The sequence below is a fragment of the Modicisalibacter sp. MOD 31.J genome (genome assembly GCF_020147985.1).
GTDB lineage: Bacteria > Pseudomonadota > Gammaproteobacteria > Pseudomonadales > Halomonadaceae > Modicisalibacter > Modicisalibacter coralii.
The window spans coordinates 372,849-430,519 of record NZ_JAGXFF010000006.1 but is presented as its reverse complement, the minus strand read 5'-3'; the positions used below and the strand labels follow the sequence as shown (position 1 = coordinate 430,519).

Below are 57,671 nucleotides of genomic sequence, written 5' to 3'. Positions count from 1 at the left end.
AGCGGCCCTATCCCTCGCTGGCCGGCCGGCAGGTGATCCTGGTCGACGACGGCATCGCCACCGGGGCGACCATGCGCGCGGCGATTCGCGCCGTACGTCGGCTGGGCGCCGAGCACTGCATCCTGGCGGTGCCGGTGGCCGCGCCCGACAGCCTCGAGGCGTTGCGTCCCGAGGTCGATCGCGTCGAATGCCTGGCCGCGCCGGCGGACTTCAGTGCGGTGGGTCAGTGGTACCGGCACTTCGATCAGACCGGCGACGACGAGGTGCGCGCCTGCCTGCGCGAGCAGGGGGAGTCTCAGCCGCCGCAGGCGTGAACGGCCCGACGATGGCCAGGCGCCAGGCGGGACGCTAAGCTGGACGCTTTCGGCCACGACCCGCCGCGGCCTTTCTCGTGCCCGGCCCGGCTCGCGCAGGGACGCATGCCCTTGGATTCCACGACAGATTCATTGCCGGCCGTACTGGCCGGCCCGTTGTTACGCCGCACCGAGCCCGGCGGCGTGACGCTCTGGCTGGTCGCCAGCCGGGCTCTCGACCTCACGTTGACGCTGTATCCCGGCGACGCCCCCGCCGAGTGCCACACACTCGACGCGGCCGCCTGTCGGCGCCTGCGCCTGGGCACCCGGGCCTGGGTCCATTTGATTCACGTCGTGCCGGACACGCCCCTGCCCTGCGACGAGCGCATCGGCTACGACCTGCACATCGTCGACGCCGACGGCAACCGCCGGGGTATCGCCGACTGGGCGCCGCACCTGCTCTACCCCGGGCAGACCCACCCCGACTTCGTGATCCGTGGGCGTATCGACGCGCTGCTGCACGGCTCCTGCCGGCGTCCCCACCACCCCGCCGGCGATGGCATGGCGCGTGCCGACCGCTGGTTCACCGAGCATCGGGACGAACCGCACGAACGCCCGGCCCTGCTGATGCTCACCGGCGACCAGATCTACGCCGACGACGTCGCCGGGCCCATGCTGGTCGCCATTCACGCCCTGATCCGACGCCTGGGCCTCTACGGCGAAACCCTCGAGGGCGCGGTAGTCGGCGACAGCGACGCCCTCTTCGCGCACCCCGACACCTACTACCATCGCGAGCGCCTGCTGCCCGAGTTCGAGTCCAACGAGGCGTTGCGCGAGCGCTTCTTCGGTGGCGTCAACAAGCCCATCTTCACCACCGCCAACGCCTCCAATCACCTGATCACCTTCGCCGAAGTCCTCGCCATGTACCTGCTGGTCTGGTCGCCGGTGCCCTGGCGGCTGATCGCCCCTGAGCGGCCTCACCTCGACGCGACCGAGGCGGCGCGCTACGCCGACGAACAAGCGGTGATCGAGGCGTTCGTCGCCGACCTGCCCGCCACCGCACGACTTCTCGCGCAACTGCCGACGCTGATGATCTTCGACGATCACGACGTCACCGACGACTGGAACCTGACCGCGGCCTGGGAGGAGACCGCCTACGGCCATCCCTTCTCGCGGCGGATCATCGGCAACGCGCTGCTCGCCTACCTGCTCTGCCAGGGCTGGGGCAACGCGCCTGAGCAGTTGACCGGGCCCATGACAGCGCTCGAGGCCCTGCTCGCCAACGTCGACGACGCCGGCCTGCCGGCGGCCGAGCACGATCGCGTGGCGGGCGAGTTGCTGCGTTTCGAGGGCTGGGGCTACACGCTGGCGAGCTCGCCCAGGCTGGTGGTGCTGGACACCCGCACGCGACGCTGGCGCAGCGAACGTGCCCGTCACCGCCCATCGGGACTGATGGACTGGGAAGCGCTCAGCGAATTCCAGCAGGAGCTGCTCGACGAAGCCTCGGTGATCGTGGTCTCGGCGGCGCCGATCTTCGGCGTCAAGCTGATCGAGGGCATCCAGCGCGTCTTCACCTGGTTCGGCAAGCCGCTGCTGGTCGACGCGGAGAACTGGATGGCGCATCGCGGGGCGGCGAGCGTGATGCTCAACATCTTTCGCCACCGCCGGACGCCGGGCAACTACGTGATCCTCTCCGGCGACGTGCACTACTCCTTCGTCTACGAGGTGCGCCTGCGCCAGCGCGAGCATGGCCCGCACATCTGGCAGGTCACCAGCAGCGGGCTGAAGAACACCTTTCCCGACACCCTGCTCGACTGGTTCGATCGCCTCAACCGCTGGCTGTACGCCCCCTGGTCGCCGCTCAACCTCTTCACCAAGCGTCGCCGGATGCACGTCCGCCCGCTGGTCCCGGATCGCGCCAAGGCCGGCGAGCGGTTGTGGAACGCCTCGGGTATCGGCTACGTACGCCTCGACGACCGCGGGCGCCCCCGCGACGTGGTGCAACTGGGCAGCGACGGCCGCGACACCGGGTTTCGCTGAATTCCGCGGCGCTCAGCGCCGGGCACCGGCAGGGCAGCTCCGCCGCAGGGTCCCGAGCGTCTCGTCGAGGGTGCGTCGCAGGGTGTCGATGCGCTGGCGACGCGCCGCCTCGCCCAGTTGGGCCACCTGCCTTTCCAGCGCGCCGGCGAGTGCCGCCACACGCCGCAACCCCAGCCCCGACGATTCCCCCTTGAGCAGATGCGCCTGGCGGCGCAGGGCGTCATCGTCGCCGGCCATCAGGGCCGCATCCAGGCGTGCCAGGCGTTCGGGCACCTGGGCGCGAAACAGCTGGACCAACTCCTCCAGCCCCTCGCGACCCAGCGAGCGCTCGAACTCGGCGAGCAGATGACGATCGACCAGCACGTCTTTCGCCGACTCGGCGCCCGCCGACTCGGTGGGCGCCGAGGCGGCGTCGCCGAGATAGCGACGCAACAGACGCTCGAGCTGGTCGGGAAGGATCGGCTTGGTCAGGTAACCGTCCATGCCCGCCGCCAGGGCCCGCGACTTCTCGCCCTCCAGCGCGCCGGCGGTCATGGCGACGATGGGTACCTGACCCGCTGCCCCCGCGAGCTGCCGGATGCGCCGGGTGGCGGCGATACCGTCCATGCCGGGCATCTGCATGTCCATGAAGATCAGGTCGTAGCCGCCCCGGGCGGCCATCTCGACCGCGCTCCGGCCATCCTCGGCCACCTCGGCCTCGAGACCGAAGCGCTCGAGCATGGCGACCGCTACCTGGCGGTTGACGGGATTGTCCTCGGCGACCAGCAGGCGCCCCGCCAGCCCCGCCTCGTGGCGTTCGGGAAACAGCGCGGGCGCGGGCGCCGACACCGCCGAGGCGCCGGCGGCTTCGAGCGGTAGTTCGAACCAGAAGCGACTGCCCTGGTGCTCGCGACTCTCGAAGCCGATGTCGCCGCCCATCGCCGTGACCAGCCGCTTGCAGATCGCCAGTCCCAGGCCCGAACCGCCGTAGCGGCGCGCCGTCGAGGCGTCCCCCTGACGGAACGGTTCGAACAGCGCATCGCGACGCTCGGCGGGAATGCCGCAACCGGTGTCGCTGACCTCAAAACGCACCCGGCCCTCCCCGCAAGCCCCGACGCTGAGCCTCACCTCGCCGACGGCCGTGAACTTCAGCGCATTGGAGAGCAGGTTGAGCAGGATCTGGCGCAGCCGCCCGGCATCGCCGCTGAGACACGGGGGCAGCGCGGGATCGATGTCGCGTTCGAGGCGGACCGGCGAGTCCTCCAGGCGCGGCGTGAAGAGCTGTATCACGCTGTCGATGCAGCGGGTCAGATCGAAGGCCTCGACCTCCAGCTCGAGTCGGCCGGCCTCGATCTTGGAGAAGTCGAGGATGTCGTTGATCAGACTGAGCAGGATCTCGGCGCTTTCGTGAATGGTGCGCGCGTAGTGCCGCGAGCGCGGATCGCGCTGACGATCCAGCAGCAATGCACTCATGCCGATCACCCCGTTGAGGGGAGTCCGGATCTCGTGGCTGACGATCGCCAGGAAGTCCGACTTGGCGCGGCTCGCCGACTCGGCACGCCGCGCGGTGACCTCGAGTTCTCGACTGAGCGTTTCCAGGGTACGTCGCGAGGCGTCGTTGTCGCGCGCCTCCTGGAACAGGAAGCGCACCACCACCAGCGTCGCCAGGCTCATCAGCACGATCAGCGCCAGCAACAGCGTGTAGAGCTTGAACATCGTCTCGCGGGCAGTGGTCTTGGTCTGGGCGAAGTGCTCGTTGATCGCCATCACCAGGCGCTGGGTGTCCCCGCCGAGCGCATGAAAGCGTTCCTGCAGCCGATCGATGACGGCCGGCGTCAGGGTCTCCAGGGAGCGGATGTCGTCGTCGAGCCGCGCGACCCGGTCGAGAATCGGCGCGATCAGCCCGTCGACCGTGGGTATCGCGTGAATCAGGTCGCCGATCTGTCCATCCCGCAGCAACTGGGTACGACTGTAGAGCAGGTCGAAGCTCAGGCGCAGCTCGTCGAGATCCTCGGTCGAGCCCGGTCGGCTGCGCAGCAGTTGGCTTCTGAGTTCCACGGTCTCGCGGTCGAGCTTGTAGGCAACCCAGCCGGCGTCGCTGCCGATCATCGGCACCAGGCTGCCCTGGCGCCAGAAGATCAGGCTGACCACGCCGAGCGCGGTGACGAAGCAGAACACCGCGGCGACCGCACCCAGTTTGAGTCGCAGGGGATATTGCACGCTAATCTCCCGATGTCAGGCCCGCGGGCCTACTCCACCTCGATGCTGACGACCTGCCAGACGCTGCGAAAGCGGATCTTCTCGGTCTGCAGTTCGGGCTTGGCGTCGAACGGATAGAGCACGAAGAGCGGCCCGAAACTGCGCACCGACATCGGCTTGCCGTCGCGCTCCAGGGCCAGCAGCACGTCGTAGTCGTAGAAGTCGCAGGCCGGCAGTTCGGAGACGTAATCGTTGAGCGCCTTGACGCGCAGCACCTCGCCCTTGGCGCCCACCCGATCCAGCAGGTCACGGCCCAGCGGGCCGGCAAAGTGCGAGACGCCGTCGGTCCAGGGCGTGTGAGTCGCGACCGTGTGCCGCCCCAGGTCGTTCAGCATCGCCGCATCGAAGCGAGCCTCGTCGCCGACATTGGTCCGGGTGATGTTGCCCGAGACGGTCAGGATCACCCGACCCGTGGGCTTCGGCAGTGGCGTCGCCGACCAGGCCGGCGCCCCCATCCCCATGAGCAACAGCAGTGCCAACAGCAAGCGCGGGAAATGGCGCATGGCGAGCCTCGTTATGCAGTCTTGTGGAGCCCGGCTCCATCGGTCGGGCCGTCTCGGCCTGGCCGCCGGTCCGCTATGACACCGCGTGTCTCGCGGCTGCCAGGCAGCGCCTAAATGGAGGTCGCGCGGGTCTCCAGCACCTCGACCGGCGCCCCGACGATCAGTTCCCCCGTGTTGAGCGCGATCAGATTCTGGCCGAAAAGGATCTTGCCGTCGGCCCCGCGCCGATAGCCGGCCAGGGTGCGCAACGGTTCGCCCCGGGCCTGGAAGGTCCCGGTCGTCGGGTCGACGGTGATCATCTTGCAGCGCGCGCAGGGCGTATCGACGCGAAACTCGACCTCGCCGATGCGAATCCGCGCCCAGGCATCCTCGGCGTGGGCGGCGGTTCCCGCCACCACCAGGTTGGGTCGGAACTGGATCATCCGCTGCGGCGCGTCCATCCGCGCGTTGAGTGCCTCCAGCGAGGCCTGCGAGATCAGCATCAGCGGATAGCCGTCGGCGAAACTCACCCGCCGCTGCAGCGACTCGCGATAGCGCGGCGACGTCGCTCCCAGCCACAACAGCCTGACCGGCTCGCCGAGGATCTCGCTGAACCAGGCATCGAGTGCCGTCTCGGTCGTCACGGCGACGAACGTATCGCCCCATACCGCGGTGGTGAACGACTCCCGGGCGAAGCGGGTCTCGCGGGCTTCGATCGCCCCGGCCTCGGGGTGATGGAGGTCCAGCCCGCCATCGACCGGCTCGACAATGACACGCTGCAACGCCGGATGGGTACGCGCGGTGACGAAGCGTCCGTCCGGCCGGGCCAGCATGTAGCGGCGGTCACCATCGAGCCCCTCCTCGCTCACCAGGGCTCGCGTCAACGACCGGGCAGCGGTGGATTTCACGGGATAACGGTATATCTCGGAAAGACGCGCTAGCGTCTGGGTATCGCTCATGAGCGTTCCTGGTAAAAAAGCATGGGGCAGCGTCGCTGCCCCATCATAGCGTCTGGCGACGCGTTGTCATCTCGATCCGCCGATCACGGCACACCCGCCGGCCCGTTCAGCGCACGACCATCACCGAGATGCCGGCGTGATGCACCACATGCTCGGCATTGGGGCCGATCAGCAGATCGGCCAGCTTGCGCCTGTTGTGGGACGCCATGACGATCAGATCGGCACCGATCGAGCGGGCGCTTTCGACGATTCCCTCGTAGGGCGAGCCCTCGGCGACGATGCACTGCGTGGAGACGTCGTCGGGCACGTGCTCGGCGACGAAGCGATGCTGCGCCTCGGAGAGCGCCCGACGGGCCTTATCGCTGAAGTCTTTCGGGAAGAAACTGCCCACCAGCGGCATGTGGTAGTCCGGCAGCACGGTGACCACGTGCAGGCTGGCCCCGAAGGTCCGGCACAGGGCGAGCGCCGTGGGCAACGCCCGCTCCCAGGAGGCCGGTTCGTTCATGTCGACGGGCAAGACGATCTTCTGGTACATGCGATCCTCCTAGACGGCCGGTGCCGGCGTGGACGAGCCCCGCCGACGACGCTGCTGCAACAGCACCACCAGGACGAATACCGCCAGCCCCGGAATCCACATCCACTCCTTGGCCCAACGCTCGACCGGCGCCTTGACCGAGACGATCTGCTGGTCGAACTCGAAACCCAGTTCCTCCGCCTGGCTGCCGAAGGTGGTCATGTCGACCAGCGTCTTGCCGTCCTCCTGCATCAGTTGCAGGCCCAGGTTATCCATGCGCTCGGTGCCGGTGGCGCCCTCCGGCGCGGGGATCAGCACGAAGAAGCTGGTCGGGTTGCCGTAGGCATCCACGCCGTCGACCTGGACACGCAGGTTGTCGCCCTTGTCCAGATTGCCGAGCGCCCGCTCGAACTGCGCCGGCGGCACGTCGCGATACGGGTCGTGGATCATGTCCATCCAGAACCCGGGGCGGAACAGCGTGAAGGCCACCAGCAGCAGCAGCACGCTCTCGTACCAGCGACTCTTGACCAGCATGAAGCCCTGGGTCGCCGCGGCGAAGATCAGCATCGCCAGCGTGGCGACGACGAAGATCAGCAGCCCGTGCCAGAGGTCGACGTCGATCAGCAGCAGGTCGGTGTTGAAGATGAACAGAAACGGCAAGGCCGCGGTGCGCAGGCTGTAGTAGAACGCCTGAAAGCCGGTGCGGATCGGGTCGCCCCCCGAGACCGCCGCCGCGGCGAACGAGGCCAGCCCCACCGGCGGCGTGACGTCGGCCATGATGCCGAAGTAGAACACGAACAGGTGCACGGCGATCAGCGGCACCAGCAGGCCGTTCTGCTGCCCCAGCGAGACGATCACCGGCGCCAGCAGCGCCGAGACCACGATGTAGTTGGCGGTGGTCGGCAGCCCCATGCCCAGGATCAGGCTGAGCAGCGCGGTGAGCAGCAGCATCAGCATCAGATTGCCCATCGACAGCGTCTCGACCAGATCGGCGAGCACCAGGCCGACGCCGGTCTGCGCCACCGCCCCGACGATGATCCCCGCCGTCGCCGTGGCGATGCCGATGCCGATCATGTTGCGCGCACCGTCGACCAGGCCGCTCCACAGGTCGACGAAGCCGGCACGGATGTCGCTGGCCATGTCGCTGTGACCCCGGAAGATCGCCATGATCGGCCGCTGGGTGACGATGATGAAGATCATGAACACCGTGGCCCAGAAGGCCGAAAGGCCCGGCGAGAGGCGTTCGACCATCAGACACCACACCAGCACGATCACCGGCAGGATGTAGTGCAGGCCGACCATCACCGTGGGGCGGGTCCGGGGCAGCCTGACCACTTCCTCGTTGGGATCGTCCTCCTCGAGCTCGGGATAGTTCGAGCCGACCTTGAGCAGCCCCACGTAGACCAACGCCAGGACGACGGAAACCACCCAGGGCGTGGCCTCGCCGAGCACCGGCTTGAGCCAGCCCAGCCCGTAATAGACGACGAACGACAGCGCCATCAGCGCCAGCAGGCCGGTCAGGAAACCGATCACCTTGTTGAGCAGCGGCTTGACCGGATTGCTGCTCTCGAGCCCCTTCATGCCCGCCTTCATGGCTTCGAGGTGAACGATGTAGACCAGGGCGATGTAAGAAATCAACGCCGGGAGAAAGGCGTGCTTGATCACCTCGACGTAGGAAATGCCCACGTATTCGACCATCAGGAAGGCCGCGGCGCCCATCACCGGCGGCATGATCTGGCCGTTGACCGACGAGGCCACCTCGACCGCCCCGGCCTTCTCGGCGGAGAATCCCACCCGTTTCATCATCGGGATGGTGAAGGTGCCGGTGGTCACCACGTTGGCGATCGACGAGCCGGAGATCAGCCCGGTCATGCCCGAGGCGACCACCGCCGCCTTGGCCGGACCGCCCTTGTAGTGGCCGAGCAGCGAGAAGGCCACCTTGATGAAGTAGTTGCCGGCACCGGCCTTGTCGAGCAGCGCGCCGAACAGCACGAACAGGAACACGAAGCTGGTCGACACGCCCAGCGCGATGCCGAACACCCCCTGGGTGGTCAGCCACTGGTGGTTGGCCAGCCCCTCGAAGCTCACCCCGCGGTGCGCCAGCATGCCCGGCATGTAGGGGCCGGCCAGCGAGTAGACGAGGAACACGATGGCCACGATCATCAGCGGCGGGCCCAGCGCGCGGCGGGTCGCCTCGAGCAGCAGCAACACGCCCACCACGGCGACCACCACGTCCTGGGTGATGGGGTTGCCGGGACGCTGGGCGAGCTGATCGTAGAACAGGTAGAGATAGGCGGCGGCCCCAGCCGCCAGTATCGCCATGATCCAGTCGCTCACCGGAACCCGATCGCGCGGCGAACGCTTGAGCGCCGGATAGGCGAGATAGGCCAGGAACATGGCGAAGGCCAGGTGAATGGAGCGCGCCTCGGTGGCACTGAAGACCCCGAAGCGCAGAATGAAGGGAAGCGGCGAGGCAATCCACAACTGGAACAGCGACCAGGCGGCCGCGCCACCCAGGAGAATCTTCTGTGGCGCACCGCCCAGCTTGCGCGATCCGGTATCGCTGGAAGCGACCAGATCCTCCAGATCCTGGGAGCTGGCGGATGCCGACGTGTTGTTTTCAGCCATGACAATGCCCTGTGAGACCGACACCCCGCCGCTGATCACCGCCGTGGGGAAGGGTGTCGACTACGTCTAAGTGTAGGCGTCGCGGCGACGCCCGATAACCAAAGATGCGCGACTGCCCCAGGGCAGCCGCGCATCATGAGCAAGGCGGGATGCTTCCCGGGCTCAGTCGATCCAGCCACGCTCCTTGTAGTAGCGGGCCGCGCCTTCGTGCAGCGGTGCGGTCAGGCCGTCGCTGATCATCTGTTCGGGCTCGAGGTTGGCGAATGCCGGATGCAGCTTCTTGAAGCGGTCGAAGTTCTCGAACACCGCCTTGACGGTCTGGTAGACCGTATCGGCATCGGTGTCGGCATCGGTGACCACGGTCGCCTTCACGCCGAAGGTCTCGACGTCGTCCGGATTACCCTTGTACAGGCCGCCGGGGATGGTGACCTTGGAGTAGTAGGGATACTTCTCGACCAGCGAATCGACGGCGTCGCCGGTCAGCGGGATCAGCTTGGCATCGACCGTGGTGGTCGCTTCCTGGATCGAGCCGTTGGGATGGCCGACCACATAGACCATGGCGTCGATGTTGTTGTCCGCCAGCGCGGAGGCCTGCTCGGCGGCGGTCAGCTCGGAGGCCAGCGAGTAGACGCCGGTATCCCAGCCCTTGGCGTCCATCAGCACTTCCATGGTGGCGCGCTGGCCGGAGCCCGGGTTGCCGATGTTGACACGCTTGCCCTTGAGATCATCGAGTGTCTCGATGCCCGAGTCGGCGCGGGCCAGCAGGGTCAGCGGCTCGCCATGCATCGAGAACACCGAACGCAGTTCCTTGAACGGCTCCTCGAAGGTGCCCTCGCCGTTGTAGGCACGGTAGGCGACGTCGGACTGGGCGACGCCCATGTCCAGTTCGCCGGACATGATGCCGTTGATGTTGGCCACCGAACCGCCGGTGGACGGCGCGTTACACTTGATGTTGGCGTCGTCGACCCGGTTGACCATGCGGCAGATCGACTGACCGACCACATAGTAGACGCCGGTCTGGCCGCCGGTACCGATGGTGATGAAGTTCTGCTGTGCCTGGGCGGCGGGTGCGGCGCCCAGGGTCGCGGCTCCCAGCAGGGCGCCGGAGAACAGTGCGGATAGCAAGTGGCGTTTCATGCAAGACACCTCTTCTTGAGTTTGTTGTCACGGGTTCACGCCCCGAGGCGCGTGCCGGCTTTCCAGACGGGCTCGGAAAGCGCTCGGACGGTGTGCCCCCGATACGACGCCATGCTCACCGCCTGCCCGCTGCGATACGATGGCGTCGCCTTCCGTCAAGCGTAGTTCAGCCCAGCGTTTACAGGGCGTTTGCCTCAACCGATCCGATTTTTCGGGAAGGGTCGGTTAAGCGATTGTGATCATACAATATTTTTTCCCGCCTTGAAGCCACCTGACAGAACTTCCCGCTACCTGATTGCCAGGTTCGTCGGCGATCGGCCCGGCGAGTGATCGGCGCCCCGAGACGCACGCCAGAGACGGCCCCGCCGCTCACTCCCCTGCCCCGGCCGTGCACGATGATGTCCCGGGGCGAACGCACCCGCCGCCGGGCCGACTCAGAGAACGCGCGTCGCCGTCTCGAAATCCAGGCGCGGCCCGCGCGGGTAGAGCTTGTCGGCGTCGCCGTAACCCAGGTTGACCAGGAAGTTGCTGCGCCAGCGACCCTCCGGGAAGAACTCGGCATCCACGCCGGCGCGATCGAAACCGCTCATCGGTCCGCAATCCAGTCCCAGCAGCCGCGCCGCCAGAATCAGGTAACCGCCCTGCAACGAACCGTTGCGAAAGGCGTTCTCCTCGGCGCTCGCCGGGGAATCGGCGAACATCTCGCGAGCATCGGCCTTGACCGGAAACTGTTCGGGCAGGTGCTCGTAGAACTGTGTGTCGTAGGCGACGATCACGGTGACCGGCGCCTGCTCGGTCTGTGCCCGATTGCCCTCGGCAACCAGCGGCAGCAAGCGTGCCTTGGCCGCGGGGCTGGTGACGAACACGAAGCGCCCGGGCTGCGAGTTCATCGAGGTCGGCGCCCACTTGAGCAACTCGTAGAGCTGCCTCAGGGTCGCTTCGTCCACCGGGCGCTGCGGCTGAAAGGCGTGATGGGTCCGTGCCGAGAGAAAGGCCTGCTCCAGCGCCTGCTGATCGACGGTCGATGACATGCCGACGGCTCCTTTGCGAAGTGAGAATCAACGACTATAAGGAAGGCATTGGCGAAATCCTAGCTGGCTAAGGACATCCCCATGCACCGACAGACAATCCGCGCGGCCGTGGCCGGTCGCTCAGGCGCGCGCTGGCGGTTGGAAACGCTCGAACTCGACGCGCCCCGCGACGATGAAATCCTCGTCAGGATTCACGCCTGCGGGATCTGCCATACCGACCTCGACATGGCCGCGAGCTGCCCGACGCCCAGCGTGCTGGGGCACGAGGGCGCGGGTATCGTCGAGATGACGGGGCGCGATGTCGACGATCTCGCCCCCGGCGACGCCGTGGTGCTGAGCTTCGCCGCCTGCGGGGCGTGCGCGGCCTGCCGCGCCGGGCACCCCGCCGACTGCGCCCATTTCATGACCCTCAATTTCGCCGGCACCCGGCTGGATGGCAGCAACGCCCTGAGCGACGGCGTGCGAGGGCACTTCTTCGGCCAGTCGGCGTTCGCCACCCATGCGCTGGCCGCGCGACGCAATGCCGTGCGCGTCGATCGCGAACTCGACCTGGCGCTGGTCGCCCCGCTGGGCTGCGGGCTGCAGACCGGCGCCGGCACGGTGGTCAACTCCCTGGCGCTGGCCGCCGGCGAGGGGTTGGCAATCGTCGGCGCCGGCGCGGTGGGGCTGGGGGCACTACTGGCGGCGAACATCGTCGGCGCCGAGCCGCGCGTGGTGATCGAGCCGCTCGCCGAGCGCCGCGAGCTGGCCGCCTCACTGGGCGCGACCCGCACCCTGGCGCCCGAGGCGGCACTGGCGGGCGGGATGCGTGACGCCTTTCCCGCCGGCGCGCCGGCGCTGATCGACACGGCCGGGGATGCCGCCATCTTCGCCGCCATCCCCGGCTGGCTGGCCGCCGATGGCCGCGTGGCCTGGCTCACCGGTGCCGCGGGCGGCGGCCTGGAGCCGGGTCAGCAGGGCCACTCGGTGATCCAGGGCGACGCCGACCCGCAGCGCTTCATCCCCTGGCTGCTCGATGCCCATCGCCGTGGCGACTTTCCCCTCGAGCGTCTGATCACGCGCTACCCCTTCGAGGCCATCGAGACGGCGGCCAAGGACGCCGAGGCCGGCCGGGTGATCAAGCCGGTATTGGTCATGGATACCTAGCGGGTTTATCCACCTAGAGGCTCTCAGAGGGTGTTTACAAAATGCCTGCGCTCGACAATACGGCGTTAAAATCGGCCTCAAAATGCTCATTTACTCTGTGTAAACTCCGCTTTTTCGGCCGATTTTGCCTTGTCTTGCCTTCGCTCGCCTAATTTGTAAACACCCTCTCAGACGTTGTAGCCCAGCACGCCCGGCAACCACAGGGCGATCGGCGGAAACAGCGCCACCAGCAGCAGCGCCACCGCCATGGCGGCGACGAACACCAGCGCCCAGCCCAGGGTCTGCTCGAGGCGGATGCCCGCCACCTCGGTGGTGACCATCAGGTTGACCGCCACCGGCGGCGTGTACTGACCGATGGCGATGTTCATCGCCAGCAGGATGCCGAACCACACCGGATTCCAGCCGAAATGCTGCATCACCGGGATCAGGATCGGCATCAGGATCAGATAGATCGAGATGGCATCCAGCAGCATCCCGGCGAGCAGCACCGCGATCATGATCAGGGCGAGCAGCACCGCGCCGTTGTCGGACAGGGTGATCAGCCATTCGGCGAGATGACGGAACGTCCCCAGCATGGTGCCTGCCCAGGCGAAGATCCCCGCCAGGGCGATGATCAGCATCACCACCCCGGAGATCGTCGCCGCCTCGCCGATCAGCCGCCAGAGTTCGCGCCAGTCGAGCTCACGGGTGAGGAACACCCCCACCACAACGCCGTAGGCCACCGCCGCGACGGCGGCCTCGGTGGGTGTGAACAGACCGCTACGCAACCCGCCGAGGATCAATACCGGGGCGAACAGCGCGGGAATCGCCTGGCGGAAGCTCGCCCCCAGCGCCGGTCGCTCGACGGCGTCGGGGGCTTCCCAGCCGTAGCGCCGTGACAGCCAGAACGCCGGCAGCAGCAGCGCCACACCGGCCAGAATGCCGGGAAACAGCCCCGCGGCGAACAGCGCGCGCAGGTCGACGCCCGGCACCACGATCGAATAGAGGATCAGCGCCACCGACGGCGGAATCAGGATCGCCGTGGAGGCCGAGGCGGCGATCAGTGTCGCCGAGAACGGCTTGGGGTAGCCGGCGCGGGTCATGCTGGGCAGCATCACCATCGCCACCGCCGCGGCATCCGCCGGGCCCGAGCCGCTCATGCCGCCCATGATCAGACAGACCAGTACCGCGACCAGCGCCAGCCCGCCGTGACGGGGGCCGATCAACGCCTGGGCGAAGCGCACCAGCCGCGCGGCGACACCGGCGCGTTCGAAGATCAAGCCGGTGAGGATGAACAGCGGAATGGCGATCAGCGGGTACTTGGCGATGCTGTTGTAGGTGTTGGTGCCCAGCGTCGCCAGCATCTCCGGCGAGAGTCCGGTGACGATCCCCACCGCCCCGGCCAGGCCCAGCGAGAAGGCCACCGGTACGCCGGCCAGTAACAGCAGCCCGAAGCTGGCGATCATCAGCAGATCAGGACTCATCGGCGAGCCCTCCGCGCAAGCGATCGAGGGTCTGCTGAACCAGCCGCACGAGCATCAACAGCGACAGCACCGGCAGCCACACCAGGTACCACCATTGCGGCACGCCGAGCCCCGGCGACAGCGATTGCCAGTGATACTCCTGCCAGGCCATCTGCGCGCCGTAACCGGTGATCAGCCCCAGCACCACCAGGCCGGCGAGTCCCTGCAGCGCGATCAGCGCCCGCCGCGGGCCGGGCGGCAGGGCCCGCTCGACCAGACCGATACGGATGTGACCGTTGCGGCGCAGCGCCACCGCCGCGCCGGCGAAGGTCACGACCACCAGCAGGAAGACCGAGATCTCCTCGGTGAAGGCGAAGGAGGCATCGGTGACATAACGCACCACCACGTTGGCGAAGCTGATCAGGGCGATCACCACCAGGGCGAGCGTGGCCAGAACGCGCTCGAGTCGCGCATCCGGTTGCGGTTTCATGTGGACCTCGTCATGCATCGGTCGGCACACCGGCCGACCAACGGGCTTACGGATTTGAGAACCTGGAGGCTCAGCGGTTCTCGACGGCCTGGCGGGCGGTCTCGACCAGGTCTTCGCCGATCTGCGGCGCCCACTCGTCGTAGACGCTCTGGGTCGCGTCGGCGAAGGCCTGACGCTGGGCGTCGTCGAGCTCGATGACCTCGACCCCGCGCTCCTTGATCGCCGCCAGGCGCTCGTCACGCTCGCCACGCGACTTCTCGATCTCCCAGGCGCCGGCGTCCACGGCGGCCTGACGCAGCAGTTCGCGATCGGCTTCGGGGAACTGCTGCCAGACGTTGCGGTTGACGGCGAAGATCAGCGGATCGTTCATGTAGTGCCACCGCGTCAGATACTTCTGCCCAACCTGGTCGATGCGCGCCACGTCGAACACCGACAGCGGGTTCTCCTGACCGTCCACCGCGCCGGTGGTCAGCGCCGGCTTGGCGTCGGCCCAGCTCATCTGGGTGGGATTGGCGCCCAGTGCGGTGAAGGTGTCGTGGAACAGCGGTGAACCGACCACGCGGATCTTCAGGCCCTCGAGGTCCTCGGGGGAATCGATCGGCAACTTGGAGTTGGACAACTCGCGGAAGCCGTTCTCGCCCCAGGCCAGCGGGATCACGCCGCGCGACTCGATGGCCGCGAAGACCTGCTCGCCGGCCTCGCCGCCGGTGACCGCATCGACGGCGTCGTAGTCGGGCATCAGGAACGGCAGCGAGAAGAGATTGAGCTGGGGCACCTGCGGCGACCAGTTGATGGTCGAGCCCACCGCCATGTCGATCAGCCCCTGGCGCATCGCCGAGAACTCGCGGGTCTGGTCGCCGTTGACCAGTTGTGAATTGGGATAGACGCGCAGCGTGATGCGCCCGTCGGAGCGCTCCTTGACCAGCTCGGCCCACTTGTCGGCGGCCTGGCCCCAGGGGAAGGCGTTCGAGAGCACGGTGGAGACGGAGTATTCGCGGGCCTGCGCGGTGAGCGCGGTGCACAGCAGGGCGGCCCCCGCGAGGGCGGCGGCGAGTCCGTTGAAGCGGCGTGTCGACATGTCGTGAGTCCTTGCATGCGCCAGCCGGCGGGCCGGGGCTGGCTACGTTATGGTTGTGCGAAGTCCGGTGGCTTCGTCGCGCATGCAGGTCCGGGGGTGAGGACCCGCGGCGTCCGGCTCGTGGCCGGTCGCCGAGGCGCCCCGGGGCGGGATAGGGGCGCCGGGGTTCGATCCGGTGTCCATTGTAAAGCGCCGGCGAATGAATGAAAGCCTCGCCTTTCGGCGTGCCGCCTGTCATCGAATCGTCACGGAACCGCGCCGCACGCTTGTTACACTGTGTCACCCGCAAGACAACTCCAGCAAACGCCGAAACAGCCCGGGAGGCGCTCATGCAGATGCTGGCGCTCTACAGCATCAAGGGCGGCGTGGGCAAGACCGCCTCCGCCGTCAATCTCGCCGCCGAGGCGTGTCGCGATGGCCACCGGGTGCTACTCTGGGACCTCGACCCCCAGGCGGCGACCACCTTCTACCTGCGTGCCAAACCCAAGGTCCGAGGCGGCGTCGACAAGCTGGTCAAGGGCAAGGCGGCTCTCGACAAGGTGATCCGCGACACCGGCGTCGAGGGCCTCGATCTGCTGCCGGCGGCGATCGGCTCGCGCGACATGGAACAGCTCCTCGAGGGCCGCAAGCTCAGCCGCCTGCGCAAGCTCCTCAGGCCGGTCGTCGACGACTATGACCTGGTACTGCTCGACTGCCCGCCGAGTCTGTCGACGCTTGCCGAGCAGGTCTTCTCCAGCGTCGATGCCCTGCTCGTGCCGATCGTGCCCACCACCCTGTCGCTGCGCACCCTGGAGCAGTTGCGCGGCCACCTCGACGAGACGAATCACGCCTGCCCGGTGTGGCCCTTCTTCACCCTCGCCGATCGGCGCAAGACCCTGCACCGCCAGGTCATGGACACGCTCGGCGAGCGCTGGCCGACCCGTCTGTCCACGGTGATCCCCAACGCCAGCGCCGTGGAGCGCATGGGTCTGGAGCGCGCCCCGGTGTCACACTTCGCCCGCGCCAGCGCCGGCGGGCGGGCCTATGCCGGCCTGTGGCGCGAGATTCGCCAGCGCCTGCAGTGACAGCGCCGATCACTCACCACGGCGGCGAGACGATTCGATCACCGACATCGATGCCGTGGTCGGCGAAGAAACCGGCGTTGACCTCCAGCGCGGCGCGGAAGGCGACCCCGGCCGCATAGGAGGGGCAGTCGGCGGACCGCTCGCTGGGGCAGGGAACCATGTGGCGAATGGCACGGATCACGCCACTCGCGTCGAGAAAGGCGATGTCCAGCGGGATCCGCGTGCGATACATCCAGAAGGCGCCCTGCGGCGACTGGCTGCGCGGGTAGACGAACAGCATGCCGGCATCCGCCGCCAGGTGGTCGCGCGCCATCAGGCCGCGATTGCGCTCGGCGGGGTCGTCGGCGATCTCCACGCTCAGCTCGGTGCGCTGCGCGTCACCCTCGAGGGTCAGCGGCAGCGACTCGGCCCGGACGTCGCCCCCCGCCAGCGAGGCGCTCAGCCCGAGACCGGACGCCCAGAGCCACCGCGCCAATCGATTTGCCTGGGCGTTGCGCCGCATGTTCGCCTCCGCTGATCGTCGTCTGTCGACTCGGCCACGCCTCGCGGCCCCGTGCCGCCTTCTTTATACTGGCTCATCGCCCTCTCGTCAGGTTCTTCGCCCGCTCATCGAGGATGCTTCGTGCCGCTTCGCGACCTTCTGCTCGGCTTGACCGTGATCGCCATCTGGGCGCTCAACATCATCGTCATCAAGGTCGGCGTGGCCGACATGCCGCCGCTGCTGCTGATGACCCTGCGCTTCATGCTGGTCGCCGTGCTGGTGGTGCCCTTCACACGGATCACCCGCCGCCAGCTGCCCTGGCTGCTGATCCTCTCGGTGACCTTCGGCGGCCTGCATTTCCCGCTGCTGTTCCTGGGACTGGGCCAGGCGGAAGCCGGCACCGGCGCGCTGCTGGTGCAGATGGGCACGCCCTTCGCCACCCTGCTCGCGGCGGTCTTTCTCAAGGAACGGCTCGACCTGCGTCGCTGGCTGGGCCTGGCGATGTCCTTCGCCGGCGTGGTGGTGCTCGCCGGCGGGCCGTCGTTGCCCGCCCCGCTGCCCACCGCGCTGCTGCTGGCCAGCGCCTTCTTCTGGGCGGTCTCCAACCTGATCATCAAGGCCTCGCCGGGCATCCCGCCGCTGACGCTGGCGGGCTGGATCGCCCTGCTCGCGATCCCCCAGGTCGCCCTCGGCAGCTGGCTGTTCGAGGGCGACCAATGGGCGGCGCTGGGGCGCGCCGGCTGGACGGGCTGGGGTGCGGTCTTCTATACGGCGGTGATGTCGTCGATCGTTGCCTACAGCGTGTGGTATCGGTTGCTGCAGAAACATCCGGTCAGCCGGGTGGTGCCGCTCTCGCTGCTGATGCCGGTCTTCGCCGTGCTGCTGGGAATGTGGCTGCTCGATGACCCGCTGGGCATCAACAAGCTCGTCGGCGGCCTGCTGGTGGTCGCCGGCCTGGCGGTGATCAACGTGCGCCTGCCGGCGCGTCGTCCCCGGGGCTCGCCCGCCCCCGCGCCCCGCGACGAGGGCGCCTGACCCGTCTCCCGGCGCCATGCCGGGGGACGAACGAAAACAGCCGACGGCGCTTGCCGTCGGCTGTCGGGAGACTGCAGGAACCGTCAGGCTTACTTGGCCTGGCTGGTTGCCTTGCTGGCAGTCTTGACGTTGTCTTCGACCAGTTTCTGGCTCTGCTTGGCGAAGTCCTGATTCAGGGAGACGACCTTCTCGGCGTCGTCCTTGAAGCGCTCGCTCAGGTCCTTGACGACCTTCTGCTGGCCTTCGACGTAAGTGCGCATGCCTTCCGCGTCACGCACGTCGAGCAGGGCACGCGCCTGGCTCAGGGCAGCGTCGCTGTAGGTCTTGGCGAAGTCGAACTGGGTGCTCAGCAGCTTTTCGGTGTAGTCGATGCTCATTGCCGCATAGGCGCGAGCCGGACCGAAGAACAGCGATTCGAACTGCTTGGTGGCCTGATCGAAGCCGGTATTGGTGTTGGTAGCCATGGTTGCACCTCCGTAATGGTTGCTGACCCGAAGGATGTCGGCCTTCGTTGCACTGCAACATAGCAAAGCCATTGCTGCGTCGCAACATGAGATTCACGTTTTTTCCTCTTCCCTCTTCCCTCTTCCCTCTTCCCTGGGCATATCCCCGATCGACGGCCCCGCCTACCGTGTTACCCGCGGCGAACACGGTGCGGGCCGGGCCGCGGCACATGCCCCGAGCGATGAATCGAGCACCGCCGCGAGCCGAGCGGACGAACGTTTAAATCTCATCGTCGGTGGCGCTTGTCGCGCCACGCCACGCCCCTGTATGGTCATTCAACGGTAGCTTCCCGGCCGGTCGTGGCCATTGGCGCCACGGGCATCGCGAACCTGCCTTCAAACGACAATCTGACTCAGGCCGTGGCTGTCGCGGCGGATGCCCCTGCGTCCTGACGCGCCCAGCCCGCCAACAACAAGACGCTTGCGAGGAGCTCCTCCTTGATTCGAATCGACAACGTCTCCAAGACGTTCGGCGGCCTCCAGGCAGTACGAGGCGTCTCCTTCGACGTCGCGCAGGGCAGCATCACCGGGCTGATCGGCCCCAACGGGGCCGGCAAGAGCACACTGTTCAACATGGTCGCCGGACTCTTCCCGCCCTCCAGCGGCCGCGTACTGCTCGACGACGAGGACATCACCGGCCTGCCGCCGCACAAACTCTTCCATCGCGGCCTGGTGCGCACCTTCCAGATCCCCCACGAATTCTCGCGCATGACCGTGCGCGAGAACCTGATGGTCGTGCCCCCGTCGCAGAGCGGCGAGAACCTGTTCAAGGCCTGGCTGCGCTGGGGACGGGTCAAGGACGAGGACAGCGAGGTGCTGGCCAGGGTCGACGAAGTGCTCGACTTCCTGGAGATCACCCACGTCGCCGACGAACTGGCCGGCAACCTTTCCGGTGGCCAGAAGAAGCTGCTCGATCTGGGGCGCACCATGATGACCGACGCCAAGATGGTGCTGCTCGACGAACCCGGCGCCGGCGTCAACCGCACCCTGCTGGGCAAGATCCGCGAGGCGATCCTGCGCCTGAACCGCGAGCGCGGCTACACCTTCTGCGTGATCGAGCACGACATGGACCTGATCTCGGCGCTCTGCGACCCGGTCCACGTGATGGCCAACGGCGAGTTGATCGCCTCCGGCGCCATGGAGGACCTGCGCCGCAACGAGCAGGTCCGTGAGGCCTACCTCGGCGGTGGCGCGAGCGGCCGGATGGGCGAGAACGTCACGCCCGGGGGCGCTTCGACCAACCAGGGGGACGCCTCATGACCAGCCTGCTCGATGCCCGTGATATCTACGGTGGCTACGGCGGCGTGGATATCCTCCAGGGCACCAATCTGCGCGTCGACCCCGACGAGATCGTGGTGATCGTCGGCCCCAACGGCGCCGGCAAGTCCACGGCGATGAAGGCGGTGTTCGGCCTGCTGCGCATCCGCGCCGGCGAAGTGCGCTACAAGGGCGAGGCGATCACCAACGCCAAGCCGGAACAGATGGTCCGGCGCGGCATCGCCTACGTGCCCCAGGAGAAGAACGTCTTCCCCTCACTGACCGTGCGCGAGAACCTCGAGATGGGCGCCTACCTGATGAAGGGCGATCTCTCGGAGCGCCTCGACAAGGTCTACACGCTGTTCCCCAAGCTCGCCGAGCGGCGCCGCCAACAGGCCGGGCTGATGTCCGGCGGCGAGCGGCAGATGGTCGCCATGGGCCGCGCGCTGATGATCGACCCCGAACTGCTGATGCTCGACGAACCCACCGCCGGGCTCTCGCCGCTGCTGATCGACGAGACCTTCGAGCGGATCAAGGAGATCAACGCCCAGGGCATCGGCGTGCTGATGGTCGAGCAGAACGCCAAGCAGGCACTGGCGATCGCCGATCGCGGCTACGTGCTGGCCACCGGCCGCAACCGTCACGAAGACACCGGTCCCAACCTCCTGGCCGATCCGGAAGTCGCCGAAATGTTCCTGGGGGGTTGAGATGACCGATATCCTGCAACTGCTCGTCTACGGCCTGGTGCTGGGCAGCGTGCTGACCATGGGCGCGATCGGCGTGTCGATGATCTTCGGCATCCTGCGTTTCGCCCACTTCGCCCACGGCGATTTCATGACGCTCGGCGCCTACCTCGGCCTGGCCTTCATCTCCGCCTTCCATCTCAGCGCCTGGTGGGCACTGCCAGCGGCGATGGTCGGCATGGCGGTGATCGCGGTATTCATCGACCAGGTGCTCTACCGCCGGTTGCGGCGCACCCAGCCGGTGATCCTGCTGATCGCCTCGTTCGGCATGGCGCTGATCCTGCGCAGCCTGGTGCAGCTGATCTGGGGCTCCGACAACCAGACCTACGCCACCGGTATCCAGTTTCCCTGGCGGCTCGACTGGCTGGGCGGCATTCGTCTCAAGCCCGACCACCTGTGGATCATGCTGATCTCGCTGGGCCTGGTGATCGCGGTGCACCTGTTCCTGACCCGCTCGCGGCTGGGCAAGGCGATGCGCGCGATGTCCGACAACATGGATCTGGCGCTGGTCTCGGGGATCCCCGCCGAGCGGGTGATCATGGTCACCTGGGTGATCGGCGGCGCGCTGGCCGCCGCGGCCGGCGTCTTCCTGGGCATCGACACCCGCCTGCACCCGGTGATGGGCTGGACCGCCCTGCTGCCGGTGTTCGCCGCCACCATCCTCGGCGGCATCGGCCGGCCCTACGGGGCGATCGCCGGCGGCATGATCATCGGCGTGTCGATGGAGATGTCGACGCTGCTGATCCCCGCCGCCTACAAGCCCGCCGTGGCCTTCGCGATCATGGTCGGCATGCTCATCCTGCGCCCGCAGGGCATCTTCAAGGGGACACTGTGATGGAACTCAGCGGCATCGCGTCCTATCTCGTCTCGTTTCTGACCTTCGCCGGCGTCTATGCCGTGCTCGCCCTGGGCCTCAACATGCAGTGGGGCTTCACGGGCCAGTTCAACATCGGTATCGCCGGGTTCTTCGCGGTGGGCGCCTACACCAGCGCCATCCTCACCACGCCCTCGAGCCCCGCCTACCTGGGTGGCTTCGGCATGCCCTTCCTGGTGGGGCTGGCCGGTGCCGTGATCGCCGCGACGATCATCGGGGTGATCATCGGCCTGATCACCGCCCGGCTGCGTACCGACTATCTGGCGATCGCCTCGATCGGCATCGCCGAGATGATCCGGCTGTTCATCAAGAACGAGGACTGGCTGTCCAACGGCGTGCGCGGCATCGCCGGCATCCCGCGGCCCCTGGAAGGGACCCCGCTGGACACGCCGCTGGGCTATCTGCTGGTGGTGGCGGTCTTCGTGGTCGCCGTGTACTTCCTGGTCGAGCGCGCCTACGCCTCGCCCTGGGGGCGCGTGCTGCGCGCGATCCGCGAGAACGAGCCAGCCACCGCGGCGGCCGGCAAGGACATCGCCAACTTCCGCCTGCAGGCCTTCGTGCTTGGCTCGGCGATCATGGGCCTGGGCGGCGGACTCTATGCGCACTTCTTCGGCTTTCTCAGCCCCGAGGCGTTCATGCCGCTCTACGGCACCTTCATCGTCTGGGTGATGCTGATCGCCGGTGGCAGCGGCAACAATCGCGGCGCGATCCTCGGCGCCGTGGTGGTGTGGGGCGTGTGGTCGGTGACCGAGCTGCTCACCGACCTGCTGCCCGCCGAGCACGCCACCCAGGGCGCGGCGCTGCGCGTGCTGCTGATCGGCGTGCTGCTGCAGGTCATCCTGGTGACCCGGCCGGAGGGCATCCTCCCCGAGAAGCCGCCGCGGCTGATCGCCGACCGCCGGCGCAAGCGCTGAGATCCCTGCCCGCAACGACGAACGCCCCGGCCATATGGCCGGGGCGTTTGCGTTGCAAGCGGTGGGATTGCCGCGGGCCTTCGGCCCGCGGCGCTGCTCACTTCTCGTCCATCTTGGGCTCGAAGATCCGCTTGGTGACGATCTTGCCGTCCTCGAAGGTCCACTCGCCGAAGGTGCCGGGAACGTCGCCGTTGTCGTCGAAGTTCACCGAACCGGAGGCGCCCTCGTAGTCGATGTCCTTGCCAGCCTCGAGGAGCTTGACCGCCTTGTCGAACTCGCCCGGCCCGACCTTCTCGCCCGGCGGGTTGGCGACGTCGCGCAGGTGGTCGCGAATCGCCACGCTGTCGGTGGAGTCGGCGGCCTCGGCGGCCAGCGCGATCAGGTAGAAGGCATCGTAGGCGGTGTCCAGATAGGGCTTGGGCGGTACCGCGCCGTAGGTCTTTTCGTAGGCGCTACTGAAGTGCTTGGCTCCCGGCGAGTCGGCGCGGGCCTGAGGAACGGTACCCACCGAGCCGTTGAGGTATTCCGCCCCCAGGTTGGCGACCAGTTCGGGCGCCTTCATGCCGTCGGTGAAGACGAAGTTGCGGAAGTAGCCGCCTTCCAGCGCCTGACGCAGAATGGTCTGGCCGTTTTCCGGATAACCGATCAGCACCAGCGCCTCGGGGTCGCCGCTGTCGGCCTGCTGCAGCTCACCGCGATAGGCCGGCTGACCCTGCTCGTAGGCCACGGTCGCCGCCACCTTGCCGCCCTGGCCCTCGAAGGCCTTGGTGAAGGCATCGGCCAGGCCCTTGCCGTAGTCGTTGTTGATGTAGATGACGCTGACCGTCTCGTAGCCCTTGTCGGCGGTGATCTGGGACAGCGCCACGCCCTGGAAGGCGTCGGACGGCACGGTGCGGAACAGGAAGTCGTCGTCGTCGAGGGAGGTGACCACCGGCGAGGTCGAGGCACTGCTGATCTGTGGAATCTTGCCCGGCTTGGCCACGCTCTGGGCGACCGGGATGGTCACGCCGCTGGACAGCGCGCCCATGATCGCGCTGACGCCCTCGACGTTGACCAGCTTCTGCGCCGCGGCCACGCCGGGCTGGGGCGAAGTCTGGGTATCGCCGCTGGCGATCTCGACGTCCTCGCCCATCACGCCACCGGCGGCGTTGATCTCCTCGGCGGCCAGTTGCGTGGCCTTGAGCGCGGGTTCGCCATAGCTTTGCAGGTCGCCGGTGAGCGGAACCAGTACCCCGACCTTGAGCGGAGCCGCCAGGGCGGACATGCTGGTCGCCAAGGCGATGGCGGAAATGGCACCGATTAGCGGTTTCTTGACGGTCATTGCAGAGATCTCCATTGCTGACCTTGATTGTTGATCGTCGATCGGCGGGCGTGACCCTTCGTGACACCAGCCCTGACATCCAGCATAAGCGGGCGACCGGGGATAGACAAAGCGTCCGTTGGTCCACTGGTCAACGCTATACCCGAACGGGCCCGGCCCGTGTCATCGGGACGGTGAGTCGCGCCGGCCGTCCTGCTACCATGACGCCTCGCGCGAGCAGCCCTGCCACGTAGGGAAACGAGAGGACACACCATGGGACTTCGTGAAATCGCCGTGGGGGGTATCTATCTGAGCCCGCTGCTGCTCTATGCCCTGCTGGGCTTTCTCTGCGCCGTCGCCGTGCGCACCCTGCTGCATCGCTTCATGAGCCAGCAGGTACTCTGGTACGAGGCCTGGTTCGACGCCGCGCTGTTCGTCATCCTGACCGCCGCCATCGCTTTCATGTTCTCCTTCGCCAACGGGACGGCCGCCTGATGCGCAAGTCGCTTCGCATTCTCATCACCCTGCTGATCGTCGCCGCCGCCATCGCCGCCGGCCTGTGGCTGTGGCATTACTACCTGTACACGCCCTGGACCCGCGACGGCCGGGTTCGCGCCAACGTGATCACCATCGCCCCGGATGTCTCGGGCTGGGTCGCCAGCCTGCCGGTGCAGGACAACGCCGCGGTGCACAAGGGGGAGACGCTGTTCACGATCAACGACGCCCGCTATCGGACGGCCGTCGACAAGGCCCGGGCGGTGGTCGACCAACGCCAGGCGACCCTGGAGCTCAAGCGCCACGAGCAGACGCGCCGCCAGCGCCTGAGCAACCAGGCGATCAGCGACGAGAACCAGGAGATCGCGCGCATCAATACGCGGGTCGCCGAGGCCGAACTGAACCAGGCCAAGGCCGATCTGGCGAGCGCCGAACTGGATCTCGAGCGTACCACCGTCACCGCCCCGGTCGACGGCCACATCCTCAACCTGCACCTCAACGCCGGCAACTATGTCACCGCCGGCAACCCGGTGATGGCGCTGGTCGAGTCGCACTCCTTCTACGTCACCGGCTATTTCGAAGAGACCAAGATGCCCTTCATCGACCTCGGCGACCCCGCGGAGATCACCCTGATGAGCGGCGACACCCGGTTGCAGGGCCACGTCGCCGGCATCGGCCGCGGCATCGCCAACGCCAACACCACGGCCAACAGCGAACTGCTGCCGCAGGTCCAGCCGACCTTCAACTGGGTGCGCCTGGCCCAGCGCATCCCGGTACGCATCGAGCTCGACGCCATTCCCGACGAGACGCTGCTCAGCGCCGGGATGACCGCCACGGTCCGCATCCTCGACGACGCCAAGCGCTGAGCCGTGGCCATGCCCGCTCTTCTCGAGGCCTATCTCACCCCGTCGGCGAGCGCGGTCAAGTTCGCCATCAAGGCGACCCTGGCGATGTTCCTGGCGCTCTATCTGGCGCTCTGGTTCGATCTCGACCGCCCCTACTGGGCGCTGATCTCGGCGGCCTTCCTGCAGATCCGACCGATGAGCGGCATGGTGATCGAGAAGGGGCTGTGCCAGATCGGCGGCACCTTCATCGGCGCCGTGGCCGGGACCGTGATCATGTCGCTGTTCGTCCAGGCACGGGTACCGGCACTGATCACCCTCACCGCCTGGATCATGCTGTGTACCTACGGCAGTTCGCTGCTGCGCAACAACTTCTCCTACGGCTGCATCATGGCCGCGGTGACGGCGATGCTGATCGTGGTGATCGCCGGCAGCAACCCGGCCAGCGTCTTCGACGTGGCGGTGGCGCGTCTGTCGGAACTGGGGCTGGGGGCGATCTGCGCGACGCTGGTCAGCTCGCTGCTGTGGCCCACCCGGGTACGCGAGCATCTGGCCGATCAGGCCAACACGGTGATCAACCAGGCCTTTCTGCAGGCCGCTCAGCGCCTCGAGGCGAGTCGCGACGACGCCGAACTGCAGGCCTCGCTGACCGGCAGCCTGGCACCGCTGACCCAGCTCGAGACCGACAGCCAGGCGGCCCGCTACGAGGGCCCGGAGGGCAACGGCCGCGTCCGCGCCACTCACGTGCTGACCCGGCGCACGCTGCGCTTCTTCGCCACCCTGCACGCCATGCATCACCTGCTGCGCGACACCCGCGAGACGCTCGACTCCGACATCCGCGAACTGGCCGGCGAGTGCGCCCGGGGTTTCCGCGAGGCCGAGGATGTCGAAGGCGTTCCGGCCGCGAGACGCCGCCTGCAGGCACTGCGCCACCGCGCCCTGGAGCTCGACGAGACCCGCCGCGCGCCCCTGCAGCGGCGCCTCGTGCTGGGGCTGCGCGACATCCTCGGTCACGCCATCGTCATGCTCGATGCCCGCGAGGCGATCGTCACCCCCGGCAGCAAGCACGTGCGCGGCGGGCGGCTTTCCTGGCATCGCGACCATCTCGCGGCCGGGGTCAACGCACTGCGCGCCGGCATCGTGTTCGGCTGCCTGGCCACCTTCTGGATTCTCACCCACTGGTCGAACGGCCAGGTGGCGATGTTGCTCGGCACCCTGTTCTCGGCCTTCTTCGCCAGCCGCGACAACCCGGTGGCGATCACCATGATGTTCTACAAGGGCATGCTGGCGGCGATCCCCAGCGCCTTCCTGTTCGGCCATGTGCTGCTGTCGCAGGCCAACGGCTACCCGATGCTCGCCATGCTCTTCGGCACGCCACTGTTCCTCGGCCTGCTGGGCGCCGGCAACCCGCGGACCATGGGCTACTGCCTGGCCTTCACCATCTTCAACATCCTGCTGACCATGCCCGGCAACGGCATGGACTTCTCCTTCGACAGCTTCGCCAATCGCGCGATCGCGGTGATCATCGGCCTGAGCGCCGTGGTGATGAGCTTCCGGCTGCTGCCCGGCCTCGGCGCCACGCTGCGCCGACGGCGGCTGGTGGGTGCCATCGCCCGGGATCTGCGGCGCCTCGACCAGGGCTCGCTGGGCGAGGCCGAGACGCGCTTCAGCGGGCATATCGCCGACCGCCTGCTGGCCCTGGCCCGCCACGACGACATGCTGCCCGAGGACCAGCGCCACCTGTTCGCGCTGGGCCTCTCCGGGCTGGACCTGGGTGCCAGCAGCCTGCGCCTGCGCCAGTGGCTCGACGACACCCGCGCCGCGCCGGTGCGCCGCGCCCGACGCGGCTATCAGCAGGCCCTGGCCGAGGCCTACCAACGCTGTGCCGATGGTTGCACCTCGCCGACACTGGACGACGCCGGCCACACCCTGCTCGAGACGGTCCGGGAACACCGTGCGCTGCCCGAGGCCCGGATCGAACTGCTGCAGGGCATGCTCGAGCGCCTGGGCCTGACGCTGCGGGAACAGGCCGAACGCATCGCCGCACGCTCGGCGAAGGCACCTTCCCGCTAGGCGCGCCCGGGCCGCTCGCCGGGCGGCCCGGCGGCAATCGCTGCCCCAGCCCATGACTGATAATAACTATTATTTACATTAGTATTGGCTTCCGATAATGTCCGCCATCGGGGAACGCCCGATCCACGAAAAACAACGGATATGCCGGCCATGAAGCCAACGAACAGACGTCTTTCGCCTTTCCACACCAGCCTGCTGGCCACGATGGTGGCGATGGCCTCCTTTCCGGTCGCCGCGCAGGACAGCAGCGAGGCCGTGTCGCTGGACGCCATCACCGTCACCGCCGACAAGCAGAAGCCACGCGGTCCCGACAAGGGCTACAAGGCCGAACGCAGCCTGACGGCCACCAAGACGGACACGCCACTGGCCGAGACGCCGCGTTCGGTGTCCGTGGTGACCCGCCAGCAGATCGAGGACCAGGGCGCCCAGACGCTCGGCGATATCCTCGAATACGTACCGGGCGTTTCCGCGGCCAACTACCCGGCGGGCGACGCGCTGGCCGGCGACATCTTCTACATCCGCGGCATGAACCAGCGCGATTACGGCTATGGCACCTATCGGGACGGCCTGCGCATGCAGTCCAACGCCTATGCCACCTCGGCGGAACCCTACGGGCTCGAGCGGGTGGAAGTGTTCAAGGGCCCGACATCGGTGCTGTATGGCGAGAACGTCCCCGGCGGCCTGGTCAATCTGGTCAGCAAGCGCCCCACGGCGGCGCGACGCGGCGAAGTGAACCTGAGCTACGGCATCCACGATCGCCGCCAGGTCTCCGCCGACGTATCGGGGGCCTTGGCCGGGGACAACCGCGTCCGAGGTCGGCTGGTCTTCCTGGGGCGTCGCGCCGATACCCAGACCGACAGCGTGCCGGATGATCGTCTCTACATCGCGCCCTCCCTGGCCATCGACCTCAGCGACCGCGACACCCTGACCCTGCTCGCCCAGTATCAGAAGGACGACACCGAGATCCAGTTGGGGCTGCCGGCGGCCGGCACCCTGCTGTCACGTGCCGGTGGCCGACTGGATACCGACACCAACCTGGGACATCCCGACTGGGATACCTTCGATCGCGAATTCTGGACGCTGGGCTACGAATACGAGCACCGGTTCGACGACGCCTGGACGTTCCGTCAGAACGCCCGCCATGTGCGCTCCCGGGTCGAGCGCCGGGAAACCTGGTGGTCCTTCGTCGACCGGGGCTACGGGCCCTTCGTGGGCGCCTATGGTCGCGACCGGGACAACGACACCCGGGTCGATTCGATCGACAACCAGCTCGTCGGCCATTTCACGGCCGGTGCGCTCGACAATACCCTGCTGTTCGGCGCCAGTTACGACAGGACCTCGTTCGATCAGGTCCAGTACATCGGCAACATCGCGGGTGGCGAATTCCAGTTGATCGATGTCTTCGACCCGCGGTACACCGGCGAGCCGCGGACCTCGACCCTGTCCTCGGACGACGAGATCACCCAGGAACTGGCGGGCGCCTACACGCAATGGCAAGCCAGGACGGGAGGGCTGATCGCCCTGGTCGGCACGCGCTACGACTGGGCCAGGAGCGAGTACGACGACCGTACGCCCGGGAATGACGGCAGCACGCGCACGGACAACGAACTTACCTGGCAGACGGGCCTGATGTATCAGTTCGATGTCGGTCTGTCGCCCTATATCAGCTACGCCACGACCTTCGTGCCCGTCCAGCAGTTCTCCACCAACGGCGGTGACACCTTCGAGCCGATCACCGGCGATCAGATCGAGCTGGGCGTGAAATACGAACCCGCCGGCTCGAACACCTCGCTGACCGTCGCCTACTTCGACCTGACCAAGGAAGACGACGTGACCTACGACAACCTCGCGGGCGATTACCGGCAGGTGGGCGAGACACGTTCGAAGGGCGTGGAAGTCGAGCTCAAGAGCGACATCACCGACAACCTCAACCTGACGGCGGCCTATACCTATACCGACGCCCGGATCACCGACGACGCCGGATCGCGTTACGAGGACAGGCAGGTCACCGGCGTTCCCCGGCACCAGGCCTCGCTGTGGGCCAACTACGCCTTCACGCAGGGTGCCCTGCGCGGTCTGCAGACCGGCCTGGGCGTCCGTTATCTGGGAAGCTCCTACGCCTACCCGCCGCAGTCCCTGGACTATGGCACGCTCGACACCGGCGGCGAGACCCTGGTCGACGCGGCCCTGGGGTATGCCCTCACCGACGACTGGAGCGCCCGGGTCAACGTCAGGAACCTGTTCGACGAGACGTACATCGCCCAGTGCAACAACGCGGGTCGCTGCTACTACGGCGCCGAACGCAGCGTGACGGGCACGCTCTCCTATCGGTTCTGAGCCCACCCTCGCAGCGACGCGGATCCGTCGGCCTCTTCGGGGGCCGGCGTATTCGGGAAATGCTGAATAAATCGACGAGCGGGATGAAGCGCGAGGCGCATGGAACACAGAAAACGAGACATAACATGAAGTTAGGCGAGTTTTCGACCGGGCTGGCGCCCCAGTACCACGCAACGAAGCGATTCGTTGGGGGCGCCGAGTCCGCGCAGGCATTTATGCAGCGTTTCCTTCGTTACGATAGGGGCTCGAACCCACCACCGGAGCCCCGGACATCATGCAGATCCGCCCTTTCCGCCACGAGGATGAAGCCGCGGTCGTCGCGCTCTGGGAGCGCTGCGCGCTGACCCGCCCCTGGAACCACCCGCAGCGCGATATCGCCCGCAAGCTGGCCGAGGACCCCAGCCTGTTCCTGGTCGGCGAGATCGAGGGCCGGGTAATGGCCAGCGCCATGGCCGGCTACGATGGCCATCGCGGCTGGTTGCACTACCTGGCGGTGGCGCCCGAACACCAGGGGCGCGGGCTCGGCAGGCGGATGCTCGCCGCCGTGGAGAACGCCCTGCTCGCCCGCGGCTGCCCCAAGCTGATGCTGATGGTACGCCACGAGCACCCGCAACTGGTCGACTACTACCGCGGGCTGGGCTACGACACCGGCGAGTTCGTGACGCTGGGCAAGCGGCTGATCGCCGACGATTAGCGAGCCTCGACACGCGACGCCCGGCCATTGGCCAGGCGTCGCGTCACATGCAGCGGATCATCGGCCGAACAGATGCCGGCGCGCCTCGTCGTCCATCTCCACGCCATCGCGGGGATTGACCGTCTCGGCCCGGGCATAGGCGCGCCGGACCCCGTCACGCTCGCCGATCGCCGTGAACCAGCGCTGGACATGGGGGAAGTCCTCGAGATCCTGCCCTTGCCTGGCGTGCGGCTTGATCCACGGCCAGATCGCCATGTCGGCGATGCTGTAGGCGTCGCCGCCGACGAACTCGTGATCCTCGAGACGCCGGTCGAGCACGCCGTAGAGGCGCGCGGTCTCCTTGGCGTAGCGCTCGATCGCATAGTCGATACGCGTCGGGGTATAGTTGCGGAAATGATGGTTCTGGCCGGCCATCGGCCCCAGGCCGCCCATCTGCCAGTGGAGCCACTGCAGCACCACGTAGCGCTCGCGGCCGCTCGCCGGCAGGAACTTGCCGCTCTTGTCGGCCAGGTATTCGAGGATCGCCCCCGACTCGAACAGTGCCAGCGGCTGACCGCCGTCGGCGGGATTGCGATCGACGATCGCCGGGATCCGGTTGTTGGGGGCGATCTCCAGGAAGTCGGCGGCAAACTGCTCGCCGCGGCCGATGTTAACGGGATGCAGCCGATAGTCGAGCCCCGCCTCCTCGAGGAACAGCGTGATCTTGTGGCCGTTGGGTGTCGTCCAGTAGTACAGATCGATCATGGAACCTCCTGTTACCGCCGCTGACAGTCGCCGGGCAAGGCCCTGACCGACCGGGCCTTCGCTCCATTCAGCCATAGTCCGGATCGCGGTGCGACACCAGGCCGGCGACAACACCGCGCGGCTCACGCAAAGCAACGGCCCACGCAGCCTCGGCACGGGCCGTCCAGCCGGCTCGTCTGACGCATGACCGGCCTGCCCGGGCGATCACTCGCCGCGCGGAAACCGCTGGGCTTCCTCGACCTCGTTGAGATCCATGTGATTGCGCATGTAGCGCTCGGAGGCCACTTTCAACGGCTGGTGGTCCCAGGGGTAGTAATGGCCGTTGCGCAGCGCGTCGTAGACGATCAGACGCTGGGCCTGGGATTCGCGGATCTCGGCGTCGAATCGCGCCATGTCCCAGCGTTCGCGCATCTTGGCCTGGAAGGCGGCCAGTTCCTGCGCATGGGCCGGATCCGCGGCCAGGTTGGTCGTCTCCTGGGGGTCGGCCTCGAGATCGAACAACTGCGGCGGATCGATCTCGCAGTGGTTGAACTTCCACTTGCCGGCACGGATGGTCACCAGGGGCGCGTAGGAGCCCTCGGCCGCGTACTCCATGTAGACCGGCGCGTCACGCTTTTCGCCACGCATCTGCGGCAGCAGCGACTGGCCGTCGGTCCAGGGGGCGATCTCGGACAGATCGATGCCCACCAGGTCGGCCAGGGTGGCGTTGACATCGATATTGGACACCGGCTCGTCGATCGAGCGGGGTTCGATCCCCGGGCCCGCGATCATCAACGGCACCCGCGACGAGCCTTCGTACGGGCTCATCTTGAACCACAGGCCCTTCTCGCCGAGCATGTCGCCGTGGTCGGAGGTCAACACGATGATCGTGTCGTCGCGCATGCGCGTGCGTTCCAGCACGTCGAGGATCGAGCCGATCTTGTCGTCGATGTAGGAGAGGTTGGCGAAATAGCCGCGACGCGCCCGGCGCACGTCCTCGGGCTGAATGTCGAAGCGGGTGTAGTCGTTGGCCTCGAAGAGGCGCTGACTGTGGGGGTCGAGCTCGTCGAACGCCATGGCGCCCTGCCGTGGCTCGAGATGCTCGCAGTCCGCGTACAGGTCCCAGAACCGGCGACGCGCCACGTAGGGGTCATGGGGGTGCGTGAAGCTCACACACAATGCCCAGGGCCGCTCGTCGTGCCCCCGCGACAGATCGAACAACTTCTGCTCGGCGTTGAAGGCGACCTCGTCGTCGTACTCCATCTGGTTGGAGATCTCGGCCACCCCGGCGCCGGTCACCGAGCCCAGGTTGTGATACCACCAGTCGATGCGCTCGCCCGGCTTGCGGTAATCCGGCGTCCAGCCGAAGTCGGCCGGATAGACGTCGGTGGTCAGCCGCGTCTCGAAGCCGTGCAACTGGTCGGGACCGACGAAGTGCATCTTGCCCGACAGACAGGTCTCGTAGCCGGCCCGACGCAGATGGTGGGCCCAGGTGGGGATCGCCGAGCGAAACTCCGCGGCGTTGTCGTAGACGCCGTTGCGGCTGGGCAGCTGTCCCGACATGAAGGCCGCCCGGCCGGGCGCGCAGAGATAGCTCGACGTGTAGGCCCGGTTGAACCGGGCGGCGCGCTCGGCCAGTTTCTTCAGGTGGGGTAGGTGCAGGAAGTCCGCCGGACCGTCCTCGAACAGGGTGCCGTTCACCTGATCGGCCATCAGCACCAGAATGTTGGGTCGTTTCATGCCGTCACCGTCTCGTGGCTGGGTTTCGTGCGTGAAACGTCAGCCTGCACCTGGCGGGGCATCCGGCACCAACGATCAATTCGGCCTCTCAGGCCAAGCTCGGCTGGGCCTGACGGCTGCGCATCGCGCCCCGATCTCATCGGAGCTCCACGAGGGCCGCGTCGGCATGCGTTTTCTCGATCCCCACCACGGCCCCGGAAGCGTACCCGGCCGTGCGCCTCGCCCCGAGCCGATGAGACCGCCGCCTGGCTAGACGCCCCCGCTGATCGTTCGCTCGCGCAGCCGACGAGGTTCTTGAAGGCGGCGGGAAGAGACACGGGTATCACATATTTTTATATCTGGCTAATAATATTCAATAAAATAAGTAGCAGAATATTCATAACCTTGTAAACATCTGGTAGGCTTTTGTCGCCAGACAACGACAATCGGCATTCACACGGGGCCGAAATGGCCCGTTTTCGCTTGATTCACGCAAGGAGAACACCGTGAAGCAGAGATCATTCAAGGCTATTGGTCTGACCACTACGCTGTTCACGCTGGCGACACCGGCGCTGGCACAACAGACCAGCGACGCCGACGTCCAGCGCCAGTTGCAGGAACTACGCAACCGGATCCAGCAGCTCCAGGCCCAGCTCGACGAACAAAAGAGCCAGACCGCCACCACCGAGTCGGATCAGACCCGTCAACTGGCCGAAGAGAACAGCCAGATTCTCGAGGCCATGAAGCGCACCGAGATCAACGGTCAGCTCGAGTTCGGCTCGACCTTCAACGACTGGAGCGAGCGCGACAAGGATACCGGCGGGGATCTCGACTTCGGCAAGTTCAACCTCGGCATCAGCGGCGGCTACGATCAGTTCAACTACTCGCTGCAGTACCGCTTCTACAACGGCTATCGTTTTCTGCAGCATGGCTGGCTGGGCTACGAGGTCACCCGTCACGACAGCGTCAAGCTGGGCCTGGTACAGACGCCGTTCGGCAACATGGATTACGGGTACCTCGGCTGGTACGGCAACCTGCCCTATCTGGCAGGCTTCAACGACAACCAGAACGCCGGTATCAAGTGGGATCACAGCGCCGGCGCCTGGGATACCTCGCTGGCCTTCTTCAAGAGCGACCAGCTCGGCGACGGCAACGAGCACTACGGCGCCAATGCCGTGGGCAACAGCGCCCAGGGCAACAGCGAGGAGAACCAGCTCGCCGGCCGCGTCGCCTACACCTTCGGCCAGGGCAGCGACTACACCACCGAGGTCAATCTCTCGGCCAAGGGGGGCCAGCTCTACAACACGCGTACCGGCGACAGCGGCGACAACTGGCAGGCCGCGGTCGGGCTGAACGGCAGCTACGGCAACTGGCGGACCCAGTTGCAGGCCACTACCTACGAATACAATCCCGAGAACCCGGCGGAATCGGCCTCGGGCATTTCCGACAACGTCCTGCAGATCGGTGCCTTCGGTTTCAACTACCTGATTCCGGCCGAGGGCGAGACCTATTCGGCAAGCCTGGCCTACAGCATGGACGTCAACTGGGGGCCCGTGGAGAACCTCTACTTCTACAACGACTTCAGCGTGATGGATGCCGCCGACGACTACTCGCCGATCAACGGTGGCTTCGGCGACATGGACGACCCGATGCTCAACGACCTGGGGATGAAGGTGACGGCCGGTCCCTACTATGCCTGGTTCGACATCGTCACCAACAAGAACGGCCTGAACTACTTCGGTTCACCGGTGGACGACAACTGGCATACCAGCGTCCAGACGCATTTCGGGCTGACGTTCTGAGGCGCCCGTGACCTTACCGCGATAGCTGCCTTGCCCCGCCCGATTTCGAGCGGGGCTTTTTCATGGTCGGCTCACGGGCTTTCCGGTTCAGCGGCACCCACGCTATCGATGCTGCGCCGCGCCTTGCGGCCCAGCCCGTCGTAGAGGTCGAGCATGCGTTCCACCCAGCCATAGACCGGGTCGGCGTTCGAGACCAGGTCCCCGGCCGAGACGCAACGCGCCCACATGAAGGTACCGAACAGCAGGTAGTCGGCCCCCGCGGGTTCATCGCCGTCGACGAAGTCGGCCTCGCCGAAGCGGGCTCGCAACGGCTCCAGCGCCAGATCGAGCTGACTCAACCCCCGGCTTGGCGCATGGACCTCCTCGAGCGTGCGGCCGAAGGCCTTCTCGCGCGTCTCTCGAAAATACGCGCGATCCTGCGGCGCCACGGCGTTGTAGAGATCCATCATGACCGTCTTGATGACCGCCGGCGCCAGGTTGCGCTCGGCGTAGAACTTGAAGAAACGCGCCCGGGCTTCGGCCGGCAGGCCACCCAGCAGGGGGCTGTCGGGATAGACCCGATCCAGATAGCGAAAGATCTCGTAACTGTCGGTGACGGTCTCGTCGCCATCGACGAGCACCGGCACCTTGCCCTGGCCGGAGAAGGCAATGGCGTCCTTGTCGGTGAAGTGCCAGGGCTGCGTCTGATAGTCCAGCCCCTTGTGGGCCAGAGCGTACTTGACGCGCCAGCAATAGGGGGAAAAGCGCAGATCCTCGTCGATGCCGCACAGGTCGTAGAGCAGGCGTGTCATGGCCACCTCGCATCCTCGATGAATGGGTATCCGGAACGCTATCATCATGTCCAGGCCCCTGCCATCGTCGTCGATCGATCTCCCGCCCCATTATCTATTAGTCTAATGATTTGACCAATCTCTCAGAATTGGGCCTTTCAAAAACCCCGGAAAAACCATCTCAACTGTTTGTTTTTAAAAATTAAAACAGCCTATATAAGCGCAGCGCAGCATTGGTCAAACCAATTTTCCAAGGATAGCCAACGTCCCGATTCCCGATTATCGTTCCGACTCGGCTGCCAAGCCGCTTCGGTGTTCGCGCCGACATGCGCTGCAAACGACCTGTCACGCCCGGCCGCCAGGCTGGACAAGAACAAGAGGGAAAGTGCCTCATGAGTGAATCGCTTCTCGCCCTTCTGGCCTTCCTGCCGCTATTGCTGGCGGGAATCCTGCTGATCGGCTTTCGAATGGCCGCACGTACCGCGATGCCGATCGTCTTCGTGGTGACCGCACTGATCGCCCTGCTGGCCTGGGACATGTCCTTCTCCCGGGTGCTGGCCTCGACCTTCCAGGGGCTGATTCTCACCGTGGCGATCCTGTGGATCATCTTCGGTGCCATCCTGCTGCTCAACACGCTCAAGCATTCCGGGGGGATCGCCGCGATCCGCAACGGCTTCTCGGGATTGAGCCCGGACCGCCGTGTCCAGGCGATCATCGTCGCCTGGCTGTTCGGCTGCTTCATCGAGGGGGCCTCCGGCTTCGGCACCCCGGCCGCCGTGGCCGCGCCGCTGATGGTAGCCCTGGGCTTCCCGGCACTCGGCGCCGTGGTGGTGGGCATGATGATCCAGTCCACACCGGTGTCGTTCGGTGCGGTGGGCACGCCGATCGTGGTCGGTGTCAGCGGCGGCCTGCACAAGTCCGGCATCACCGAGCAACTGGTCGCCGGCGGCTCCAGCTGGGAGCACTACTTCCGCCTGATCACCTCCGAGGTGGCCATCACCCACGGCATCATCGGCCTTTTCATGCCGCTGATCCTGGTAACCATCATGGTGCGTTTCTTCGGCGCCAATCGCTCCTGGCGCGAAGGCCTGGCCATCGCCCCGTTCGCGCTCTTCGCCGGGGTCTGCTTCGTGGTGCCCTACATGCTGGCCGGGGTCCTGCTGGGGCCGGAATTCCCGTCGATGATCGGCGCAATGGTGGGTCTGGCAATCGTCGTCCCGGCGGCGCGCAAGGGCTTTCTGCTGCCCCGCGAGACCTGGGACTTCCCCGACGCCGAGCAGTGGCCCGACGAATGGCGCGGCAATCTCGAGATCAAGACCGACCAGGTCGCCGGCCGCACGCCGATCTCGGTGTTCATGGGCTGGGTCCCCTATGTGCTGCTGGCGGTGTTCCTGGTGCTGTCGCGGACCATCGCGCCGCTCAAGGACGCCCTGACCTCGCTGAGTCTCGGCTGGAGCGACATCCTCGGCGAGACCGGCATCTCGGGCAGCGTGCAACCGCTCTACCTGCCCGGCGGGATCCTGGTGTTCGTGGTACTGCTGACCATCGGCATGCATCGCATGCGTGGCAGCGAGGTCAAGGCCGCCTTCAACGAGTCGACCCGAACCCTGCTGGGGGCCGGCTTCGTGCTGCTGTTCACCATTCCCATGGTGCGCATCCTGATCAACTCCGGCGTCAACGGCGCGGATCTGGTGTCGATGCCGGTGGCCATGGCGCGCTTCGTCGCCGACAGCGTAGGCGATATCTACCCGCTGTTCGCGCCGACCGTGGGTGCGCTCGGGGCGTTCATCGCCGGCTCCAACACCGTCTCCAACCTGATGCTCTCGGACTTCCAGTTCAACGTCGCCGAGGTACTGGGGCTGTCGACGGCGATGATGGTGGCCCTGCAGGCGGTGGGTGCCGCGGCCGGCAACATGATCGCCATCCACAATGTGGTGGCGGCCTCCGCGACGGTGGGCCTGCTGGGCCGCGAGGGGGTCACCCTGCGCAAGACCCTGCTGCCGACCCTCTACTACGTGCTGTTCGCCGGTATCATCGGTCTGATCGCCTTCTACGGGCTTCACGTCACCGATGGCCTGCTGGGGGGCTGACCCGCCCCCTCATCCCGAGGCCGCGCCGCTTTCGGCGCGGCCTGCCGGGACGACCTCCACCCGATTGCGACCTTCGCGCTTGGCCCGATAGAGGGCCCGGTCGACACCGGCGACGAAGGCGTCGACCTCCGACTTCCCATCCGGGACCACCTCCCCCACGCCCACACTGATCGTGACGCGCCCGAAAACCGGTGACCCGGCGTGCACCATCGCCGCCTCCGCCACGCGGCGTCGGCAGCGCTCGGCGATGACCCGTGCCGCCGCGACTTTGGTATCCGGCAGTAACAGCACGAACTCCTCACCGCCGTAACGCGCCAGCAACTCCCCCGGACAGGCCTCGCTCAAGAGTGTCGCGACCCGGCGCAGACAGTCGTCGCCGGCCAGGTGGCCGTAGTGGTCGTTGTACTGCTTGAAATGATCGATATCCATGAGCACCAGCGACAGCGGGCGCGCCTTGCGTCGCGCCACCGCCCACTCCCGCGCCAGGGTGCTGTCGTACATCCGCCGATTGGCGATCTCGGTGAGTCCATCCTGGTAGGAGAGCGTCTCCAGGCGACGCTGCAGGTCGAGTCGTTCCTGCTCGCCGAGCTTGCGCTCGTGGATGTCGAACATGAAACCGACCAGCGCCTCCACCTCGCCCTGGGCATCCCGTACCACATGCACCACGTCGCGCACCCAGCGATACTCGCCGCCGGCGGTCAACGCTCGATAGTCGGCTTCGTGGTCATTGCCGGCCCGCGATTGCGCCACACAGTAGTCGACCACCCAGTCGCGATCTTCGGGATGCATGCGCTCGGCCCAGTCCTCGATGGTTTCCCAGCTGTCGACGGGCCAGCCCAGCAACTCGGCGACCTGGGGGCCGATATAGGTGAAACGCAGGCTTTCCCAGTCGATGCGCCAGGGAATCGCGCGGGTCGACTCGAGCAGCGCCCGGTAGATGTCCGTGTCGCCGCGCAGAGGGGCTTGCGGATCGACGCTGGCCGACCGCTCGGACGGCCCGGCTGCGCCGGACATCTGCGCGCTGGCCGCGACCTCGCCACGCGCCCGCCGATACAGCGTCAGCAGGGCCGTCGGCTCGTCGTAGCGAATCCGCAGACCCCGCCGCAGATCGCGACGCATCAGACGCCGCATGGTCGATAACACGCCTGCCTGGAAGGTCTCCGCCGGGTAGCCGGTGACCTCGGCCAGACGCCCGGCGAGTACCCCGCTGTCGCTGACCAGCGGGCAGAGCCGGTAACGATAGCGCCCGCCGATCCGTTCCGGCGGCAGGTCCATGAAACGCCCGCTGCGTTGACGGAAGTCGCTCAGCGGCAGTCGGTAGGCATTGTCGCCGATGATCGGCCAGTCGACCGGCGGGTCGCCATCGAGCCCCTTGCGCAGCGAACGGGTGAGCGGCAGCAGGCGCTCGAGCCGGAAGCGCGTCTCGAGGTGGCGGTTGCCCAGGCGCACCAGATTGGCAATCAGCTCGCTGGACGAGGCATGACCGATGACGGCGGCCTGCTTGGACAACGCGCCCCACACCCCGTCGGCGCCGTGGAGCAGGGCTTCGATGGCCGCGGCGTTTTCCACGCCGGCGCCGGCATGCAAGTGCACCAGCAGCTTGAGCGGCGGCGGCGTGAACGCCCGAGCCATGGTCACGAAGGCAGCAATCTGGAACGGCAGGTAGGTGCCGCGACAATCCTCGAAGCTGACGCCCTCGATGGGCTGCTCGGCGAGCAGCGCGAACAAACGGCACATCGCCTCGGGATCGACGGCGAAACCGTCGCAACCATCGATGAGGTTGATGATGATGCGCGGCGCGCCGCCGGCCTCACCGGCGACGTTGGCCTGCAACCAGGCGATCGATGCCGTCAGCCGGGCCTCGAGCGACGCCAGTTGGTCCGCGCTCTGGCGAGCGCGCCAGCCCAGCGAGAGCTGGTGCAGCGTATTGGGGACCGCATAGTCGCGCAGCTTGCACTGGGAATGGTCCGGCACGAAGACACCGGCCGGGTCGAACGTGCCGACCTGGGTGAAGGCGAAGCAGCCACGGCGATCGATCCCCTGGTCGCGCAGGTGGATCATGAAGTCGTCGTCGACCGTCGGCTCGTCGGGCATCGCATAGTCCAGGGTGCCCAGCAGGATGTCGTCGAAGCCGAACTGGCGCAGCCGCGCCAGGGTGGCCAACTTGGCATCGAGGGTCTGCCCGCGGCTGGCGCCGACGGCATTCTCGCGAAGCGACAAGTCGATGAAGCAGGGTCGGATATCGCGCAACCGAGCCAGCCTGGCGGCCATCTCGTCCTGCACGGCGTGCAGCCGCGCGTAGCGCTCGGCGAAATCGCTCATGGGAGAAGACCCGGGCGTGACGGAGACACATCCGACCATAAGCCCGCCTCCCGAGCTTGTCGACAGCCCGAAGGGCCGGCCCTTCAACGCAAGCCGGCGTCACACGAAGCCCACGACCTCGTGCGGGACATAGGGCGCCTCGAGCCGCTCGATCTCGTCGGCCGCGAGAGACACGTCGAGCGCGCCCAGCGCCTGATCGAGATGATGCGACTTGCTGGCGCCGACGATCGGTGCCGTGATTCCCGGCTTGTGCAGCAGCCAGGCCAGCGCCACCTGGGCCGGCGAGACGCCCTTTTCCGTCGCGAGTGCCTGCAGCGCCTCGATCACCGGCCGATCGCGCTCCAGCCCCAGCTTCCAGTTGCGCATCTGCTCGTCGCTCCTGGCCCGGGTGGTCTCGCCCTCGCCGCCGACCGGCTTGCTGCCGGCGAGAATGCCGCGCGCCAGGGGACTCCAGGGAATCACGCCCACGCCCTGGTCGATGCACTGCGGGATCATCTCCCGCTCCTCCTCGCGATAGATCAGGTTGACCATCGGCTGCATGGTCGAGAACGGCGTCCAGCCATTCTCGCGGGCGACGCGCTGCGCCTTGGCGAACTGCCAGGCATGCATGCTCGACGCCCCCAGGTAGAGCGCCTTGCCGGAGCACACCACCTCGTGGAGCGATTCCATGGTCTCCTCGATCGGCGTGTCGTAATCCCAGCGGTGGGTCTGGTAGAGGTCGACGTAATCCATGCCCAGCCGCTCGAGCGAGGCGTCGATGGCGTGGCGAATGTGCTTCTTCGACAGCCCGCGCTCGTTGGGGCCCTTGTCGCCGGTGGGGTTGTAGACCTTGGTGGCGACGACGACCGCCTCGCGCCGGGCGAAGTCCCGCAGCGCGCGGCCCACCACCCGCTCCGATTCGCCGTCGGAGTACATGTCGGCGGTGTCGAAGAAGTTGATCCCCGCCTCCAGCGCCCGCTCGATGAACGGCCGGCTCTGCGCGTCGTCGAGCACCCAGTCCCGCCACTGCGGGGTCCCGTAGGTCATGGTGCCCAGGCACAGCGGTGATACCTTGAGTCCGGTCGTTCCCAGGCGACGATAGTCCATGGTGACACTCCGTACCGTTGGATGGAGACCCTTAACCATAGCAGGCAGACGGAAGCGGCAACCGACCGGGCCGCGTCAGCGAGTCACTGCGCAGATCGTTCATCGTCCTGTTGCTTCCCTACTATCGTCACGCGCCGACCCGTCAGGCCAGCGCCTGCTCCAGAACCCGAGCGACGTGCAATGCCTCGCGCTGCGCACCATCCCGGATCTGATGGCGACAACTGGTGCCGTCGGCCACCACCAGCTCGTCCTCCCCGGCGTCGCGAACCGCCGGCAGCAACGCCAGCTCGGCCATCTGCATCGAGGCGTCGTAATGCTCGCGCTCGTAGCCGAAGCTGCCGGCCATGCCGCAACACGACGACTCGATGGTCCTGACCTCCAGGTCGGGGATCCAGCCCAGCACGGCCTCCACCGGGCGCAGCGCGTCGAAGGCCTTCTGGTGACAGTGGCCGTGCAGCCAGGCGCGTTGCGTCCCGAGCGGCTTGAGGTCCAGCGCCAGGCGGCCGGCGTCGTGTTCGCGAACCAGGAACTCCTCGAACAGCAGCGCCGCTTCGGCGAGCGCCCTGGCCTCTTCCCCATAGCCGTAACCGAGGAACTCATCGCGCAGGGTGAGCAGACACGACGGCTCGAGCCCGACGATGGCGGCACCCCGCTCGACGTAGGGCATCAGGTGATCGAGCGTGCGCCGCGCCTCGGCCTTGGCCTTGTCGACCTGGCCGGCGGCCAGATAGGTGCGACCGCAGCACAGCGGCCGCTCGCCGGGCGGGTTGTTGAGATGCACGCGGTAGCCGGCGGCGGTGAGCACGCGGTGCGCCGCCGCGGCATTGGCCGCTTCCATGTAGTTGTTGAAGGTGTCGACGAACAGTACGACCTCGCCCACCCTCGTCGACGCGTCGGGCGCCGCCGGGGCACGACGCAGGTAGTCATCACCGAAGGCCGGCAACGAGCGTGCCTCGGCCAGCCCTAGCGAGCGCTTGACCCAGCGGGCCAGCGGCGTGAAACGCTCGACGCCATTGAGCAACGGCGCCAGCCGGCTGGCATAGGGCGCATAGCGCGGCATCTCGGCGACCATCCGCTCCCGCCATGCCAGGGGGTGGGTCTCGACGCGCGCGGCGCGCGCCTCGATCTTGAATCGGGCCATGTCGACACCGGTCGGGCAGTCGCGCTTGCAGCCCTTGCAGGACACGCACAGATCGAGCGCTTCCTTGACGGCGTCGCTGGCCAGCCCCGCCTCGCCGAGCTGACCGGAGAGGGCCAGACGCAGGGTATTGGCACGACCTCGCGTGAGATGCTGTTCGTCACGGGTGATGCGATAGCTCGGACACATGGTGCCGGCATCGAACTTGCGGCAGTGGCCGTTGTTGTTGCACATCTCCACGGCCTTGGCGAGGCCGCCGGTCGGGTCGCCACCGCTGCCGGGCGCGCTCTGCTCGCCACTCAGCGGGTCGCGCTCGACGTCCCAGGGCGACCAGTCGAGCACCGGCGTGAGCGGAATCGTCTGATAGTCCCGCGGAAAGCGAAAATGACGATCGTCGTCCATCCGCGGGGTATCGACGATCTTGTTGGGGTTGAACAGGTTGTCGGGATCGAAGAGCTGCTTGACCTCCTTGAAGGCGGCATTGAGCGCGGACCCGAACTGCCAGGCGATCCACTCGCCCCGGCAGATGCCGTCGCCGTGCTCGCCGGAGTAGGCGCCCTTGTACTCGCGTACCAGGGCCGAGGCCTCCTCGGCGATGGCGCGCATCTTCCCGGCGCCGTCGCGACGCATGTCGAGAATCGGCCGCACGTGCAAGGTGCCGACGCTGGCATGGGCGTACCAGGTGCCCTCGGTGCCGTGCTTGTGGAACACCTGGGTCAGCTTGTCGGTGTATTCGGCGAGATGCTCGAGCGGGACCGCGCAATCCTCGATGAACGACACCGGCTTGCCGTCGCCCTTCATGCTCATCATGATGTTGAGCCCCGCCTTGCGCACGTTCCACAGCGCCTTCTGCTCGGCGGCCCCGGGCATGTCGACCACGCAGTCGGGCAGGCCCAGATCGGCCATCAACTCGTTGAGCCGACGCAGGGCATCGAGCAGCGGCTCGCGCTCCTGCCCCGAGAACTCGACCAGCAGCACCGCTTCCGGCTTGCCGATCAGCGCCTTCTCGATCACCGGCCGGAACGCCGGATTCTCCAGCGACAGATCGATCATGGTGCGATCGACCAGTTCCACCGCCGATGGCGCCAGCATGACGATATGCTGGGTCAGGTCCATCGCCTGATAGAAGGTCGGGAAATTGACCACGCCCAGCACCTTGTGCTCGGGCAGCGGCTCGAGCCTGAGCGTGATCCGCCGGGTCAGCGCCAGCGTGCCCTCCGAGCCGATCAGCAGATGGGCGAGGTTGGCCCGGCCCCGCGGGTCGTAGGGCCGCTCGTTCTGGCAGTCGAACAGATCCAGGTTATAACCCGCGACCCGGCGCAGCACCTTGGGAAAGTGTTCGCGAATATTGGCCTTCTCGCGCTCGGCGATCGCCCATACCCGCTGGGCGATGGATTGCAGCGGGTCGCCGCCGGGCAGTTCGTCGAGATAGCCGAACGAGGCCGCCGTGCCGTCGGCGAGCAGCGCGTCGATGCCCAGCACGTTGTGTACCATGTTGCCGTACTTGATCGAGCGCGAGCCGCAGGAGTTGTTGCCGGCCATGCCGCCGAGGGTGCACTGGGCGCTGGTCGAGACGTCGACCGGGAACCATAGGCCGTAGGGCTTGAGCCAGGCATTGAGATGGTCGAGGACGATCCCCGGCTCGACCACCACGGTGCGCCGCGCCTCGTCGAACTCGACGACGCCGTTGAGCCAGCGGCTGGTGTCCAGCACCAGCGCCTCGCCCACCGTCTGGCCACACTGGCTGGTCCCGGCCCCCCGCGGCAGGATCGGCACGCCGGCGTCGCGGGCAATGTCCAGCGCCGTCGCCAGGTCCTGCTGATGGCGCGGTACGACCACGCCCACCGGGGTGATCTGATAGATCGAGGCATCGGTCGAATAGCGCCCGCGCGACGCCTCGTCGAAGAGCACGTCGCCGGCGATCTCGCGCCCGAGGCGCTCGGCCAGCTCGGAAACGGGCTTGATCCGGGCATCACGCGAGCCCCGCGTCTGGACGGTGGTGCTGGATAACGACGTCATCGCCTCCCCTCCTTCTCGACGGTTCGACGGGCCGAGATCATTGCGCGGCGTTGCGCGGATGGGCGGCGAAATACTCGAGCGCCGCCTGGACACCGCTGCCCGAGAGCTCGACGCCGGCCAGCTTGAGCCCGGCCTCGCAGCCGCCCAGCGTGGCGATCAGCGTCAGATCGTTGCAGTCGCCGAGGTGGCCGATGCGGAACATCCGCCCCTTGGCCTTGCCCAGGCCGGTCCCCAGTGACAGGTCGAAGCGCTCGTAGATCGTGCGGCGCACCGCGTCGGCGTCCACGCCTTCGGGCACCACGACCCCGGTCAGCACCGGTGAATACACCGCCGGGTCCTGGCACTGCACCTCCAGCCCCCAGGCCTCGACCGCGCTACGCACCCCGGCGGCCCAGCGCCGGTGCCGGGCGAAGACATTGTCGAGCCCCTCGTCGAGCAGCATGTCCAGAGACTCGTTGAGCCCGTAGAGCAGATTGGTGCTCGGGGTATAGGGCCAGTAGCCGGTCGTGTTGGCCTCGAGGATCTCGTCCCAGGCCCAGAAGCTCTTGGGCAGGCGTGCCTCGCGGCTGGCGGCGATCGCCTTGTCGGACACGGCATTGAAGCTGATCCCGGGCGGCAGCATCAGCCCCTTCTGCGACCCGGAGATGGTCACGTCGACGCCCCACTCGTCGTGCCGATAGTCGGCGCTGGCAAGCCCCGAGATGGTATCGACCAGCAGCAGCGCCGGGTGTCCGGCGGCATCGATCGCCCGGCGTACCGCGGCGATGTCGCTGGTGACCCCGGTAGAGGTCTCGTTGTGGACCACGCAGACCGCCTTGATGGCGTGCTCACCATCCTCCGCGAGGCGCGCCTGGATCATCTCGGCCTGGACGCCGCACCGCCAGCCTTCGTAGCCCGGCAGGCCGATGAACTCGGGCTCCAATCCCAGGCGGCGCGCCATCTTCTGCCACAGCGTGGCAAAGTGCCCGGTCTCGTACATCAACACCCGGTCGCCCGGCGACAGGGTGTTGACCAGCGCCGCCTCCCAGGCACCCGTGCCGGAGGCGGGATAGATCACCACCGGGTTGTCGGTCTTGAAGACCCGCTTGACCTTGCCCAGCAGCTCCAGCCCCAAAGCGCCGAACTCCGGTCCGCGGTGATCGATGGTGGGCAGGCTCATGGCGCGCAGGATGCGATCCGGCACCGGCGACGGGCCGGGGATCTGCAGGAAGTGACGGCCGGAGGGATGGAAGTCGAGATTGAGCATCGGAAATCTCCGTCAGCGATCTTGTGATTCTTGATAATGAATTTTGAATTCAATAATCGGCGCCCGTTGACCTCACGGGCGCCGGCTCAGCGAATGCAGCCCTCGCGGCGCAGCGCCTCGACCTCGTCGCGCCCCATGCCCAGCCCGGCGAGGATCTCATCGGTATGCTGGGCGAACAGCGGCGCCGGGCGGCGGATCTGCGATGGCGTGCGCGAGAACTTGCTGGGAAAGCCGATCGTCTTCATGGGACCGATCACCGGGTGTTCCATCTCCTGGACCATGCCCCGCGCCAGATAGTGCTCGTCCTGCATCGCCTGGGCGAAGTCGTTGATCGGCCCGGCCGGCACCCCGGCACTGTCGCAGCGTTCCAGCCAGTGGGCCATGTCGTGGCCGGCGAGGATGTCCTCGAGCAGCGCCTCGAGTTCCTCGACGTTGGCCCCCCGGTCGCTGTTGGTGAGAAAGCGGGTATCGTCGATCAGTGCGGGGCGTTCGATCACGTTCTCGCAGAAGCGCTCCCAGGTTCGCTGGTTGGCGCAACCCAGCATGATGTAGCCGTCACGGGTCTTGACCGCCTGGTAGGGTGCCGAGACGCGATGCCGCCAGCCGGTGGGCTCGGGTACCCGCCCCTCGGCGAAATAGGCCGCCGCCTCCCAGGTAAACCACGGCAGGCCGCATTCGGTGATGGCGATGTCGATGTGCTGTCCTTCGCCACTCTTCATCTTGTGCACGTAGGCCGCGAGGATCGAATACACGGCGGTGATCCCGGCGCCGATGTCGTAGACGGCGATCCCGGTCTTCAGCGGCCGCCGCCCCGCCTCGCCGGTCATCGACATCAGCCCGGTCATGCCCTGGGCGACCAGGTCGAAACCGCCGCGATGGCTGTAGGGGCCGCTCTGGCCGTAGCCGGAGATCGAGCAGTAGATGATGCCGGGGTTGATCGCGCTGATGGCGTCGTAGTCGATGCCCAGCGACTTCGTCACCCCCGGGCGATAATTCTCGACGATGACGTCGGCCTCCCGGGCCAGGCGATGGAAGATTTCACGCGCGCGGTCGTCCTTGAGGTTCAGGGAAATGCTCTGCTTGTTGCGGTTGATCTGCGAGAAGCAGGTCGACTCGTCGTTGACGTAGGGGCCCATCTGGCGGCTGTCGTCGCCGCCGTTGGCCTTCTCGATCTTGATCACCTCGGCACCCATGTCGCCCAGTACCATGGTGCAGTAGGGGCCGGCCATGATCTGCGAGATGTCGAGTATCTTCAGTCCATCCAGGGGAAGCATGCGGCGTCTCCTCCGCGAATCGTCAGGGGAATCATTCACCGGTCCACTCGAACGGGGTCTTGTTGACGAACTTGTCGACCGCCGCCCTGAAGTCCCGGCTGGTGTAGCAGGTGCGCACCCAGTCGTCGCCGGCATCCGCCGGCATCCGCCGATGTTCCTGAACGCGCTTGATGAGCTGCTTGGCGGCCTGCACGGTGAGCGGCGCGCGGCGCTTGAACGCCGCCGCCCTGTCGGCCACCTCGGCCTCGATGGCCTCGGCCTCGAAGACGCCGTTGACCAGACCGATCGCCTCGGCCTGCGGCGCCTCGACCAGCCTGGCGGTCATCAGGATCTCCTTGGTCAGCGGGATGCCGACGATGTCCATGAAGCGCGAGACGTTGGTCACCGACAGGCAGTTGCCGAGGGTTTGGGCGATCGGCACGCCGAACTTGAGATCGGTGGTGGCATAGCGGAAATCGCAAGCCAGCGCGATGGCCGCCCCGCCACCCACGCAGAAGCCCTCGATCAGTGCGATGGTCGGCTTGGCGATTCCCTCCAGGGCGCCGAGGATGGCGTCGATGCGCCGCTCGTAGCGCACGCCGTCCTCGGGGGCGTCGAAATCGGCGAACTGCTTGATGTCGGTACCGGCGACGAAGGCCTCGCCGCCACAGCCGTGGAAAACCACGGCATGCACCGTGTCGTCGACATCGACCTCGGCGCAGATCGCTGCCAGGGCGTCGTACATTTCCCAGGTCATGGCGTTGCGGCTCGCCGGGCGGTCGAAGCCCACCCAGGCCACGCCGTCGCGCTTCTGGTACTCGACCCGGCCGCGCTTGTCGTCCGTCATGGGATTACCTCTCGGTTGTCGGTCATGCGCGGGCGCCATGCCCCCGCGGTCTCGTCGGTCAACGGTATTCAGCCGTAGATCAGGTGCACCAGTGCCAGGGCGAAGGCCGGGATATAGGTGTTGATCAGCAGCACCGCCAGCAGCACGCCCAGGAAGCACAGGTTGGTCCGGGTGGTCGCCCAGATGTCCGAGCGGGCGATCGAGCATGAGGCGATCAGCACGCTCGCCACCGGCGGGGTCTGCTGGCCGATCGCCAGGTTGAGGGTAACGATCAAGCCGAAATGCAGCGGATCGATGCCCACCGCGGTGACCAGCGGCAGCACGATCGGCACTACCAGGATGATCGCCGCCGCGGAGTGCAGGAAGACGCCGATGATCAGCAGCACGATGTTGAGCAACGCCAGGATCAGATACTTGTTGTCGGTGAGCTGACTGATCGACTGAGCGAGGTGCTGCGGGATCTGGCTTTCGGTCAGGAACATCCCCACCACCGCGGAGCTCGCCACCAGCAGCATCACCACCGCCGTCTGCACGCCGGCGTCGAGGCACGCCTTGTAGAAGATCTTGAGACTGAACTCGCGATACACCACCGAGCTGATGAAGATCGCCACGATCACCGCCAGCGCCGCGCCCTCGGTGGCGGTGACGATACCGCCGAAGATGCCGCCGAGGATGATCACCGGGATCAGCAACGCCCAGATGGCCCCCTTGAACGCCTCCCACAGCCGCTTGGCCTGGAAGCGACCTTCCGAGGGAAAATTGTTGCGCTTGGCCAGGTAGTAGCACATCGCGGCCAGGCCCAGGGCGCCGAGCAGGCCCGGGAAGATGCCGGCGACGAACATCTTGACCACCGACTCGCCGGACATCACCGCGTAGAGGATCATCGGAATCGACGGCGGCAGGATGATCGCCAGGCTGGCGGCGGACGAGGAGATCGCCGCCGAGAACTCCTTGGTATAGCCCTTCTTCTTCATTGCCGGAATCAGCAGACTGCCGATCGCCGAGACGCCGGCCACCGCCGACCCGGAGATCTCGGCGAAGAAGATCGAGGCGCCGATGGTGACCATCGACAGCCCACCCTTGATGAAGCCGACCATCGCCGAGGCGAGATCGATCAGGCGGCGCGAGATGCTCGAGGCGTTCATGATCGCCCCGGCAAGGATGAACAGTGGAATCGCGATCAGCGGGAACTTGGTCGCCCCGTCGAACATCACCAGCCCGACGTTGGGCAGCGCCAGGGTGCCGTAATTCATCACCGTGGCGAAGGTGCCGATGATGCCCAGCGCGATCGCCACCGGCACGTTGATCAGAATCAGCAGGATCAGGCCTGCAAACATGGCCAGAATGGTCATCGTTGTTCTCCTAGTTGCGCGCCATCCGGCGATCGCCGTGCTCGTCGCCCGGCGGCACCGCTTCGGCATCGGCCGATTCGCGGGCGTTATCGGCGTCCAGGCCGGCTTCTTCCAGTTCGTGATCGATGAACCCTTCGCCCCGGGCACTGGCGATCACCTCGGGCAGGCGCAGCAGTTCGGAAACGACGAACAGCGCCGCCCCGATGGGAATCGCCGACTGGGTCAACTGCAGCGAGACGTCGGGCAGGCTGACCAGGTTTTCGCCGTCGAGAATCAGCACCACCTAATAGCCGGTGTAGCCCAGCAGCACGAAGAAGCCGATCGTGAAGACCTCGGCGACCAGCGCGATGGGCAGGCGAACGGCGGGCGGGAAGGCGTTGATGACGCTGGGGCAGGCGATGTGCGCGCCCTTGGCGGCGGCCAGCGCGGCGCCATAGTAGGTCAGCCAGGCCAACCCCACCGAGGCCACCTCGCCGTACCAGCTGAATGGCGAGCCCAGCACGCGGGACAGAAACCCGACGCTGACCACCAGCGCCAGTGCCACCACGTTGATCACCACCACCAGTTCGAGAAACTTGGAATAGACCGTCTTGATTCGGGATAGGGAAGTCATTGCCGGCTCCAGAAGCGTTCGGGCAGTCGCATCGCATCATTGGCCCCCGCGACCGTGATCACGGGGGCCATCCATCCCCGATCAGCCATCGCTACGCAGCTGCTCGACGCGATCGAGCATCTCCTGTCCGCCATCCACCTCGTTGGCGAACTTCTCGTAGATGTAGCCGGAATTGTCGATGAACGACTGGGTATCGACCTCGTTGACCTGCATGCCCGCTGCTTTCATCTTGGCGAGCAGCTCATCGTCCAGTTGAGCGCCCTGCTCGAGCGCATAGTCCTCGACCTCCTCGGCCGAGGCCGTGAGCACCTCGCGAACGTGCTCGGGCAGGCGGTTCCAGCTCGCCCCGGCCAGCACATAGGCCGGCGTATAGACGTGGTTGGAGATCGACAGGTACTTCTGCACTTCCTGGAAGCGTTGCGAATAGATCTGCACCAGCGGGTTTTCCTGGCCATCCATCGCACCGGTCTGCAGGGCGACGAACACCTCGGAGAGCGGCATGGGCGCCGGATTGGCGCCGTAACTCTTGAACATCGCCACGCGCCATTCGCCGTTTGGCGTGCGCAGCTTGATGCCCTGGAGATCCTCGGGCGTGTTGATCGGCCGCTCGTTGTTGGTGATCTGGCGGAAGCCGTTCTCCCAGACGCCGATCACTCGATAGCCCTTGCGCTCGGCCGCCGGGTAGAGCTTGGGCCGCACCACCGCGTCGCGCACCGTCTTCATGTGCTCGCGATCCTGGATCAGGTAGGGCATTTCGAACAGCGAGGATTCCGGTGCAACGCTGCTCATGATCGACGATGGCAGGGCCAGATCGACCGTGCCCAGCTTGAGTTTCCTGAGCAGTTGCGAGTCGTTGCCCAGTTGGCTCGAGCCATAGGGGACGACTTGCGCCTCGCCCTCGAGCTTGGCATTGGCGATTTCCGCGAACCGGTTGACGCTCTTCTCGAACAGTGACCCCGGCGCACCGACGTGACCGAACTTGATCGTGATCTCGTCGGCCTGGGCGTTCTGCACTCCGAAGGCGAGCACCGAGGCGAGCAAGGCTGTTTTCAAGGCTTTCATACTGAACTCCGCTGCTTCGTTGTTTTTATAGGCATGGAGAACCGCCCTTCGAATCGATCGCATCACTCAGTGGCGGTCCGGCTGCCTACCCGGATTCGTTCATTGTCGTTTGGCGTTGTCGTTGCGCCGGGACACCGGTCGAGGCTCCCGGTTGGCGTGCTCCCGAAGCGGAAGGCGTCGAGACTCATCAAAGATGGATACATAATTCAAAATTAGAAATTATGCTTTGGTCGCAGCAAGAAACCCGAAGTGGACTTTTTAAGTCTTAAAAATCAAAACCTTGGAAACATACTAAAGTGCGGCACCATGCGATGCCCGGCTGGCAAGAACAGAGAAGAAACCACGCTAAGCTCTGTCTGAAAGTCGGCGAGCGATGGCCAGACAAGGCAAAAATTGACGAAAAAGCGCAGTTTACAAGCCGTAAATGAGCATTTTGAGTCAATTTTTAACGCCGTATGGGCGAGCGCAGACATTTTTCAGACAAAGCGTAGAGCAAGCCGGCCACGACCGGCTCGCCACCTTCAGGCCGGTGCAATGCCCGGCGTCAGACCGGCCTGGCGAATGCCGGCCATGGCGGCGCCTTCATCCTCGTCGGAGGAGGCTCCGCTGACCCCCATGGCACCGATCACCTCGCTGTCGGCATCGAGGATCACCACCCCACCGGCCACGGGCACGAACCGCCCGTCGGCTGCCGCCGCGACGGCGGCCAGAAAGGCCGGACGTTCGACGTTGCGCTCGCCCACCACCCGGCTCGCCACGCCATTGCCCAGCGCGGCATAGGCCTTGCCGCGGGCCACGTCGAAGCGCAGCGGAGCGCAGCCATCCTCACGCTCGGCGGCGATCACGTGGCCGCCGCCGTCCAGCACCACGGCGGTCAGCGGCTCCATCTCGCGGCGCCGCGCCTCGGCGAAGGCGCCGTCGAGCATGTTCCGGGCCTGCTGGCGGGTGACGACGACCCGCGTGCGATACACCTTGCCTGCCATGATTCCTCCTGATGTGCGACGATGACGGGATAGCTTGCCCTTTTTTTGAATTCATAATACTTTTTGGACACTGTCAACGCGAAACGCCTCCTGCCAATGACGGCCCCGTCTCGCTTTCCCCGTTATCCGAGTCGTCACGCAGGCGGCAATGCCGACGAGAGAGCCGCCCATGGAAAAGATCCAGCACAGAAATCTCTATCGGGAAGTCGCCGATCGCATCCGGGAACTCATCGAACAGGGCGCCCTGACTCCCGGTGAGCGGATCTCCGAAAAACAGCTTTGCGAGAAGTTCGGTGTGTCACGGACCCCGCTCCGCGAGGCACTGAAGGTGCTCACTTCGGAGGGACTGGTCGAGATTCTGCCCAATCGCGGCGCACGCGTGACCCGCCTGACGCTGCAGAAGGTCAAGGACACCTACGGGGTGATGGCGGCGCTCGAGGGTTTGTCCGGCGAGCTGGCCTGCCAGAACATCAGCGACGCCCAGGTCGAAGCGGTCCGCCGGCTCCACGACCGGATGCTCGAGCATTACCGCAACAACGAGCTGCAGGACTACTTCAAGGTCAACCAGCAGATTCACGAACACATCCTCGAAGCCTCCGGCAACGAGGTGCTGATCGAGATGTACAACAACCTCAGTCAGCGCGTGAAGCGGGTGCGCTACACCGCCGAAATGAGCGACGAATACTGGCGCCAGGCGGTCAGCGAGCACGAGGAGATGATCAAGGCGCTGATCAAGCGTGACGGCAAATGGCTGGGGCAGATCCTCCGCGAGCACCTGTGCCACAAGCTGGAGGCCAAGTCGCTGACCGGCCTCGTCGAGGAGGAGCGCCAGGCCGTCGGCTGAGCGCAGATCGGTCGGAGCCGAGGCGCGGCCGGCATCGGCTCACTCCCAGGCCTCGAGACGCATCGCCGAGCGCTCCAGCCGTTCGTCCTCGGCCTCGATCTCGCGCAGGTTGTCGCCGATGCTCGCCAGATGATCGAGAGCCGCCTGCCGGGCGGCCTCGGGGTCCTGATCGATGACGGCGTGGAACAGCCGCTCGTGCAGGCGATTGATCTGCTCACGCGGCCCCGGCCGGTGATAGAGATTCTTGACCGAGGCGAACACCGAACTCAACAGCAGGTCGGTGAGCCCCTGCAGAGTGTAGACCAGCACCGGGTTGTGCGAGGCCTCGCAGATCGCCCGATGGAAGGCGTGATCGAAGCGTGCCAGGCGCTCGGCATCGATCGCCGCCGTGCTCGTCGTGTAGTCGACCATCGCCTCGAAGTGCCGGGTGATCATCACCCGATCCGCCGGCGTGCCGCGCAGGGCGGCGAGCCTGGCCGACTCGCCCTCGAGCAGGGTGCGCACCTCGAGCAGATCGTAGAGGGTTCGCGGGTGATCGCGAAACAGGTGCATCAGGGGGCTGTCGTCGTGGCGTGGCAGCAGCTGCGTCACCCGCGACCCCCGACCCTGGCGGGTCTCGATGATGCCCTTGCCGCGCAGCACGCGCAGCCCCTCGCGCAGCGAGGCGCGCGACACGCCGAGCCGGTCGCAGAGCCGCCGCTCGGAAGGCAGCAGCTCACCGGGACGCACCACGCCGTCGAGGATCAGTTCCTCCAGTCTGGCGGCAACCACGTCCGCCATGCGCCGATTGTCCGGCTGTGTGGAATAGTCGACCATCGCTTTACTCCCCGAATACCAGCGTCCCCGTCATGCCCTGAACTGCCGCCATCAGAAGCCCCAAAAGCACTCATTGAAATACTGGAATCCACTTCCATAAATTAGACCAATTACTGGTCAGACCAGCATACCAAAAACTGGACAGGGGCAACGAGAACGCTCAGATTGAATGCCATACTCACGTCGGGATGCCCGGCGTGGGCCCGTGACTGCCGGCCAACCACTGCGCCGGCCCGCTGAGCGGAGAGTGACCATGAACATTCTCTATGACGAGCGGCTCGACGGCGCCCTGGAACGCGTCGACAAGACCGCCGTCCTGAACGACCTGCAGCAGGCGCTGCCCGACATGACCCTGCTGCACCGCGAGGAGGACCTGCGCCCCTTCGAATGCGACGGGCTGTCGGCCTACCGCGTGCTGCCCATGCTGGTCGCCATGCCCCACACCCTGACCCAGGTCGAGACCCTGATGCGACGCTGCTTCGAACTGGGCGTACCCGTGGTGACCCGCGGTGCCGGCACCGGGCTGTCGGGCGGCGCCCTGCCGCTGGAACAGGGTGTGCTGCTGGTGATGTCGCGCTTCGCGCGGATCCTCGAGGTCGACCCCAACGCGCGTATCGCCCGCGTCCAGCCCGGCGTGCGCAACCTGGCGATCTCCGAGGCCGCCGCCCCATACGGGCTCTACTACGCCCCCGATCCCTCGTCGCAGATCGCCTGTTCGATCGGCGGCAACGTCGCCGAGAACGCCGGCGGCGTGCACTGCCTCAAGTACGGCCTGACCGTGCACAACGTGCTGCGCGTCGAGGTGATCACCATCGAGGGCGAGCGCATGACACTGGGCTCGGAGGCCTTCGACGCCCCCGGCTTCGACCTGCTGGCGCTGTTCACCGGCTCCGAGGGCATGCTCGGCGTGATCACCGAGATCACCGTCAAGCTGCTGCCCAAGCCGGAAAGCGCCAAGGTGCTGATGGCCAGCTTCGACGACGTCGAGAAGGCCGGCAAGGCGGTCGGCGACATCATCGCCGCCGGCATCGTGCCCGGCGGGCTGGAGATGATGGACAAGCTCGCCATCCGCGCCGCCGAGGACTTCGTCAAGGCCGGCTACCCCACCGAGGCCGAGGCGATCCTGCTCTGCGAACTCGACGGTGTCGAGGCCGACGTCGACGACGACTGCGCCACCGTGCGCGACGTGCTAGAGGCCGCCGGCGCCACCGCCATCGAACAGGCCCGCGACGATGCCGAGCGCGCCAGGTTCTGGGCCGGCCGCAAGAACGCCTTCCCCGCGGTGGGCCGCATGTCGCCGGACTACTACTGCATGGACGGCACCATCCCGCGCCGCGAACTGCCCCGGGTGCTGATGGGCATCGCCCGGCTCTCCGAGGAGTCCGGCCTGGCGGTGGCCAACGTCTTCCACGCCGGCGACGGCAACATGCACCCGTTGATCCTGTTCGATGCCAACAAGCCCGGCGAGCTGGAACTGGCCGAGGACGTCGGCGGCAGGATCCTCGAACTGTGTGTCGCGGCCGGCGGCAGCATCACCGGCGAACACGGCGTGGGTCGCGAGAAGATCAACCAGATGTGCAGCCAGTTCCAGCCCGACGAGTTGAGCGTCTTTCACGCGGTCAAGTCGGCCTTCGACGCCCGCCGCCTGCTCAACCCCGGCAAGAACATTCCCACACTGGCCCGCTGCGCCGAATTCGGTGCCATGCACGTGCACAACGGCGAACTGCCGCACCCGGACCTTCCGCGCTTCTGAGGAACGATCATGACCCAGCCACATCACGAACAGGACGCCCATCCCGTTCATGGCGAGCGCGGCCAGGACATCGCCGATCGGTTGTGCGATCGGGTCCGTCGCGCCGACGCCGAGGGCACGCCGCTGAAGATCGTCGGCGGCGACACCAAGGCCTTCTACGGCCGTCCGGTGGAGGGCGAGACACTGTCGCTGGCCGAGCACCGCGGCATCACCCACTACGACCCGGTCGAGCTGGTGGTCACGGTACGCGCCGGCACACCGCTCGCCGAACTCGAGACCGCCCTCGACGCCGAGGACCAGCGCCTGGCCTTCGAGTCGCCCCACTTCGGTGCGAGTGCCACCGTCGGCGGCACGGTCGCCTGCGGCCTCTCCGGGCCGCGTCGCCCCTGGGCCGGGGCGGTACGCGATTTCGTGCTCGGCGCGCGGGTGATCAGCCATGACGGCAAGCCACTGCGCTTCGGTGGCGAAGTCATGAAGAACGTCGCCGGCTACGACCTGTCGCGGCTGATGACCGGCGCCCAGGGCACCCTCGGCGTGCTGACCGAGATCTCGTTCAAGGTCCTGCCCAAGCCCGCGGCGACGCGCAGCCTGCGCCTGACGATGAGCCTGGAGAGCGCCCTCGAGCGTCTCGCCGAGTGGGGCCGCCAGCCGCTGCCGCTGAGCGCCGCCGCCTGGTACGACGGCGCCCTGCACCTGCGTCTGGAAGGCGGCAACAGCTCGGTGGCCGCCACCGCCGAACGCCTCGGTGGCGACGCGCTGGACACCGATTTCTGGCGCACGCTGCGCGAGCAGCGCCTGGCGTTCTTCACCGACGACGCGCGCCCGCTGTGGCGACTTTCGCTGCCCAACGACATGCCGGCGCTCGCCCTCGATGGCCAGGTGCTCTACGACTGGGGCGGCGCCCAGCGCTGGCTGAAGAGCGATGCCGACGCCGAGGCCATCCGCGAGGCGGCGGCCCGCGCCGGCGGGCACGCCACCTGTTTCACACCGCACGCCGAGGGGGGCGCCGAATCGCCCTTCACACCGCTCTCGCCGGTACTCGCCAAGTACCACCGTCAGCTCAAGGCCAAGCTGGATCCCAACGGCATCTTCAACCCCGGCCGGCTCTACGAGGCCCTTTGACATGCAGACCCAGTTCACCGACGCCGATCTCCAGAAGCCGCACATCCGCGAGGCCGACCGCGTCCTGCGCAGCTGCGTGCACTGCGGCTTCTGCAACGCCACCTGCCCCACCTATCAACTGCTCGGCGACGAGCGGGACGGGCCGCGGGGGCGCATCTACCTGATGAAGGAGCTGCTGGAGAGCCGCGACGACGACGATCAGGTCACCAGGGAGACCCAGCTCCACCTGGACCGCTGCCTGACCTGTCGCAACTGCGAGACCACCTGCCCCTCCGGCGTGGAGTACCACAAGCTGCTCGACATCGGCCGTGCCGAGGTCGACCGCCGCGTCGGGCGCACGCCCAAGGAACGTGTAATCCATCTGGGGCTACGCAAGGCATTGGTCGACCCGCATCGCTTCAAGGCCCTGCTGGCGCTGGGCCAGACCTTCCGCCCGCTGGTCCCCGGCACCCTGCGCGACAAGCTGCCGGCGCGTCCGGTCGAACCGGGCGAGCGCCCGGACGGCCGGCAACACGCCCGGCAGATGCTGATCCTCGAGGGCTGCGTGCAGCCGGGGCTGTCGCCCAACACCAACGCCGCCACCGCGCGGGTACTCGGCCGCCTGGGCATCGGCCTGACGCCGGCCCCCCAGGCCGGCTGCTGCGGCGCCATCGACTATCATCTCAACGCCCAGGAGGCCGGTCGCGAACGCATGCGCGCCAACATCGACGCCTGGTGGCCGGCGATCGAGAACGGCGTCGAAGCGATCGTCCAGACCGCCAGCGGCTGCGGCGCCTTCGTCAAGGAGTACCGCGACATGCTCGCCGACGATCCGGCCTACGCCGAGAAGGCCGAACGGGTCAGCGCCCTGGCCAGGGACCTGTCCGAGATCCTGCGCGACGAGGACCTCGACGCTCTCGACGTCAGCGAAAGCCGGCGCCTGGCCTTCCACTGCCCCTGCACCCTGCAGCACGCCCAGCGACTCGGGGGTAGCGTCGAGCGCGTACTGACGCGTCTCGGTTTCGAGCTGACCCCGGTGCAGGACGCACACCTGTGCTGCGGCTCCGCCGGCACCTACTCGGTGACCCAGCCGGAACTCGCCACCCAGTTGCGCGACAACAAGCTCGACAACCTGGAAGCCGGCAACCCGGAACTGATCGTCACCGCCAACATCGGCTGCCAGACGCACCTCGGCGGCGCCGGCAGGACGCCGGTGAGGCACTGGATCGAGATCGTCGACGAGGCCCTGGAAAAACACTGAAAAGCTGCTGCGCGCCGCATCTCGCGAGCGGGCGGTACTTTTTCTTCAAATAGTCAGTCATCTGGAACGCCAGTTAAGTAAAAGCTAAAGGAGACCCACCATGCAGAGCAAAGCCGTACTCGAACTCCAGGACGTCAACACCATCCTCGACGCCGCCCAGCAGGAAGCCGAGGCCAACCAGTGGGCGGTGACCATCGCCGTGGCCGACGACGGTGGTCATCTGCTGGGCCTGCGCCGCCTGGATGGCGCGCCGCCGTTCTCGGCCGGCGTGGCCAGCGAGAAGGCCCGCAACGCCGCCATCGGCCGCAAGGAGACCCAGGTCTTCGAGGAAATGATCAACAACGGCCGCATCGCCTTCACCACCGCGCCGATGCAGGCGCTGCTGTCCGGCGGCGTGCCGATCATCAAGGACGGCCAGGTGATCGCCAGCGTCGGCGTCTCCGGCGTCAAGCCCGACCAGGACGTACAGGTCGCCAAGGCCGGTGTCGGCGCCATCGGCTGACGACAAGCGCCAGCCCAAGCCCCCATCAAGCCCTCTATAGTGAAGGCACTCATCGCGTTCCGACGAGGAGACCGACCATGACCGACCACATCACCCGCCACCGCCTCAAGGTGGCCGCCGACCTCGACCGCTTCATCACCGACGAGGCCCTGCCCGGCACCGGCGTCGACCCCGAGGCCTTCTGGGCCGGCGTCGATGCCCTGGTCCATGACCTCGCGCCGACCAACCGCGACCTGCTCGCCGAGCGCGAGCGCCTGCAGGGCGAACTCGACGCCTGGC

The 57,671-nt window shown here is 66.8% G+C and carries 50 protein-coding genes (1 of these 50 only partly in view); 22 read left to right on the top strand and 28 right to left on the bottom strand.

Features of this window, described 5'->3' with window-relative positions; all coding sequences use genetic code 11:
• Both KGR00_RS21770 and KGR00_RS21765 read left to right on the top strand, forming a co-directional pair.
• Window positions 1-314: the 3' portion of a phosphoribosyltransferase family protein gene (locus tag KGR00_RS21770; protein WP_224419311.1), read on the top strand. The gene continues 349 nt to the left of window position 1, outside the view; only the last 314 of its 663 coding nucleotides appear in the window; its start codon lies off the left edge, out of view; the stop codon is at window positions 312-314.
• A gap of 111 nt (window positions 315-425) precedes the next feature.
• Window positions 426-2,333, top strand: coding sequence for an alkaline phosphatase family protein (locus KGR00_RS21765; RefSeq protein WP_224419310.1), 1,908 nt, complete (start codon window positions 426-428; stop codon window positions 2,331-2,333).
• Between the two features lie 12 nt (window positions 2,334-2,345).
• Here the strand turns inward: KGR00_RS21765 and KGR00_RS21760 are convergent, their stop codons facing one another.
• The 7 genes from KGR00_RS21760 to KGR00_RS21730 all read right to left on the bottom strand — a co-directional run bounded on the left by KGR00_RS21760 (window position 2,346) and on the right by KGR00_RS21730 (window position 11,322).
• On the bottom strand, window positions 2,346-4,532 hold the full coding sequence (locus KGR00_RS21760; protein WP_224419309.1) for an ATP-binding protein: 2,187 nt from the start codon (window positions 4,530-4,532) through the stop codon (window positions 2,346-2,348).
• 29 nt (window positions 4,533-4,561) lie between these two features.
• The gene (locus KGR00_RS21755) at window positions 4,562-5,074 is read right to left on the bottom strand and encodes an oxidoreductase (RefSeq protein WP_224419308.1); all 513 of its coding nucleotides are present in this window, start codon (window positions 5,072-5,074) and stop codon (window positions 4,562-4,564) included.
• Between the two features lie 110 nt (window positions 5,075-5,184).
• Entirely contained in the window at window positions 5,185-6,012 is an 828-nt protein-coding gene (locus KGR00_RS21750; protein WP_224419307.1) for an MOSC N-terminal beta barrel domain-containing protein, read from the bottom strand.
• A 106-nt stretch (window positions 6,013-6,118) separates the two neighbouring features.
• A complete protein-coding gene (locus KGR00_RS21745; RefSeq protein ID WP_224419306.1) occupies window positions 6,119-6,547 on the bottom strand; it encodes a universal stress protein in 429 nt (142 codons plus the stop codon).
• Window positions 6,548-6,556: 9 nt separating this feature from the next.
• Complete coding sequence (locus KGR00_RS21740; protein ID WP_224419305.1) at window positions 6,557-9,154, bottom strand: TRAP transporter permease; 2,598 nt, start codon at window positions 9,152-9,154, stop codon at window positions 6,557-6,559.
• A gap of 162 nt (window positions 9,155-9,316) precedes the next feature.
• Entirely contained in the window at window positions 9,317-10,291 is a 975-nt protein-coding gene (locus KGR00_RS21735; RefSeq protein ID WP_129140764.1) for a TAXI family TRAP transporter solute-binding subunit, read from the bottom strand.
• Window positions 10,292-10,725: 434 nt separating this feature from the next.
• Complete coding sequence (locus tag KGR00_RS21730; protein WP_224419304.1) at window positions 10,726-11,322, bottom strand: malonic semialdehyde reductase; 597 nt, start codon at window positions 11,320-11,322, stop codon at window positions 10,726-10,728.
• A gap of 81 nt (window positions 11,323-11,403) precedes the next feature.
• Here KGR00_RS21730 and KGR00_RS21725 point away from each other — a divergent pair, with 81 nt between their 5' ends.
• Window positions 11,404-12,468 (top strand): alcohol dehydrogenase catalytic domain-containing protein, encoded by a 1,065-nt coding sequence (locus tag KGR00_RS21725; protein WP_224419303.1) that lies wholly within the window; start codon window positions 11,404-11,406, stop codon window positions 12,466-12,468.
• A 167-nt stretch (window positions 12,469-12,635) separates the two neighbouring features.
• Here the strand turns inward: KGR00_RS21725 and KGR00_RS21720 are convergent, their stop codons facing one another.
• The 3 genes from KGR00_RS21720 to KGR00_RS21710 form a co-directional block, all read right to left on the bottom strand.
• A complete protein-coding gene (locus KGR00_RS21720; RefSeq protein WP_129140761.1) occupies window positions 12,636-13,931 on the bottom strand; it encodes a TRAP transporter large permease in 1,296 nt (431 codons plus the stop codon).
• Window positions 13,921-14,400, bottom strand: coding sequence for a TRAP transporter small permease (locus KGR00_RS21715; RefSeq protein ID WP_129140760.1), 480 nt, complete (start codon window positions 14,398-14,400; stop codon window positions 13,921-13,923). Before KGR00_RS21715 ends, KGR00_RS21720 begins: the two co-directional genes overlap by 11 nt.
• A 70-nt stretch (window positions 14,401-14,470) precedes the next feature.
• Window positions 14,471-15,478, bottom strand: coding sequence for a DctP family TRAP transporter solute-binding subunit (locus KGR00_RS21710; protein ID WP_224419302.1), 1,008 nt, complete (start codon window positions 15,476-15,478; stop codon window positions 14,471-14,473).
• A 329-nt stretch (window positions 15,479-15,807) separates the two neighbouring features.
• Between KGR00_RS21710 and KGR00_RS21705 the strand changes: the two genes are divergently transcribed.
• Window positions 15,808-16,542, top strand: coding sequence for a ParA family protein (locus tag KGR00_RS21705; protein WP_129140758.1), 735 nt, complete (start codon window positions 15,808-15,810; stop codon window positions 16,540-16,542).
• Between the two features lie 13 nt (window positions 16,543-16,555).
• On the opposite strand, the gene KGR00_RS21700 is transcribed toward KGR00_RS21705, so the two are convergent.
• Entirely contained in the window at window positions 16,556-17,044 is a 489-nt protein-coding gene (locus KGR00_RS21700; RefSeq protein ID WP_224419301.1) for a DUF192 domain-containing protein, read from the bottom strand.
• Window positions 17,045-17,164: 120 nt separating this feature from the next.
• Here KGR00_RS21700 and KGR00_RS21695 point away from each other — a divergent pair, with 120 nt between their 5' ends.
• Window positions 17,165-18,058 carry an EamA family transporter gene (locus KGR00_RS21695; RefSeq protein WP_224419300.1) on the top strand — a complete coding sequence of 298 codons (894 nt, stop codon included), beginning with the start codon at window positions 17,165-17,167 and terminating at the stop codon, window positions 18,056-18,058.
• Window positions 18,059-18,147: 89 nt separating this feature from the next.
• Here the strand turns inward: KGR00_RS21695 and KGR00_RS21690 are convergent, their stop codons facing one another.
• The gene (locus KGR00_RS21690; RefSeq protein ID WP_129140755.1) at window positions 18,148-18,522 is read right to left on the bottom strand and encodes a phasin family protein; all 375 of its coding nucleotides are present in this window, start codon (window positions 18,520-18,522) and stop codon (window positions 18,148-18,150) included.
• 477 nt (window positions 18,523-18,999) lie between these two features.
• On the opposite strand from KGR00_RS21690, the gene KGR00_RS21685 reads away from it, so the two are divergent.
• The 4 genes from KGR00_RS21685 to KGR00_RS21670 are packed head-to-tail and all read left to right on the top strand — an operon-like array spanning window position 19,000 to window position 22,349.
• Window positions 19,000-19,821: an ABC transporter ATP-binding protein gene (locus KGR00_RS21685; protein WP_224419299.1), complete on the top strand. Its 822-nt coding sequence runs from the start codon at window positions 19,000-19,002 to the stop codon at window positions 19,819-19,821.
• Complete coding sequence (locus KGR00_RS21680) at window positions 19,818-20,525, top strand: ABC transporter ATP-binding protein (RefSeq protein ID WP_224419298.1); 708 nt, start codon at window positions 19,818-19,820, stop codon at window positions 20,523-20,525. Before KGR00_RS21685 ends, KGR00_RS21680 begins: the two co-directional genes overlap by 4 nt.
• 1 nt (window position 20,526) lies before the next feature.
• Complete coding sequence (locus KGR00_RS21675) at window positions 20,527-21,396, top strand: branched-chain amino acid ABC transporter permease (protein ID WP_129140752.1); 870 nt, start codon at window positions 20,527-20,529, stop codon at window positions 21,394-21,396.
• Window positions 21,396-22,349 carry a branched-chain amino acid ABC transporter permease gene (locus KGR00_RS21670; protein ID WP_203234870.1) on the top strand — a complete coding sequence of 318 codons (954 nt, stop codon included), beginning with the start codon at window positions 21,396-21,398 and terminating at the stop codon, window positions 22,347-22,349. Before KGR00_RS21675 ends, KGR00_RS21670 begins: the two co-directional genes overlap by 1 nt.
• Before the next feature lie 97 nt (window positions 22,350-22,446).
• Here KGR00_RS21670 and KGR00_RS21665 read toward each other — a convergent pair whose 3' ends face one another.
• Window positions 22,447-23,670 (bottom strand): ABC transporter substrate-binding protein, encoded by a 1,224-nt coding sequence (locus KGR00_RS21665; RefSeq protein WP_129140751.1) that lies wholly within the window; start codon window positions 23,668-23,670, stop codon window positions 22,447-22,449.
• Between the two features lie 252 nt (window positions 23,671-23,922).
• Between KGR00_RS21665 and KGR00_RS21660 the strand changes: the two genes are divergently transcribed.
• The 5 genes from KGR00_RS21660 (at window position 23,923) to KGR00_RS21640 (ending at window position 30,090) form a co-directional block, all read left to right on the top strand.
• Complete coding sequence (locus KGR00_RS21660; protein ID WP_129140750.1) at window positions 23,923-24,144, top strand: DUF1656 domain-containing protein; 222 nt, start codon at window positions 23,923-23,925, stop codon at window positions 24,142-24,144.
• Window positions 24,144-25,010: an HlyD family secretion protein gene (locus tag KGR00_RS21655; RefSeq protein ID WP_224419297.1), complete on the top strand. Its 867-nt coding sequence runs from the start codon at window positions 24,144-24,146 to the stop codon at window positions 25,008-25,010. Before KGR00_RS21660 ends, KGR00_RS21655 begins: the two co-directional genes overlap by 1 nt.
• Window positions 25,011-25,019: 9 nt before the next feature.
• Window positions 25,020-27,059 (top strand): FUSC family protein, encoded by a 2,040-nt coding sequence (locus tag KGR00_RS21650; protein WP_224419296.1) that lies wholly within the window; start codon window positions 25,020-25,022, stop codon window positions 27,057-27,059.
• 150 nt (window positions 27,060-27,209) lie between these two features.
• Window positions 27,210-29,396 carry a TonB-dependent siderophore receptor gene (locus KGR00_RS21645; protein WP_224419295.1) on the top strand — a complete coding sequence of 729 codons (2,187 nt, stop codon included), beginning with the start codon at window positions 27,210-27,212 and terminating at the stop codon, window positions 29,394-29,396.
• A gap of 274 nt (window positions 29,397-29,670) precedes the next feature.
• On the top strand, window positions 29,671-30,090 hold the full coding sequence (locus KGR00_RS21640) for a GNAT family acetyltransferase (RefSeq protein WP_129140745.1): 420 nt from the start codon (window positions 29,671-29,673) through the stop codon (window positions 30,088-30,090).
• Window positions 30,091-30,147: 57 nt separating this feature from the next.
• On the opposite strand, the gene KGR00_RS21635 is transcribed toward KGR00_RS21640, so the two are convergent.
• Together KGR00_RS21635 and betC are read right to left on the bottom strand one after the other, a co-directional pair.
• The gene (locus tag KGR00_RS21635; protein WP_224419294.1) at window positions 30,148-30,834 is read right to left on the bottom strand and encodes a glutathione binding-like protein; all 687 of its coding nucleotides are present in this window, start codon (window positions 30,832-30,834) and stop codon (window positions 30,148-30,150) included.
• Window positions 30,835-31,038: 204 nt separating this feature from the next.
• Window positions 31,039-32,553 (bottom strand): choline-sulfatase, encoded by a 1,515-nt coding sequence (gene betC / locus KGR00_RS21630; RefSeq protein WP_224419293.1) that lies wholly within the window; start codon window positions 32,551-32,553, stop codon window positions 31,039-31,041.
• Between the two features lie 485 nt (window positions 32,554-33,038).
• On the opposite strand from betC, the gene KGR00_RS21625 reads away from it, so the two are divergent.
• Window positions 33,039-34,334 carry a hypothetical protein gene (locus KGR00_RS21625; protein ID WP_224419292.1) on the top strand — a complete coding sequence of 432 codons (1,296 nt, stop codon included), beginning with the start codon at window positions 33,039-33,041 and terminating at the stop codon, window positions 34,332-34,334.
• Window positions 34,335-34,405: 71 nt separating this feature from the next.
• Here KGR00_RS21625 and KGR00_RS21620 read toward each other — a convergent pair whose 3' ends face one another.
• Window positions 34,406-35,125 carry a glutathione S-transferase N-terminal domain-containing protein gene (locus KGR00_RS21620; RefSeq protein WP_224419291.1) on the bottom strand — a complete coding sequence of 240 codons (720 nt, stop codon included), beginning with the start codon at window positions 35,123-35,125 and terminating at the stop codon, window positions 34,406-34,408.
• 371 nt (window positions 35,126-35,496) lie between these two features.
• Between KGR00_RS21620 and KGR00_RS21615 the strand changes: the two genes are divergently transcribed.
• Window positions 35,497-37,194 carry an L-lactate permease gene (locus tag KGR00_RS21615; protein WP_224419290.1) on the top strand — a complete coding sequence of 566 codons (1,698 nt, stop codon included), beginning with the start codon at window positions 35,497-35,499 and terminating at the stop codon, window positions 37,192-37,194.
• Between the two features lie 9 nt (window positions 37,195-37,203).
• Here the strand turns inward: KGR00_RS21615 and KGR00_RS21610 are convergent, their stop codons facing one another.
• From KGR00_RS21610 to KGR00_RS21560, 11 genes are all read right to left on the bottom strand, one after another.
• Complete coding sequence (locus tag KGR00_RS21610) at window positions 37,204-39,516, bottom strand: diguanylate cyclase (protein WP_224419289.1); 2,313 nt, start codon at window positions 39,514-39,516, stop codon at window positions 37,204-37,206.
• A gap of 99 nt (window positions 39,517-39,615) precedes the next feature.
• Window positions 39,616-40,602: an aldo/keto reductase gene (locus KGR00_RS21605; protein ID WP_224419288.1), complete on the bottom strand. Its 987-nt coding sequence runs from the start codon at window positions 40,600-40,602 to the stop codon at window positions 39,616-39,618.
• Between the two features lie 142 nt (window positions 40,603-40,744).
• Window positions 40,745-43,759, bottom strand: a complete 3,015-nt coding sequence (locus KGR00_RS21600; protein WP_224419287.1) for an FAD-binding and (Fe-S)-binding domain-containing protein — start codon at window positions 43,757-43,759, stop codon at window positions 40,745-40,747.
• A 37-nt stretch (window positions 43,760-43,796) separates the two neighbouring features.
• Complete coding sequence (locus KGR00_RS21595; protein ID WP_224419286.1) at window positions 43,797-45,005, bottom strand: aminotransferase class V-fold PLP-dependent enzyme; 1,209 nt, start codon at window positions 45,003-45,005, stop codon at window positions 43,797-43,799.
• Window positions 45,006-45,091: 86 nt separating this feature from the next.
• Window positions 45,092-46,279: a CoA transferase gene (locus KGR00_RS21590; protein ID WP_224419285.1), complete on the bottom strand. Its 1,188-nt coding sequence runs from the start codon at window positions 46,277-46,279 to the stop codon at window positions 45,092-45,094.
• A 31-nt stretch (window positions 46,280-46,310) separates the two neighbouring features.
• A complete protein-coding gene (locus KGR00_RS21585; RefSeq protein WP_224419284.1) occupies window positions 46,311-47,105 on the bottom strand; it encodes an enoyl-CoA hydratase in 795 nt (264 codons plus the stop codon).
• 68 nt (window positions 47,106-47,173) lie between these two features.
• Window positions 47,174-48,457 (bottom strand): TRAP transporter large permease, encoded by a 1,284-nt coding sequence (locus KGR00_RS21580; RefSeq protein WP_203234868.1) that lies wholly within the window; start codon window positions 48,455-48,457, stop codon window positions 47,174-47,176.
• A 10-nt stretch (window positions 48,458-48,467) separates the two neighbouring features.
• Window positions 48,468-48,737 (bottom strand): hypothetical protein, encoded by a 270-nt coding sequence (locus tag KGR00_RS21575; protein WP_224419283.1) that lies wholly within the window; start codon window positions 48,735-48,737, stop codon window positions 48,468-48,470.
• Between the two features lie 3 nt (window positions 48,738-48,740).
• Window positions 48,741-49,070 (bottom strand): TRAP transporter small permease subunit, encoded by a 330-nt coding sequence (locus KGR00_RS21570; protein WP_224419282.1) that lies wholly within the window; start codon window positions 49,068-49,070, stop codon window positions 48,741-48,743.
• Window positions 49,071-49,151: 81 nt separating this feature from the next.
• Complete coding sequence (locus tag KGR00_RS21565; RefSeq protein WP_224419281.1) at window positions 49,152-50,132, bottom strand: TRAP transporter substrate-binding protein; 981 nt, start codon at window positions 50,130-50,132, stop codon at window positions 49,152-49,154.
• A gap of 521 nt (window positions 50,133-50,653) precedes the next feature.
• Entirely contained in the window at window positions 50,654-51,115 is a 462-nt protein-coding gene (locus KGR00_RS21560) for a heme-binding protein (RefSeq protein WP_224419280.1), read from the bottom strand.
• A gap of 169 nt (window positions 51,116-51,284) precedes the next feature.
• Here KGR00_RS21560 and KGR00_RS21555 point away from each other — a divergent pair, with 169 nt between their 5' ends.
• Entirely contained in the window at window positions 51,285-51,959 is a 675-nt protein-coding gene (locus KGR00_RS21555) for a GntR family transcriptional regulator (protein ID WP_224419279.1), read from the top strand.
• A gap of 39 nt (window positions 51,960-51,998) precedes the next feature.
• On the opposite strand, the gene glcC is transcribed toward KGR00_RS21555, so the two are convergent.
• Entirely contained in the window at window positions 51,999-52,775 is a 777-nt protein-coding gene (gene glcC, locus KGR00_RS21550) for a transcriptional regulator GlcC (RefSeq protein ID WP_224419278.1), read from the bottom strand.
• 253 nt (window positions 52,776-53,028) lie between these two features.
• Here glcC and glcD point away from each other — a divergent pair, with 253 nt between their 5' ends.
• From glcD to KGR00_RS21525, 5 genes are all read left to right on the top strand, one after another.
• Complete coding sequence (gene glcD / locus KGR00_RS21545) at window positions 53,029-54,528, top strand: glycolate oxidase subunit GlcD (RefSeq protein ID WP_224419277.1); 1,500 nt, start codon at window positions 53,029-53,031, stop codon at window positions 54,526-54,528.
• A 9-nt stretch (window positions 54,529-54,537) separates the two neighbouring features.
• Window positions 54,538-55,650, top strand: a complete 1,113-nt coding sequence (gene glcE, locus KGR00_RS21540) for a glycolate oxidase subunit GlcE (protein WP_224419276.1) — start codon at window positions 54,538-54,540, stop codon at window positions 55,648-55,650.
• A gap of 1 nt (window position 55,651) precedes the next feature.
• Window positions 55,652-56,890, top strand: coding sequence for a glycolate oxidase subunit GlcF (glcF, locus tag KGR00_RS21535; protein ID WP_224419275.1), 1,239 nt, complete (start codon window positions 55,652-55,654; stop codon window positions 56,888-56,890).
• 100 nt (window positions 56,891-56,990) lie between these two features.
• Window positions 56,991-57,392 (top strand): heme-binding protein, encoded by a 402-nt coding sequence (locus KGR00_RS21530; protein WP_224419274.1) that lies wholly within the window; start codon window positions 56,991-56,993, stop codon window positions 57,390-57,392.
• A 77-nt stretch (window positions 57,393-57,469) separates the two neighbouring features.
• On the top strand, window positions 57,470-57,671 hold a 202-nt coding region (locus tag KGR00_RS21525), incomplete at its 3' end, for a hypothetical protein (protein ID WP_224424524.1).

Bases quoted from the DNA above. Each gene is read 5' to 3' on its own strand.
- KGR00_RS21600 (WP_224419287.1), bottom strand. From the start codon at position 43,759: ATGACGTCGTTATCCAGCACCACCGTCCAGACGCGGGGCTCGCGTGAT.
- KGR00_RS21595 (WP_224419286.1), bottom strand. From the start codon at position 45,005: ATGCTCAATCTCGACTTCCATCCCTCCGGCCGTCACTTCCTGCAGATC.
- KGR00_RS21665 (WP_129140751.1), bottom strand. From the start codon at position 23,670: ATGACCGTCAAGAAACCGCTAATCGGTGCCATTTCCGCCATCGCCTTG.
- KGR00_RS21705 (WP_129140758.1), top strand. From the start codon at position 15,808: ATGCAGATGCTGGCGCTCTACAGCATCAAGGGCGGCGTGGGCAAGACC.
- KGR00_RS21560 (WP_224419280.1), bottom strand. From the start codon at position 51,115: ATGGCAGGCAAGGTGTATCGCACGCGGGTCGTCGTCACCCGCCAGCAG.
- KGR00_RS21645 (WP_224419295.1), top strand. From the start codon at position 27,210: ATGAAGCCAACGAACAGACGTCTTTCGCCTTTCCACACCAGCCTGCTG.
- KGR00_RS21605 (WP_224419288.1), bottom strand. From the start codon at position 40,602: ATGGACTATCGTCGCCTGGGAACGACCGGACTCAAGGTATCACCGCTG.
- KGR00_RS21670 (WP_203234870.1), top strand. From the start codon at position 21,396: ATGGAACTCAGCGGCATCGCGTCCTATCTCGTCTCGTTTCTGACCTTC.
- glcF (WP_224419275.1), top strand. From the start codon at position 55,652: ATGCAGACCCAGTTCACCGACGCCGATCTCCAGAAGCCGCACATCCGC.
- KGR00_RS21715 (WP_129140760.1), bottom strand. From the start codon at position 14,400: ATGAAACCGCAACCGGATGCGCGACTCGAGCGCGTTCTGGCCACGCTC.
- glcD (WP_224419277.1), top strand. From the start codon at position 53,029: ATGAACATTCTCTATGACGAGCGGCTCGACGGCGCCCTGGAACGCGTC.
- KGR00_RS21615 (WP_224419290.1), top strand. From the start codon at position 35,497: ATGAGTGAATCGCTTCTCGCCCTTCTGGCCTTCCTGCCGCTATTGCTG.
- KGR00_RS21620 (WP_224419291.1), bottom strand. From the start codon at position 35,125: ATGACACGCCTGCTCTACGACCTGTGCGGCATCGACGAGGATCTGCGC.
- KGR00_RS21730 (WP_224419304.1), bottom strand. From the start codon at position 11,322: ATGTCATCGACCGTCGATCAGCAGGCGCTGGAGCAGGCCTTTCTCTCG.
- KGR00_RS21740 (WP_224419305.1), bottom strand. From the start codon at position 9,154: ATGGCTGAAAACAACACGTCGGCATCCGCCAGCTCCCAGGATCTGGAG.
- KGR00_RS21690 (WP_129140755.1), bottom strand. From the start codon at position 18,522: ATGGCTACCAACACCAATACCGGCTTCGATCAGGCCACCAAGCAGTTC.
- KGR00_RS21735 (WP_129140764.1), bottom strand. From the start codon at position 10,291: ATGAAACGCCACTTGCTATCCGCACTGTTCTCCGGCGCCCTGCTGGGA.
- glcC (WP_224419278.1), bottom strand. From the start codon at position 52,775: ATGGTCGACTATTCCACACAGCCGGACAATCGGCGCATGGCGGACGTG.
- KGR00_RS21610 (WP_224419289.1), bottom strand. From the start codon at position 39,516: ATGAGCGATTTCGCCGAGCGCTACGCGCGGCTGCACGCCGTGCAGGAC.
- KGR00_RS21725 (WP_224419303.1), top strand. From the start codon at position 11,404: ATGCACCGACAGACAATCCGCGCGGCCGTGGCCGGTCGCTCAGGCGCG.
- KGR00_RS21680 (WP_224419298.1), top strand. From the start codon at position 19,818: ATGACCAGCCTGCTCGATGCCCGTGATATCTACGGTGGCTACGGCGGC.
- KGR00_RS21710 (WP_224419302.1), bottom strand. From the start codon at position 15,478: ATGTCGACACGCCGCTTCAACGGACTCGCCGCCGCCCTCGCGGGGGCC.
- KGR00_RS21530 (WP_224419274.1), top strand. From the start codon at position 56,991: ATGCAGAGCAAAGCCGTACTCGAACTCCAGGACGTCAACACCATCCTC.
- KGR00_RS21635 (WP_224419294.1), bottom strand. From the start codon at position 30,834: ATGATCGATCTGTACTACTGGACGACACCCAACGGCCACAAGATCACG.
- KGR00_RS21590 (WP_224419285.1), bottom strand. From the start codon at position 46,279: ATGCTTCCCCTGGATGGACTGAAGATACTCGACATCTCGCAGATCATG.
- KGR00_RS21555 (WP_224419279.1), top strand. From the start codon at position 51,285: ATGGAAAAGATCCAGCACAGAAATCTCTATCGGGAAGTCGCCGATCGC.
- KGR00_RS21650 (WP_224419296.1), top strand. From the start codon at position 25,020: ATGCCCGCTCTTCTCGAGGCCTATCTCACCCCGTCGGCGAGCGCGGTC.
- KGR00_RS21640 (WP_129140745.1), top strand. From the start codon at position 29,671: ATGCAGATCCGCCCTTTCCGCCACGAGGATGAAGCCGCGGTCGTCGCG.
- KGR00_RS21570 (WP_224419282.1), bottom strand. From the start codon at position 49,070: ATGACTTCCCTATCCCGAATCAAGACGGTCTATTCCAAGTTTCTCGAA.
- KGR00_RS21755 (WP_224419308.1), bottom strand. From the start codon at position 5,074: ATGCGCCATTTCCCGCGCTTGCTGTTGGCACTGCTGTTGCTCATGGGG.
- glcE (WP_224419276.1), top strand. From the start codon at position 54,538: ATGACCCAGCCACATCACGAACAGGACGCCCATCCCGTTCATGGCGAG.
- KGR00_RS21655 (WP_224419297.1), top strand. From the start codon at position 24,144: ATGCGCAAGTCGCTTCGCATTCTCATCACCCTGCTGATCGTCGCCGCC.
- KGR00_RS21675 (WP_129140752.1), top strand. From the start codon at position 20,527: ATGACCGATATCCTGCAACTGCTCGTCTACGGCCTGGTGCTGGGCAGC.
- KGR00_RS21720 (WP_129140761.1), bottom strand. From the start codon at position 13,931: ATGAGTCCTGATCTGCTGATGATCGCCAGCTTCGGGCTGCTGTTACTG.
- KGR00_RS21750 (WP_224419307.1), bottom strand. From the start codon at position 6,012: ATGAGCGATACCCAGACGCTAGCGCGTCTTTCCGAGATATACCGTTAT.
- KGR00_RS21700 (WP_224419301.1), bottom strand. From the start codon at position 17,044: ATGCGGCGCAACGCCCAGGCAAATCGATTGGCGCGGTGGCTCTGGGCG.
- KGR00_RS21585 (WP_224419284.1), bottom strand. From the start codon at position 47,105: ATGACGGACGACAAGCGCGGCCGGGTCGAGTACCAGAAGCGCGACGGC.
- KGR00_RS21745 (WP_224419306.1), bottom strand. From the start codon at position 6,547: ATGTACCAGAAGATCGTCTTGCCCGTCGACATGAACGAACCGGCCTCC.
- betC (WP_224419293.1), bottom strand. From the start codon at position 32,553: ATGAAACGACCCAACATTCTGGTGCTGATGGCCGATCAGGTGAACGGC.
- KGR00_RS21565 (WP_224419281.1), bottom strand. From the start codon at position 50,132: ATGAAAGCCTTGAAAACAGCCTTGCTCGCCTCGGTGCTCGCCTTCGGA.
- KGR00_RS21660 (WP_129140750.1), top strand. From the start codon at position 23,923: ATGGGACTTCGTGAAATCGCCGTGGGGGGTATCTATCTGAGCCCGCTG.
- KGR00_RS21580 (WP_203234868.1), bottom strand. From the start codon at position 48,457: ATGACCATTCTGGCCATGTTTGCAGGCCTGATCCTGCTGATTCTGATC.